We start from the raw sequence: 57,671 nt of genomic DNA on the forward strand, positions 1-57,671 counted from the left end.
CGACTATCCAGATCCGAGCCTGCGTCTCCCAAGCCAATCGTCACTTCGTAAATCCCGTTTGGAATTTCCATTTCCCAAATCAGCTCGTTCCCTCGGGGTTGGCCCGACCAGGATTGAACACCGCCGGTAGCATTGAGGATGTTGTCTCCCTGAAAATGAACCAGCGTACCTTCTAATTTTTGCTGTTCGCTCGCACCGGCATAGCTCGCCACGATGCGGTTTCTACCTACTCCATTCGAATTATTTGCTGCTTCATCCGAGGCATCTATCGGCGTTCCATTCGACTTTAGTTTCCAACCATACGCATAATCTGTCCCTTCAAATGCAACCGCTGCATGCCCAAATTGCTTCCCATAGTCCACCAGATAGCCGGTAGGAGGAATCGTGGTCTTGTCCTGGAAGTTGATATTGGCTGTGAATCCGGAGGCTACCGTTACCGATACCGTCCATACCTGCACGCTGCCATCTTCTGCCGTGACGGTATACTCCACCGGATTGGTGAAGTCTTGCGCTTCCCCACTAACTGGCTGCGCAGTTGCTCCCTCAGATAGGGTAAAGGTCGGAATAAGACTGCCTGGGTCCGTCCCAAAAGGAACTTGTACCGCTATGGAAAAATTTTCGGAATCTATTGAGCCTGCTTCGATCTGTTCGGCTAGGGTAAACGACTCGATTGCATTTCCTGAAAGAAGGGGAACCGAAATAAGGTCTTCCGTAACCACCTGCGTGTAATCCGTACTTAAGCGAACCGGACCGATTGAGGCGTCGTTGGTACCGACTGAACTTATAAATAGCCGACCGATCTGTGGCGTTCCGGATACGGTTTGGCTACCGGCGTTTACCCAGGATGTTTCGCCCTCCGTGAGTTTGGGCGCCAGGGTCCATTCATAGGCAATGCTGGACGCACCGTCCCATACGCCCTTCACCAGAAACTGAACGGTCTCTCCGAAAGGCACTTCTTGGGTACCGTTGTTAGATGCCGGCGCTCCCAATCCAATACGTGCAATCAAGCCTGTGCTGCCACCCTTGGCCATTTGAAGGCGCACCCAGGGCGTAGCGGAGGAATTCTCATCAATCCGAATCGCCGTTCGGATTCGGTCCCCCGAACCTGTTCCAAATCCATTTACCTGAAAATAAGTGGTAAAGTAGAAGGGTACATTTGGCGTTAGCGTTGCGGGATTGTTTGTTAGCGGAATGAGGTCGTGTGCATGACTCCCAAGAGAAAAATCCAACGAATGACTGCTGCCAGCGCTTAGTCCTTCATTAGTTACGGGTATGGAAGCATCGGCCGCTTTTTCTTTCAACCATTGACTGGGAGCGATTTCGTGCAGGTTGCCGACACCGTAGCTGTCAAAATTTTCGATGAATGAGAAGTCCGAGGGTGCCGCGGTGACGGTGACTGTCCACTCTTTGGTACTGCCATCTTCCGCTGTAACCGTGTAGGTCACCGGATTGCTAAAGTTCTGAACGCTGCCGGAAGCTGGTGCTGACGTTGCGTTGTCCGAAAGCGTAAACGTTGGTGCGAGCGAGCTTAGATCGCTACCTGCTGGCATTTGAACCTCAATGGTACCCGCTGGGGCATTTGTCTGGGAATCAAGCTGTCCGTCCAGGGTAAATCCAAGCATTTCCTTTTGCGAACTGACCGTAAGCGGTACAACTTCTATCGCCTGGATCAGTGCATTGTTTTCCGATGCGACAAACTGTAGATTCAGCTCTCCATCAGTTACCGTTACGTTATTTTGGGTGATTCCCAGTACTCCCTTTCCGTAAAGCGCAAATAGATCCAAGTCATCCTGGACCAGTTCGCCTTCCATCAAGATGTCAAAAATGCGAAGTCCGGCACCTTCGTGGAAATTCTCCACCATGTGGATTCGCACGGTATATTGGCCATTGGCAATGGGAAAGTTGTATCCGAAATTAGCACCAAACCTTCGGGGATAATATAGATCCATGTGCCCTCCTTCGACCAAATAAGGGCCAAAGGAACCGAGGGATGCTGTGGTTTCTTCGGTCTCCACCAGAAAATCGGTGTTTTCCTGCAAAAACAAGTCGCCGTCTTTGGTGTAGTCAAAGCCCGCCACATTCATGCGGTAAGGAATGGCGATCAGATCCGGATCGGGAACGGCGACTTCCTCAATGGAAAAATCGGTAAACAGCACGGTAATGGGTTCGCTTGCGGGTGCATTTCGGTGTGATGTAAAAATTCCCGCGTAGGTTTGCCCGGAAAAGTAGGATGCCGGAACGGGGCGGCTGTCTCCCTCAGGTCCCGTCACCAGTAGCTCTTCTCCTTCCCCCAAACGGTAAAAACCCTGTACCGAATTGGCGACAGGGTCAAACTCCAGACGAAAGGTAATCGGTCCCGTTTCTATGGGCAAATTGCCCGTGTTGATTTCAAGAAATGCCGTTTGCGTGGTGGTGTTGTCCATATTCTCCACCTGCAGTTGAATCTTGCGTTGATTGCCGGTACCGTTTTTCACTACTACCAGTTTTACGTACTGATCCTCGTCCTGACCCATCCAGATACCTGCCTGTTGGGAACTGTTTCCCGTACTCACCTGAAAGTTCGGATTGATCAGCGTTGTCGAAACGCTAAACTTTCCGGTAGGAACATCCAGTCCCACCCCGAGGGCATTTACCTGAGAATTGGTGTTGTTGCTGGAAGGTGAACCCGTAGGCTGACTAAAAAATATCCCCTTGGTGCTGGTAATCGTTAGGCCAGTAGCATCCCTGCTGATCAACCCAGGCTCGTACCCGGGTACCGCCGGATCGGAGGGTGGAGTCAGCGGTGCGCTGGGCTCGAGCACCATGGTAAATCCCGAACCCGCCAGGTTTCCCTGGTCCTGAGTAAAGTCCAGGTTTACAGGTAATGCTTGCAAAATCTCGCTGCAATCCAGCGGACTTATGCCGGGACATGGCGCCTCCAGGGAACGGTTGTTTCCCGAAAGAATCAGTGGTCCGATGTTTCGGCCGTCTTCATCGGAATTACTTCCGAAAAGTTCGGAGCCGGTATTCGGTATCAGATTTGGCGAAATGGCTGCTGCGTTAAAAAATAGCAACAAGACAAAGAGAAGCGAGGACAGGTAACGGTTGCTCATAAGAATCAAACTAATTGGTACATCTTTTTTTGGCGCTGGAACGAGGTTTAAAAATTGCATCCTGACAAGCCTCCGGCAAAATGCAATTTATCGATAAACTAAAACCTCCTACAGATTCAAAAGACGTATATGTGTATTTAAAAAACAAATATTTTATTTTAAAAAAATTTTATGTAGCCAAATCCCAACAATTTGTTTCCATTTTTCACAGCATTTTCACTAAAAAAAAAATTTCATATTCTACGAATAATACTATTAATTTGGCAGGATTACTTTTTAATCAGGCACCTGCACCGCTAAATGAAATCCAAAAAAAAATTTTAAACTATATTTTATTTAGTTTCTTTTCCAGAAGAATATCCAAAAAAAATCGAACCATTATTCTCCATCTAGGTGAGAACATGGTTCGATGCCGGTTGTAATTGTTTGCTAAAAATTTCCTTATTCCAATATTTTACAATGTTTTTTCGTCCAAAAAGTCCCGCCACCTTTCGGCAATTCCACAGCTAATTTGTGTACGGGTAGGGCAGCAAATTGAACCCCAAAATGACAAAGAAAATATGTGCGTATCTCTACTGAATTTTTAAAAAAATAACGACTTGCCGGAAACGATTTCCTACCAACTACCCCTGCTATAATCCCTCCAGGAAATCCTGAAATTCCTGGTTGTCAAAATTACTCATTCCCTCCTGATAGAAAACAATTTCTCCTTGAGGGCTCACCACCAATGTGGTAGGAATCGCCTGACTTTGGAGGGAGGGGTTCAGGCCATAGGCTGCGTGGATGATGGGAAATGAAAATCCCTTTTTCTCCACAAACTTTTTACTTTTTGTGAAATCATCGTCCAGTGCGATCATTAAAAAGGCAATGGAATCGTTGTCTTGGAGTTTTTCGTATAAGTTGGAAATGTGTGGCATTTCGGCCCTACAGGGAGGACACCAAGTGGCCCACAGGTTGATAAAAAGTGTTTTGCCTCGGTATTGAGAAAGCCCTACCCGGTCACCGTCTGTATCGAGAAACTGCCCGCTAAAATCAAAGGCCTCGTTGGTTTTGTTTTCAAGCAACACCTTAGGTTTGATCAATCCGGTCGCCAGAACCAACGATTGGACGCCTCCAACGATGGGTGTTATCAGTCCTGTAAAATACAAGGTTGCAAAAACACCCAACATGATTGCCCAACTCTTTATTTCTTTTTTCCAGTTCATATGCAAAAATTTTAAACAAATGTAAGCCTCTATCCACCGTCATACGGTGACTTTTCACACAAAGTTTCTTCAAACGAAATATTTCATTAATTTTGGCAAAAAAAACACTTATGAAACAGGCGCTTACTTTCCTCTTTATTTTTGGCTTTTTTTCCACCGCTTTTTCCCAGGTACATGTGGGATTGTATCATGGAGGGATTCTTAGCCATATTGGCGCAGGAACGGATCCGGAGAAGTCCTTTTTTGCCGAAGCGCGCCTACTCGCCGGTGGGGAAGTGAATCCTTTTTTGGGTGCCGAAATCCTGGGGCATTACAACCTTAGAAAAACTACCTGGTATAACCTGCATGCCGGCCTGATGCTGGGGTATTCCGAGTTGGACAATGGGAAAATAGGTCTACCCATGGGGTTCAGTTTCAAGCCCATTGCGGCTCACCGGCAGTTTGCCTTGCTACTGGAAGGGACTCCATTCTACGAAAACACTTTTGCGATTCGGGCGTTGGTGGGGCTACGTTATACGTTTCGAAAAGAAGAATAAACTAACCGGTGCTTGCCAGAGCTTAAATAAGGAAGGAAGCGATGCTTCCACGACCATTTTCTGCTAGAAATCGATACAAAAGGGTCCAACAGGCACGTTACCGAACCGCGTGTATGCGCCAAAAAAAATCCCCTTCGGCGCAATAGCGGAGGGGATTTTCTTTCGTACCGGTTTTCAACCGGCAAAAGCGTACGTTCGTTACAGATGTGCTATCAATTTACCTCCAGGGTTTCGATGACCTCCGGAAGCTCCTGCTGTACCTGTACCACCTTGGGAATCACATCCGTTCCGACCGAATCCGAGATACCCAAAGGACTATCCAGGGGAATAAAGGGGGCAATAACGATCGACACGATGGATGTAAGTTTGATCAGGATATTCATGGAGGGACCGGAGGTATCCTTGAACGGGTCGCCCACCGTGTCTCCAGTTACCGATGCCTTGTGCGGTTCAGAACCCTTGTAGTACATTTCTCCATTTATTTCCACACCTTTTTCAAAGGATTTTTTCGCATTATCCCAGGCACCGCCGGCATTGTTTTGAAAGATACCCATCAAAACTCCCGAGACGGTCACACCGGCCAACATGCCACCCAATACTTCGTGACCGAATAGAAAGCCTACAATGATGGGCGAAACCAAGGCAATGGCGCCGGGTGCGACCATTTCCCGAATCGACGCCTTGGTGGAAATTTCCACGCATTTTTCGTAATCCGGTTTGGTTTTGAATTCCATGATTCCGGGCATCTCTTTAAACTGCCGTCGCACCTCATTGACCATGTCCATGGCGGCACGTCCCACCGCTGCGATCGCAAGCGAGGAAAAAATAAAGGGGATCATGGCGCCCACGAATAGGCCTGACAACACGTCTGCCTTGTAAATATCTATGGTGGAAATGCCGGATATGCCCACATACGCCGCAAATAGGGCCAGCGCGGTAAGGGCAGCAGAAGCGATCGCGAAACCTTTTCCTGTGGCAGCCGTGGTATTGCCTACCGCATCCAAAATATCCGTTCGTTCCCGAACTTCTTTTGGAAGACCCGACATTTCGGCGATCCCGCCTGCATTGTCCGCGATCGGACCAAATGCGTCAATTGCAAGTTGCATGGCCGTGGTAGCCATCATCCCCGCCGCTGCAATGGCTACCCCATAAAGACCTGCGGCCATGTAGGAGGTGAAAATCCCTCCAGCCAATACCAGAATGGGTAAGACCGTCGATTGCATCCCAACCGCCAGACCTCCGATGATATTTGTCGCATGTCCGGTAGAAGACTGACGGATGATGGAGTTAACCGGACCTTTGCCCATGGCTGTGTAGTGTTCGGTAATGATACTCATAAGTGCTCCTACAATCAGACCGATGAACACGGCACCGAAAACTCCCATCTTGGTAAAGGGAATGGAATTGAGTCGAGACATGACCAGATCGCCTTCGGGAAGCATGTACTGAATCACAAAAAACGAAGCCGCCACGGTGAGTAGAATCGAAATCCAATTACCCCGGTTTAGCGCCGCCTGCACGTTGCCTGTTTCGGAGTTTATTTTCACAAAAAAGGTACCTATAATAGAGAATACCAATCCCAATCCGGCGATAACCAAGGGTAACAAAATTGGTGCAATACCACCAAAATTATCGTCACTGACGATCTCCCTTCCCAAAACCATGGAGGCAAGAATCGTAGCCACGTAGGACCCGAAAAGATCGGCACCCATACCCGCTACATCCCCCACATTATCACCGACATTATCTGCGATCGTGGCCGGGTTTCGAACGTCGTCTTCCGGAATACCCGCTTCCACTTTCCCTACCAGGTCCGCCCCCACATCGGCGGCTTTGGTATAGATTCCTCCCCCAACGCGCGCAAATAGTGCGATGGATTCAGCTCCCAACGAAAAGCCCGCCAATACTTCCAGGGCCGTTTCCATTTCGTGACCGTTGACGCCTCCTCCTGCTGAAAGTACAAACATGTTGTAAAAGACGATGAATAAACCACCCATCCCCAACACGGCAAGACCTGCCACACCGAGTCCCATAACGGTTCCTCCGGTAAACGAAACGTTCAACGCCTTGGCCAGGCTGGTCTTGGCGGCTTCGGTGGTTCGCACGTTGGACTTGGTAGCAATCTTCATTCCCAGGTAGCCCGCAAATGCAGAAAGTACTGCTCCTATTATAAAGGAAACAGCGATAATGGGGCTGGAGTTGTCCAAAAGGGTCCCGGACCAGCCCAAAATGATGGCGGCAATTATAACAAAATAAATCATTACCTTCCATTCGGCCTTCAAAAACGACATTGCGCCGTCGGCAATGTATCCGGCCAGCTCGACCATGTTCTTTTCACCGGTAGGTTGTCTGGTCACCCAGGCAGATTTTATGGCCATTACCACTAGCCCAACAATACCCAAAAAAGGGACCAAATAGAGAAATAATTGTTCCATATCAGCTATTAAAGAAATCTATGTTTTTTTTAATTTCGACAAAGATATTATTATTCCTAATCCTTTCAAGAAAGAATTGGTAAAAGATGGCAGGGACCGCTTCAAACCTGCTGTTCACCCTGTTTTTTAGCTACTTTTCTTGTTTATTTCCGGAATTCAGCCAAATCACCTTGGGTTTCTGCCAGTATGAGTGGGTATTTGGTGAAAAAACCGTACTCTTCTCTATTCAAGGGAAATTTTAACCGTTTAAGGTATATGATTTGGGTTTTGTGAAAAAATAGTGCCTAATTTGAAAGACACCCCCTTGCTCTGCTATGAAAAATCGCCGCCAAAAAATGGCTTTCCTCCTGGTAATTTTTATTCAAACAGGTCTGTTCTCCCTAAGCATCCCTTCGGGAAACGCCCAATCCCAGGACACATTGAAAAGAAAAGCGTATTTGGACAACCTTCGCGAACAAAACCGTCCGCACCCCCTACCCCATGAACGGGCAAGAAACGTATTTGCCTCCTTTGAAAGGCTCAGTTTTACAGACAGTACCTGGGATGCCTGGCAACAACGCACAGGAGAGCTCCCTCCTGATTTTTCCACGCTGCCGGATATCCCCTTTCTCCCCGAACTTCTGGTCGACTACGAATCAGGGCAGCCGTTCCGCATTACCTCCCTATCCCAATGGGAGCAAAAACGGGAAAAAATAGCCCAGCAGGTAAAGGAGCTGCTTTCCGGCACCTTTCCAGATCCTCCAAAAAACCTGACTGCAGAAATTACCGAAGAACACATGGAAGGCCGCATCCGGGTACAGACCGTGGTACTCAAATTTGGCGATCACCCAAAGGCTAGGCTGACCCTGGAAGTCTTTCTGCCTCCCGGACCCGGGCCCCACCCTGTTTTAATGAGTCAATGGAACCACAGAGGCTGGGTGCAGATTGCCGTGAGAAGGGGGTACCTGGGCGTTATTTATGCTGGGGCAGACGTATTTGATGAGTCCATCCATTACCAGGAGGTGTACCCGGAATACGATTGGTCGGCACTGATGACCCGCGCCTGGGCAGCCCAGCGGGCAGTCGACTATCTCTATACCGTACCCCAGGTGGATCGAGAAAAAATCGCGTTGACGGGGCATTCCCGAAACGCCAAACTTTCCCTTTTCGCGGCGGCTTTTGACCCACGAATCAGCGCCGTCATCAGCAGCAGCGGGGGCACCGGTGGGGAGATCCCCTACCGCTTTACCGATGAACGACATGCGAACGAATCCATTGACTACCTCAATTCCATCCGTCCCCAGTGGTTCCACCCGCGGCTGCGTTTCTTCAACGGACGCGAGCACAAACTGCCCATTGACCAAAACTCCCTGATGGCCCTCATTGCCCCCAATTCTTTATTGCTTAGCTCTTCCATCCGGGAAGCCGGCGGCGGCGATCCCTGGGCTATTGAGCAAACCTATGTTTCCCTGAAAGAACTCTACACCTTTCTTGGTGTCCCCGAAAACGTAAGCCTGCGCTTTCGGGACGGAAAACATGCCGTCGCCGCACGGGATATCGAAAGTTACGTCGACTGGCTGGATATCCAGTTTGGCAGATCAAATAAGACCTGGGAAAACCAGCGGTACTATGCCTATGATTTTGATGCATGGAAACAAGACAAAAATCCAGCCGATACCGTGCCGGACAGCCCCCTTCAAATAGATTCGCTTGTGAACGAAAGTTCAGGCGCGGCGGGCACACCCTTGGAGGATTGGCAGGGAGAGGTACGAAAATGGACCCGGTGGACCTTGGGCCAGGAGCCGGAAGGGCTGAACGCCTCCCCCATCAAGGCGCTAAGTACCAATGCGGACTACATGGACCTATTGCTCAACCGTCCGAAAGTAGCCAATGGAAAACGACAAAACATCGCACCCTACAATGCACTGGGCGACTACCAACACGGCGCCTTGTACCTGCCCCTAACGAAACCGGAAGCTACCGGAAAAGCCATTCCTGTAGTGATTTACCTGCATAAGTACGTTAATACCGGATTTGATGAGGCGATGAACCCGTTTATCCGGGAATGCCTGGACAAGGGAATGGCCGTATTTACCATGGACTTGCTCGGATACGGCAGCCGCATCGAGGAAGGTGCTTCCTTTTACGAGCGGTATCCCCATTGGTCCAAAATGGGCAAAATGGTCAAAGACACACGGGACGCCATACAGGCACTCCAGCAAGTGGAAGGGCTGGATGCCAACCGAGTCTTTCTCGCGGGATATGCCCTGGGCGGAACGGTTGCCTTGTTTACAGCCGCTCTGGATGATCGAGTAGCTGGTGTTGCGGTGGCATCTGCCTTTACATCTTTACGCAGCGCCGATGCCTCCATGGAGGGCATCAAAGCGTATTCACACCTGTATGGTCTCGTTCCGAATTGGGGCTTTTTTGCCGATCGCCCTTCGGCTATCCCGGTAGATTTTCCCGAAATCCTGTCGGCCATTCTTCCCCGACCCCTACTCGTCATCAGCCCGGAACAGGACCGCCATGCTAGGCTGCATGACATTAGCCAAAGCATGGAAATGCTGGAATTACTGGCAAAAAAACGAGGGCTTCCGATGGAATCGTCTCAGTATGTTCCCCCCGGATTCAACCGTTTTGGAACCGCCTCCCAGCAGCACCTGATCGGGTGGATTCACGAGAAAAGCCAATCAACCAATGACTAATATGAACTTCCGTACCCCATCGATTTGCCTTCTGATTACCGGCCTCTTTTGCCTGGTATTCACCCTTCCCGGTAATTGCCGGCAATCCAGCACCCCCCTGACCGAAGGCCTCTCACTAGCGGTTTTTGATGTGGATGCCACGCCTCCCGTGGAAAGCCTGCTTGCCTACGATCCCATGGAAAAGAGCGACGACCTGGGCCTGCGTGCCAGAGGAATCGTACTGATGGGGAGTGGTTTACCCATCGTCCTCTGCGCAGTAGATTGGATAGGAATCGGAAACGAGAGCCAGGATGCCTTCAAAGCAAGGCTCGCCAGGGCTGCATCTACCCTCCCCTCACGTGTGGCGGTTCATACGGTGCATCAACACGACGCCCCAATCAGCGATTGGGGAGCCGAGAACCTTCTGGTATCCGCAGGACTGGATGCCAATGCATTTGATAGTTCCTTTGACCGGGTTCTTTTGGACAGACTGGACGACGCCATCGAAAAAGGCCTAAAAACTGCCCAGCCCCTGACCCATATCGGTACTGGCAAAGCAACCGTTGAACGGGTCGCTTCCAATCGCCGGATCAAAGGGCCGGATGGTAAGATACAGTACTCGCGAACCTCTTCCACCAAAGATCCAAAAATCAGGGATTTTCCGGAGGGACTTATTGACCCGGAGGTATCGTTGGTTAGTTTTTGGAACGAAGAGCAGCCGCTGGCGGTGCTCAGTTACTACGCTGTGCATCCGCAGAGTTATTACCTGACACGGATCGCCAATCCGGACTTCCCCGGAATTGCGCGTTACCTGAGGCAGCTAGCGGTTCCGGAGGCCCTCCACGTACACTTCAACGGAGCCGGGGCAAACGTAACCGCTGGCAAGTACAATGACGGTGCAAAAATAAATCGAAAGCTATTGGCCGAACGATTGGCAGCAGGTATGGAACAGGCCTGGAAAACCACCGTTAAAACAGCCATTGAACCCACTTCGGTCCATTGGGCGCACGAGGACGTGTTGCTTCCCGCCAACGAAAAAGTCCCGGAAATTGCCCGGGAGATGTACCAACAAAATGCCCGATGGCTTACCAATAACATGCAAAAACTGGCCTGGTACCACCGGCAGCAACGAGGCAAGAAAATTTCGGTTAGCCGGCTTTCCCTGGGCAATGCCCGGATACTGCACCTTCCTGGAGAACTCTTTGTGGAATACCAATTGGCGGCAAAAGCAGAGCGGCCGGATCGTTTTGTGGCCCTGGCTGCCTACGGCGATTACGGTCCTTTCTACATCGGTACGGCAGCGGCCTATGCGGAAGACGGATACGAGATCAATGTCAGCCCGGTAACCGCGGCAGCCGAACCGATTTTGATGAAAGCCATCCGAAAATTGCTGCAGGATCCTCCGGCCGACTATGGACAAAATAACCCTTACGTGCTACAAAACGAAACAGCCCGGCCGATCAAAACCCTGGACGAATGGGAAGAAAAAAAACGCAGCTGGGAAAACAACCGCGCGGCAATTATGGGCACCCTTCCCTCCAGAAAAGGCCTTGCCATCCCTACCCTCACCTACCTGGATACCCTGAAGGACGAAACCTTCAACCGCTACCAGGTATCTTTCCCCTCGGACGATCGCAACCAGGTCACGGCCTACCTGTACGTTCCTCACGAAAGCAGCCGCCGGCCGGCCATGCTGGCGCTTCACAGCACCGGTGAACTGGGTAAAAAGATCGTGGACGGACAGGGGCCACTCGCCAATCGGGCCGTAGCCAGGGAACTGGCCGAGCGGGGATATGTGGTCCTGGCACCCGATTACCCGAGCTTCGGGGAGCAAACGGATCACGATTTCAGCACGGATGGATTTCCTTCCGGCACGCTCCTGGGTGTATGGAATCACCTGCGTTGCGTGGATGTCTTGAGTCAGATGCCGGAAGTAGATCCAGACCGAATTGGAGTCATTGGTCATTCGTTGGGTGGCCACAATGCCCTTTTTGCTGCAGTCCATGACGAGCGGATTCAGGCGGTAGTCAGCAGTTGCGGCTGGACTCCCTTTGCCTATTATGACATTGGGGAGGCTGGAACAGAACGATATGGTGGAAGGCTTGGACCATGGGCACAAGAACGGTACATGCCCGCTATAAATAATCTACTTCCGGATGCCAATCTGCCCTTTGATTTTACAGACATTATTGCCTCAATTGCTCCGCGCCCGGTGTTTACCAACGCGCCATTAAGAGATAGTAACTTTGATGTAGAAGGCGTAAAATCTGGTATGAAAGCGGTTCAGCCGGTGTATTCCTGGCTCGGGTTTCCGGAACGCCTTATAGTCCGCTATCCCGATGCAGAACATGATTTTCCTCCCGGCGTACGGAAGGAAGCGTATGCGTTTTTGGACGATTATTTTGGTTTTGTCCCGACTAGAAGGCTGGCTTTTGAGTAACCGATCCACGTTATCTTCCGCTTGCATAAAATGTTACGTTGTCTGCTTATTTGATCTGAAAATAATTTTATTTTTTGCATTTATATAGGATATTGTAGTCACTACGAACACACGAACCGAATTCATGATACGATCAACCATTCCCCTTTTGACATTGCTGCTAGCGTTTGGAGCATGCGAGGACAGCAAGTACGCAGGACCGCTCAGCCCCGATGCTTCCATGGCTACCTTTGCGATTCACGAAGATTTTGAGGTGCAACTATTCGCCGCAGAGCCGCATATCAAGGATCCGGTGGACCTGGTGTTTGATGAATACGGCGTCGCCTATGCGGTGGAAATGCCGGATTACCCCTACAAACCGGAGCCAGGAAAGGGGCAGGGGGTGATCAAAAAACTGATGGACACCGATGGTGACGGACGCATCGATGCCTCTACGGTATTTGCGGAAGGGATTGCCGATGCGACCAGCCTGATGCCCTGGAAGGGCGGGTTATTGGTAACCGCAGCGCCCCATATCTATTACATGAAGGATCTGGATGGGGATGGAAAAGCAGACCAGAAAGAGTCGATCTTTTCCGGCTTTTTTGAAAATAACTCGGAAGCACAGATTACCAACCTGCGCCTGGGAATTGATAATTGGATCTATGCGGCAAACAACGGGCAGCGAAGTGAGGTGACCTATACAGAAAACCCAGATGCCGAGCCTTTAAACCTTCAGGGAGCCGATTTTCGCTTTCGCCTGGATACAGAAAAATTTGAAAAGGAGAGTGGCACCGCCCAGTTTGGGATGACGTTCGATGATTGGGGCAATAAGTTCTTTACCCAAAACACCCTGCACGTACAACAGGCGGCCATTCCCCGAAGGTACCTGGAGCGCCACGGGCACCTGTCCAGCATGTCCGTTAACCATAACATCTCCGACCATGATTTTGAAATGTTTCAAATGACACCACCGCCCTACTGGAGAGCCGAGCGAACCGAGCGGAGAAACAAGCAATACCAGGAACAGCAATTGGACCGGGTAGAACATGCAGCGGATTATTTTACAGGTGCTTCCGGCGGTACGGTATACAACGGAGGAGCTTTCCCAGAGGGATTTTACGGCAATTTGTTTACGGGAGATGTGGCTGGAAACCTCGTCCACCGCGATCTGTTGGTTGCGGATGCGCAAGCCCCTACGCAGATCGCCCGGCGAGCAGGTGAAGAGTCAGATCGGGAATTTATCGCTTCTACCGACCCTTGGTTCCGTCCGGCGGGGTTCACCGTGGGCCCGGACGGCTATTTATACCTTGTGGATTTTTACCGGCAACACATTGAAACGCCCGTCTCTATTCCGGATGACCTGAAAGAAGAAATGGATTTTATGAACGGAGCGGACAAAGGGAGGATTTACCGCATTTTGCCAAAAAGTGCCGCTGCCACACCAGCCAATTCCATTGATTTTTCGTCCATGGATGCCAAAACACTGGTGGCACAGTTGGCCCACCAAAACGGCTGGTGGAGAAGTACGGCACAGCGCCTGATTTTGGAAGAGCCAAAGCAGGAATACATTCCCTATCTGGAAGAGCTGGCGGCGGGAGAACAGCCCCAATCCAGGGTTCTAGCCCTGTATTTACTACAAACCATGAATGCCCTGGAGCAGCATATGGTAGAAAGTGCTTTGAAAAGCGACCATCCGGGACTGGTAAAAAACGCACTAATCCTGGCCGAGGACTATCCAGAGCTGCAAGGGGCAATTGCCGCAAAAACCACCGACCCCTCCCAAATGGTAGCCTTGCAAGCTATTTTAAGTCTGGGAAATCAGGAGGATGCATTTGTTCGGGAAAACCTCGCGGCCTCGCTTGTGGAAAAAGGCCAAAACAAATGGTTTCGCACCGCTATTTTGAGTTCGAATGCCGGATCCGGACCCGAAATCTTAGCCATTCTGGATAAAGAGCACGGTTTTTTTGCGACATCAGAAAGTTGGAAAAAAGACTACATCAATGAAGTGGCCCATATTCTGGGGGCAAAAGGCGAAGAGGAATCCATCAAATCGTACATGGATCTGCTTGCATCCTTACCGGATACCGTGCAAGACGAGTGGCAGGGAGAGGCATTGGCGGGGTTGCAAAAAGGGCTGGAAAAGTCCGCCTCCCGGCATTCCGATACCCTTTCTTCCCTTAAAACCCAATTGGAATCTGCTTCAAACACCTCCGATCTTCCATTGAAAGACCTGGTTGCACTTCTCTGAAAAACGCTTTACATGACACGACGAAAGCTTATCACCTACCTGTTTGGATCGACAGGACTTGTTTACCTGCTTGCACAATGTGCACCAAAAAAGAAGGAATACAGCTTGGAAGACATCACCGACTGCGCCGACCTGACGGGGCTTGATCCGGCCGAACTGGAAAAAAGAAAAAGCCTGGGATACGAATCGATTACACCCATCTCGGACAATCGATGCGATAATTGCCAACTTTACCTCCCCCCGACAGCCGAAAGAAAATGCGGCGGCTGCCAACTTTTCAAAGGGCCGGTAGAAGCGGGTGCCTATTGCACCTATTGGGCACCGAGAGTGGCGTAGCGCTAATGGATTGACTTCGGAAACTAATTAATTGGCAAACAAATTGCATTTCAGGTTTGTTCTAAGCATAAAACGCGAAATCATGGACAATTCCCTCACCCCTGTAGCCATCGTGACCGGCTTTCTATTGATATATGTGGTCGCGGTCGCAGTCAATCTCAATACCGCCATTATTCTACTGATGTTTTCCCTCTCTCCGGTCCTGATGATCTGGATGGTCATTCGGGTATTGAAAGCAGTCTTTGAGCCTGCGCATACCTTTGAGGAAAAATGGTACGAAGACCAATAGGGGTCGTTCCACAAAAAAAGTTGCGAAATGGTAATTTGCCGGTAAATGCCTATCTTTAATTCCACATTATGAATGGGCATTTTCTTTACCTACCATGAAGCAACTTATCGTACTCATCGATTTTTCCCCGTATACCCCCAACCTCTTACGGTTGGCATTTGAGTGGAAAAAAACGTATGGATTTTCACTCACTTTTGTTTACAAAGTAGCTGGGCTGGCTCCCACCCTTTCTAACGCCCCCGGCAAAGAAGAAATCATTGATTTTGAGAAGAAGGAAGCAAAAACCAAATTTTCGGAACAAGCAACAAAGCTGGGTGTCTCCGAAGATGAGGCTTCCTTCCTGGCAATAAGTGACCCACTAATTCGGTTTTTACAGGAAAAAACGGGCCCGGAAGATTTACTTCTCCTGGGATTGAAAGGTACCGGTTTCCTGAAAAAACTGCTTGTGGGCAGCACTGCTACCGATATTATCAATCGGCTTGATCGGCTTATTATCGCTTTGCCGAAGTCAATCGAGCAAACCATTCCAAAAAGACTGGTCCTGGCCTGTCATGTGAAGTACCCCTTTAACGAGCAAGCCTTATCGCTTTTGCTGCAAACCATCGGAAGTACCCTTACGGAAATCGAACTGCTGACCATCCTCTCCGATCCGTCGGAAAGGCAGGCGACCGAAGAATACTTAAACGATCTTCAGAAAAAACTAGACGCTGACTACTCCTGTTCAATTTCGTTGTATGAACACGTGGATGCCTTTGATACAATCAAAAACAGGTTGCGGGGTTTTCCTGACGATTACATTGTACTTCAAAAAGGGTCACGGACCTTAAATGACCAACTGTTCCGGAAATTCTTTATCAGCGATTTGGTACACGAAGGGGAGACCCCCCTGATGGTACTCCCCTGCGAAGAACCCTAAGCGTTTAATGCGGATTAACCATGCCCGGGGGCACCTTGAAAACAGGCCTTCTCAGATCCCAGCCCTTAGGGTGGCCTTAAAACTCCTAAGTGTTGTATGCGCATCAATAAGCAGGCACTCCAATCCGGCGATTTCTGCAAAATCTTCCAGAATTTCAACGGGCAGGTTTTGGCTGAAGCAGGTATGGTGGGCACCTCCTGCCAAAATCCAGGCTGCACAAGCTGTTTTAAAATCCGGAAGCGGCAGCCACATGGTTCGTGCCACCGGAAGCTTTGGTAGCTCGTGGGGAGGATAAATTGCACGAACCTCGTTTACGAGCAAACGATAGGAATTCCCGAGGTCGACCAGTGATGCATTCAGGGCATTTCCTTCGCCGGCGGTAAATACCAGCCGGACCGGATCTGCTTTTCCTCCGATACCCAATGGATGGATTTCGCACCGGATCGGGCCTTCCGCCAGGCACTCGTCCACTTCCAGCATGTGCGCACCAAGGACCAGACCTCCCTGCTCTTGGAAATCGTAGGTATAATCCTCCATAAATGCGTTGCCTCCGGGCAGGCCCGTACCCATCACTTTCATGGCACGTACCAGTGCCATGGTTTTCCAATCACCCTCTCCGGCATAGCCGTAACCCATTCGCATGAGGCGCTGCACCGCAATTCCGGGAAGTTGGTGCATCCCGTACAGGTCTTCGAAGGTATTGGTAAATCCCTTGTACGCACCTTCCTGCAAAAAATGGTGCAGTCCCAACTCAATACGTGCCGCTTCTACTAGAGAAGAACGCCGTGCTCCCCCCATTTTCAGCTTTTCATCCAAAATATACTTAGATTCGTATTCCTCGACCAGTTGGTCTACCGCCTGCTGCTGAATTTGATCTATTTGCTGTACCAAATCTCCCACGGCATGGGTGTTCACCGAAAACCCAAACTGCATTTCGGCACCAACCTTATCTCCTTCGGTGACGGCCACCTGACGCATATTGTCGCCAAACCGAACAAATTTCGCCCCCTGCCAATCGTGCCATCCAGCAGCTGCCCGGCTCCAAAAGTCAATTTCCTTATGCACCTGAGGATCCTTCCAGTGCCCGACTACTACCTTTCTTCGGACCTTCATTCGGGTGCAGATGTGTCCAAATTCCCGGTCTCCATGGGCACTTTGATTGAGGTTCATGTAGTCCATGTCAATGGTAGCCCAGGGGATTGATTCCCGGTATTGGGTATGCAAGTGAAGCAGGGGTTTTTGAAAGGTTTTCAGTCCATTAATCCACATTTTTGCGGGAGAAAAGGTATGCATCCAGGCAATCACCCCGATGCAGGAAGCATCGCTATTGGCCTCCTGAAAGACCCTGGTAATTTCTTCTGTCCGGGTGACTATTGGTCGGTACTCCACAGAAACCGACAGGGCTTCGGAATCATTCAAATACCTGGCTACCGTTTGGGCATGATCGGCTACTTCGGCAAGTACCTCCGGGCCATACAAATGTTGGCTACCGGTAACCAACCATATTTTTAGGGCGTTTAACTGCTTCATCGCTGTACTTGGGATTTCTTAAATGTCATAATTACACCTAAATTTGAAAACAAAAAAATAGAATAAAAAATAATTGCTAACTTTCTCCCGAAAGCCAGAAAAACCCCGACGGCAAGTCTACTAAAAATGGGAGCCCGTTTGCCAGGCTTCCCGTAGCAAACGGGCCGGTTTCTTCTGAGCCTGCTGCTGAAGGACGGCAGTTTTTTTTACAATAGAACGAAGACTATGAGTACGTACAAAGAGCTAAAAAGGGCTTGCTTTGAGGCGAATATGGCCTTACCCAAATTAAACCTGGTGGTATATACCTTTGGTAACGTCAGCCAGGCAGATGCCGACGCCGGCGTTTTTGCCATCAAGCCCAGCGGTATTCCGTACGAAGAACTTAAAGCCGAAGACATGGTGGTGGTTGATTTCGAGAACCAGGTGGTCGAGGGAAAAATGCGCCCCTCTTCCGACACACGTACGCATGGATTTTTATACCAGCGATGGAAAGGAATTGGTGGCATATGCCATACCCACTCCACCTATGCCGTTTCCTGGGCCCAGGCCCTGCGGGATATCCCCATTTTTGGTACCACCCACGCCGACCACAACACCCGGGCTATTCCCTGTGCACCACCCATGGCCGACGACCTAATCGCTGGCGATTACGAATACATGACCGGACAGCAAATTCTGGATTGCTTTCAAGACAAGCAGTTGTCCTACCAGGAAGTAGAAATGGTTTTGATTGGAAACCACGGTCCGTTTACCTGGGGAAAAGACGCCCAAAAAGCCGTGTACAACAGCCGGGTGTTGGAAGAAATTGCCCGCATGGCCTACCTGACCCTGCAGATTAATCCCGATGCACGCCCATTAAAAGCCTCACTGATACAAAAGCATTACGACCGAAAACACGGAGCAGGCGCCTATTATGGGCAAGAAAGCTGCTGACCGGCTAGGGGTATTAAAAAACCTCCGGAACAACGTTCCGGAGGTTTGAACACTTAAAAAAACCACCAACCTTTAATTAAAACTCATTGATTGCTCTTGCGAGCAACTGAATTTAATTTATCTGCCAATAAATACATGACAGGTACTATTACTAACGTCAAAAAGGTCGCAAAGGTTAGGCCGAATATCACCGTCCATGCCATCGGCCCCCAAAAATCTGCATTATCCCCCCCAATATAAAACTTGGGATCAAACGAGGAGAGCAATCCGTAGAAATCAATGTTCATCCCCAGCGCCAGTGGGATCAATCCCAGCACCGTAGTGATGGCGGTAAGCAGTACCGGACGTAAACGAATCTTCCCTCCCTGAATGATGCTATCGAGCAATTCTTCTTTGGAAAGGAACCCATCCTCCGGCACATTCAATTCCTGTCTCCTTCGTTCCCGCACCAGATTGGTGTAATCGATGAGTACGATGGCATTGTTTACCACCACCCCCGCCAGGGAGATAATCCCGATGCCGGTCATGATGATCACAAAGTTCATGTTAAATGCTACCAAGCCCAAGAATACGCCGATGGTACTAAAAACCACCGAAGCCATGATAATGAAGGGCGTGGTCACCGAATTAAACTGAGCAACGATGATAAGGAAGATCAAAGAGATGGAAATAGCCAGTGCCCGGGTAAGAAATTCCGCAGATTTGGCCTGCTCCTCCTGCTCTCCGGTAAAACTCACATCGATGCTCTCCGGAATCTCAATATCCTGAATGAGCCGCTTGATTTCGTTATTGATTTCGGTAGCATTGTACCCGTCGTTTACGTTGGAAAACAAGGTAATCACCCGCTCCAGGTCTTTTCGTTTCACCGAACCGTAGGTAGAGCTGTATTCCAGACTCGCCACGGAAGAAATAGGAATTTCTTTTTGATTGCCAAACTTATCCCGGAAGCTGATTTTCTTGTTGAGCAGCGCACCGATGTCGTATCGGTATTCGTCTGCCAGACGAAGTTGTATGGGGTAATCGTCTTCTCCTTCCTTGAATTTGGACACTTCCAGGCCAAAGAGCGCAGTCCGGAGCTCGTTGGCGATGGTGGACGTAGACAAGCCAAACCTACGGGCCTTTTCCCGGTCAATATCCAGTATCAACTCCGGGTTTCCCGTTTCCAAATCGGTCTTCAGTTCCTCAATCCCTTGGATTCCCGATTCGTTGATTTGTTCCCGCATCTGATTGACGAAGGCGATCAACTGGTCAAAATTCTCCCCACTGACCTCAATATTGATTGGTTTTCCTACCGGCGGCCCGTTACGCTGTTTATCTACGGTCAGCAATACCCCGGGATAACCTTCAGCGAGTTTCCGGATTTTCTCCATGACCTCGTTGGTATTAACACCTTTTCTAAATTGGTATTCAACAAAGCCAATGGTAATTTTTGCTTTATGGGGCGTAGAGGCCTGACTGGGTCCTTCCAAGGGGTCTCCGGTCCCCTCTCCTATTTGCGTTATGACCGACTCAATGATGTCTTCGTACGGTTCCAGAATTTCAAACAGATCGTCTTCCATCTGATTGACAAAGTCATTGGTAGCTTCGATATCGGTACCAATGGGTTCTTCCAGGTAAATGCTGACAAGGGCAGGCTGATTGTCCGGAAAGAAAAGAATTTTCGGTGCCCGAACGCCCAGCAATACCAACGAAATGACTAGCAGGAGAACCGTCCCTCCAAAGAACAAATAAGGCCCTTTTCCCTTTAAAGCAAAATGCAGGGTTTTTTCGTACAGGTTTTCGAGCTTCACCAAAAAGGAATTTTGAAACCAACGTATGGCCTTTCGGAGTGCGAAAACGTTAAACAAAGTCAGCAATGCACCCAAAAATAGCAGGTTTCCAAGGGCGATCCAGCCAGCGAAAAAGCAGACAATGGCCACAAAGGTAAGGGCTGCTGCTACGATCACCGGTTTCTTTACCGGTTTGTTTTGGTCCACGTCCTGTATCTTCATGTAAAGGGCAGTAAGTACGGGATTGATCACCAGCGCAACAAAAAGGGAGGAAGATAATACGATGATCAGCGTTATCGGCAGGTACTTCATAAACTCCCCGATGATATCGTCCCAGAAAGCGAGGGGGAGAAAAGCTGCCAGGGTGGTGGCCGTTGAGGTTATGATGGGCCAGGCCACCTCTCCCACTCCCTCCTTGGCTGCCCGCACAGCGGACTTACCCTCTTGCATGAGACGGTAGATATTTTCCACCACCACGATCCCGTTATCGACCAACATTCCCAATGCTAAAATCAGGGAAAATAACACCATTAGATTTAGCGTGACACCCAGGGAATTCAATACAAGGAAAGAAATAAACATGGATAGAGGGATAGCGATCCCCACAAACAGCGCATTTCTGAATCCGAGAAAAAACATGAGAACCAATACCACGAGGATTACCCCGGAAATAATGCTATTTTCCAGGTTATCCACCTGTGATCGGGTCGCCTTGGACTGATCATTGGTGATCGTAACTTCCAAATCTTCCGGAAAGCGGTCCGTTTTCACTTCTTCGATCAATGCTTTGATTTTGTCGGAGGCGTCCAGTAGGTTTTCTCCGCTTCTCTTGACCACGTTGATGGTGACGACCGGGAGTTTGTTGCTTCGGGCGTAGCTTTCCCGCTCTTTGTACGTATCGCTCACGGATGCCACATCCCGCAGGTATACGATCTTTTCGTTTTCAGTCTTTACAATGACGTTTTCGAGCTGCATGGGATCGGTAAACTCGCCAGCTATCCGCAGGGTTCTGCGGTAATCCCCGGAAAGGATATTTCCTCCGGAAATGGTCACGTTCTCATCCGCCACCGCACCAGAAATGTCCGAAAAGGTCACTCCGTGCGATTCCATTTTGTACAAATCGGCATCAATGCGGATTTCCCGTTCGATGGTTCCACTCAGGTCGGCACTGGAAATTTCGGAAAGCTTCTCAATCTCATCTTCCAGAAACTCCCCGTATTTTTTGAGTTCCTGTTCCGTGTAGTTTCCGGAAATATTGACGTTCATGATGGGAAATTCCGAGGTATTGATTTCCAAAACATCGGGGTCCCGGTCCAGATCGGAAGGCAGCTCGCTTTTGGCTTTGTCCACGGCATCCTTCACGTCCTGAAGGGCCTTGGAAATGTCCACGTTGGGATTGAACTCCACCACGATGGACGAAAAATCCTGTATGGAAGTAGAGCTCACGTCCTTCAGGTTATTGATGGATTTGAGTTCTTTCTCAATGGGTCGGGTAATCAAATTTTCCATGTCCACCGGAGAGTTTCCGGGATAGGCCGTTCCCACGTAGACGGTCGGTATGACGATCTCCGGAAAACTTTCCTTCGGCATGGTGCGGTAGGCAAAAATGCCCAAAAATGTGATGATTAGCGTCAGGATGACCACACTCGTCCGGTTGTCTACCGAAAGCGAGGATATCCCAAACTCTCTGATCACGCCTTTATTTGAATTTTCTTCTGTAGCCATAAATGCGTTAGGATGCGATGTTTACACTAAAATTATCCCCAACTTCCCGGAAGCCTTTGTCTACCAATGTTTCGGAGCCGCTCAAACCATCCAGGATTTCTGTTTTCCCCTCATAGGTCATGCCTCGCTCCACATATCGTTTACGAGCCATCCCCTCTTCTACCACAAATACGTAACTTCCTTTGTTGTCCTGCAAAATCAGATAGGTAGGCACCGTCACAGCGTTGGTGTTGCGGTAATCCTGTATGTTTAGCACCGACAGCATGTTGGGTTTTACATTTTCCATTTTTGGCAAAAATACTTCCACTTTAAAGGTTCGGTTGTTGGGGTCAATAATCCTGCCGATTGCGGTTACTTTCGTATCCAAGGACTTGTCAATGGAAGGAAAGTGAATACTTACAGAATCTCCCTTGTCCAGGATGCCCACGTACCGTTCCGATATATCTCCTTCGATAAACAGGTCGTCCTCTCCTACCATGTTTACGATGGGCGTCCCCGGTTGAACCAGCTCGCCTACACGTACCAGCAATTCCTCGACGGTCCCGTCAAAAGGTGCCCTTACCGTGGTTCGGTCCTTTTGCAGCTGCAGGGAAGAAAGGTTCTTTTCCAGGGTTTCCATCCGGTTTTTTGCCTCCAGGTACTGGATTTCCGTTCCGATCTGCTGCTTCCACAAGCGCTCCTGCTTTTCAAAAACGGTTCTGGCCAATTCCAACTGGGTCTGAATCTCATCCAGATTTCGCTCAACGGATTCGGCGTTGATTAGTGCAATCACCTGTCCCTTACGGATCGACATTCCCTCCCGGGTAACCACTTCCTCAATACGTCCGGAGACTTCGGCACTGATGTTGACATTTTTCTTCGAAAGGACCGAGCCGGTTACTTCCACATAATGCTCAAAATTTCCCTTTTCGGGTTGGAGGGTCGTGATCAATACCGATTTCCGCTGGTTTTTCCGGAATTCGGGGTCCAGTTGGGAAAGTTCGGTTTCCAGTTCCTCAATTTTTACCTTCAGCGCTGCGGCCTCCGATTTATACGCATCCAGCTGCTCCTTCTTTTCGGTTAGCTCGTCCTTAGGCGCCGAACAGGAAACTACCCCGATGATCAGGGCCAGGCTTAAAAACTTAATTGTATTTTTCATAAAGGTATGGTATTCGTTTCTTTAGTTTAAAATTCCCAATGCTTTTTCCAAATCAACCTTCGCAATGAAGGCATCGTATAAGGCAGAAAAATAATTGGTCTCGGCTTCCTTAAGCGCGGAATCCGCCTCGACTACTTCCAGGTTTGAGCCTACGCCCTCCTGGTATTTTATTTTGGCCATATCGTATACCTCCAGTGCCAGATCCCGGTTTTCACGTTGCACTTCCAGGGACTTTAGGCTATTTACCAGGTTCTGACGGGCTTGGTATTTTTCTACGACGATATTCTGGAGCAGCGACTCCTTCTGCACCTCTAACTGCCGCAGTTGTACCCGGTTCTGTTGAATTTTGTATTTCTTGGTAAATCCATCAAAGATGGGGATCTGTAGGGTTACCCCCAGGACGGAACCGGTAAACCATTCGCCGGACCAAAGCCCAGGAAAATTACCACCGAAAGAGTTTCGTTGGTAGGTAAAATTGGCATCGAGGCGGGGCATGTATTGAATCTGGTTGTTTTTTAGGTCCAGGGTGGCCAACTCGTAATTGGTATTGATCTGGTCGATTTCTATCCGGCGCTCCCCTTCCTCCAGCAGCAATCGCTCGGCATCGAGCAGGGCTTCCATAGCCAAAATGGTGTCTACAAGGTTGATTTCCTGGTCTTGGGGTAGCCCCATCTGAAATTTCAGCAAGCGCAAACTGATGCGACTTGCCGTCTCAGCCTTGTCCAGTTCCGTTTGAATGTTGTTGTGCTGCACCCGGATTCGGGTAACGTCGATCTTCTCTGCAAAACCCTCTTCGTACAAGATTTCCGTCTCTTTCAACAGGGTATCGATTCGGCTTAAATTTGCCCGAACCAACGCTTCGCGTTCCCGACTCACCAATACCGAATAGTAGGCTTTCTTGACATTTTCGATCACCTCCAGTTCGGTATATTTCCGGTCGACCTCTGCCAGCTGCCGGTAGGTTTTGGCTGCCTTCAGACCGATAAAATACGAGCCATTAAAAATCATTTGAGAAACCGTTGCCGTCAACCCCGCGGTATATTCCGGGGAAAACTGTACGCCAATAAATTCTCCCTCGGGCGCTTCAGGGTCGAAAATGATCGCCGGAAACGGAGTAACCGGAACGACCAGATTTTTTGTGGCATTAAGATTTGCATTGATCTGGGGAAGCCCTTCCGCGGTGCGTTCTCCTACAAGACCCCTTGCTGCTTCTATTTCCAGCCGGGCATTTCTGGCCTCTACGTTGTTTTCCAGGGCATAGGCGACACTTTCTTCCAGTGTGAACGGCACTTGTTGGGCGTGCACCAGCGTGCTGCTTCCAACCACCCAAACAAAAACGAATAAAATTACCGGTTTAAACTTCATAAAATTAAGATTCCTGTGTTTGTAGTTTTTTGTAATAGGTATTTCTTCCCTGATCAGTAAGTATTCCATGTATAAAATGGTCCAATAGCTGCATGTGGTAATCCAGCAACGTATATTTTTCCTGGGGTAAATTTCCGGAGATAAAACTAGTAATCTGATTCAATCGCATGAATGCCAAAATTTCTGAATTGATTTCGCTCCTGAAATCCCCCGATTGTTTACCCTCTTCCAAAATCTGCACAATCCCTTTCCAGGCATGCTCCCGTTTGAATTCCTCCAGCTTTTTCCAGCATTTGGGGTAAAACCGCTGCACATCGTGCAGCAACAAAGGGTTCATTTTGGAAAAACGCTCCCGCAGGTACCGGGTCATCTGCAAAAGGTGATCAATCACCCCCTCTTCCGACTCCATCATTTCATAAAACGCACACTCGTCCGCTTCAAGCGCTGCATCGAAAGCAGCCGTTACCAGATCTTCTTTACTTGCAAATTCCTCATAAATGGTTTTCTTAGACATGCCTGCCTGCCGGGCAATTTCATCCATGGTGACGGCACGTACACCAAAGACAAAAAATTGCTCCAAAGCTACCTGAATTATTTTCTCTCTTGTTTCCAACTATTCTTCTATAAACTTCCTGCCAAAAAACTCTGGAAACTTTCGAAAGGTTCAAAGTTTCCGTGAAATTAACTATTTTTTTTAATAAAGAAGAAAAAGCTACATTTTTCGCATCAAAATCCCGTTTCTATCTGTCCGAATTCATCGATAGATACCCGGAGAATGATCGTATTCTTTCAAATAATCGGAGCAACGGTACCGGCCAATGCCATTCCCTTGTCCGATAATGAACGTATTACGGAAAAAAATATCCGATTGCGAACAGGTACCCGCGCAGCAGAACGGTTTGTGATGACGATAGGCGGTAATTTTCCAAAGCAATTTTGTACCTTTGCTGCTTCATTTTACCATCACATTCTCTATGACTATTTTCTTTTTTCAATCGCTGGAAAAAACCGTATACGCCCTGGAAAGCGGGCAGGCCATGGATTCAAACACCCTGCAAAAACTAAGCTGGCTCTTCGGCGGGGCGGAGTTTCTGGAAAAAGACCGCATTCCAGGGAAATTTTTTGGGCCGAGAAAAGAAATGATCACTCCCTGGTCTACCAATGCGGTGGAAATCTGCCAAAACATGGGCATTAGCGGTATCCGAAGAATCGAAGCATTCGTGCCCTGGTCTGAAGAACTCGCCCTGGACCCCATGTTGCAACGCCTCTATCCCGAGCTGGATCAAGCGCTATTCTTCGTTGAAAAGACGCCCGACCCGATTCTTTCGATCAACGATATCAACGCCTACAATGCGCAGGAAGGGCTGGCCCTCAACGCCGAGGAAGTGGCCTACCTGCAGGGAGTGAGCGAATCCCTGGGTAGACCCCTGACCGATAGCGAAGTATTTGGCTTTAGCCAGGTGAATTCCGAGCATTGCCGACACAAAATTTTTAACGGCACCTTCGTCATTGATGGGGAGGAAAAACCCCTTTCCCTTTTTCAGTGGATCAAAAAAACCTCCCAGGCCAATTCAAATGGGATTGTTTCAGCCTATAAAGACAATGTAGCCTTTGTCAAAGGGCCGAAAGCCCTGCAATTTGCTCCGGTAAATCAAGAAAAAGCGGACTTTTTTGCAATCCGGGAGATTGAAACCGTGCTCTCCCTAAAGGCAGAGACCCATAACTTTCCCACCACAGTAGAACCGTTTAATGGCGCAGCGACGGGTTCCGGAGGAGAGATACGGGACCGGATGGCAGGAGGTACCGCCTCCATTCCGCTGGCCGGCACCGCCGTGTACATGACCTCCTATCCGCGAACAGCTCCCGACCGAACCTGGGAAGCCGGGCTGCAAGAACGAAACTGGCTGTACCAAAGCCCGCTGGATATCCTAATCAAAGCCTCCAACGGAGCAAGTGATTTCGGTAACAAATTTGGGCAACCGCTGATTTGCGGGAGTTTGGTAACCTTCGAGCATCAGGAACACGACCGAACCTGGGGGTTTGATAAAGTCATCATGCTGGCCGGAGGCGTGGGTTTTACCCGGGCACCCTACAGCCTGAAGAAACAAGCCAGCAAAGGGAACAGCATCGTATTGATGGGGGGTGACAATTACCGTATCGGGATGGGAGGCAGTGCGGTATCCTCGCTGAATACGGGGGAACTTACGCATGCGCTGGAGCTGAATGCCGTGCAGCGATCCAATCCGGAAATGCAAAAACGAGTGGCGAATGTCATCCGCGCCATGGCCGAAAGCGAGGACAATCCCATCCTTTCCATTCACGACCACGGAGCCGGCGGGCACCTGAATTGCCTTTCCGAATTGGTGGAAGAAACCGGAGGCACCATCCATCTGGAAAAATTACCTTTGGGTGATCCCACCCTATCGGCCAAGGAAATTATCGGCAACGAGTCTCAGGAACGAATGGGACTGGTACTGGAAAAATCGCAGTTGGAAACCATCAAAAAGATAGCAGCACGCGAACGAGCCCCTTTCTACGAAATCGGAGAAACCACCGGCGATTTTCATTTTCGGTTTGAAAACAGCGAAACGGGCGAAAAACCCATTGACTGGAGCTTGCAGCACATGTTTGGATCCTCTCCAAAAACCGTCCTGGAAGACCAACGTTCCCACCTTTCTTTTGCGAATCCCGAATACAGCCAGCAGGAGCTAGGCGAATACCTGCATCAGGTTTTGCAGTTGGAAGCAGTGGCCTGCAAAGATTGGCTGACCAATAAAGTGGACCGTTCTGTCACCGGACGAGTGGCCTGCCAGCAAACTACCGGGCCTTTGCAACTGCCGCTAAATAACGTGGCTGTGATGGCCATGGACTACAGCGGAGCCAAGGGTATAGCCACCTCCCTCGGCCATGCACCTGTAGCGGCCTTATCCAGTCCGGAGAAAGGCTCCCGGCTGGCGATCGCCGAGGCGTTGACCAACTTGATATGGGCACCACTAACAGAGGGGCTAAAGGGCGTGTCCTTGAGCGCGAATTGGATGTGGCCGGCAAAAAACCCCGGTGAGAATGACCGCTTGTACCGAGCGGTAGAAGCGTGTAGCCAGTTCGCCATCGATCTGGGGATCAATATCCCTACCGGGAAGGACTCTCTTTCCATGACCCAAAAATACCCGGACGGGAAGACCGTGCTGGCACCCGGAACGGTCATCATCTCTACGGTTGGGGAATGCGCCGACATCAACCGCATCGTTTTTCCCACACTGAAACCAATAGCCGGCAGTGGCCTGCTGTACCTGGACTTTTCCAAAGATGAGGCAAGATTGGGAGGAAGCGCCTTTGCCCAAATCCGTCAACGCATCGGTGCCGATGCGCCAGATGTGATCGACGCGGCCTATTTCGTTCGTGCGTTTGCAGCGGTTCAGCAACTGATCCGGGAGGATGTGGTTCTGGCCGGTCACGATATTTCTTCGGGTGGGTTGATCACTAGCCTGCTGGAAATGTGCTTCCCTAATGAGAATTCCGGCTTGCAGGTGCATGTGGAAAACCTGAAAGAAAAAGACCCGGTAAAGGCCCTGTTTTCGGAAAATCCGGGATTGGTTATTCAGGTCCAAAACCCGGATAGCGTAAGCGCCCGCCTGAAAGCGGAAGGAATTGACGCCATTTCCATTGCCAGCCTTGCTTCCGACGGAGCGTTGCGCATTCCAGCGCTGGATCTCGATTGGAACGTAGCGGAGCTTCGGGATACATGGTACCGCTCTTCCTACCTGTTGGACCGGCAACAGTCTGGCGAACAATTAGCCAAGGAGCGGTACGAGCACTACAAAAATCAACCCTTGGCATACACCTTTCCGGCAGCCTGGCAAGGCACCTACCAATCGCTGCATCTAAATCCGGCACGAAAAAATGCCACCGGTACCCGAGCGGCAATCATTCGGGAAAAAGGGGTCAACGGGGATCGGGAAATGGCCTATGCCCTGTGGCTTGCTGGTTTTGACGTCAAAGACATTCACATGACCGATCTGATTTCGGGAAGAGAAACCCTTGCGGACGTAAACATGATTGTTTTTGTAGGTGGTTTCTCCAATTCCGATGTATTGGGATCAGCCAAAGGATGGGCTGGTGCCTTTCTTTACAATGAAACAGCCAAACAGGCCCTGGACCGATTTTACGCAAGGGAGGATACCTTGAGTCTGGGCGTCTGCAACGGATGTCAGTTGATGGTGGAACTGGGGCTGGTCAACCCAGAACATGCGCAAAAAACCAAAATGTTGCACAACGAAAGTCATAAATTCGAATCGGCATTCGTCAACGTGACCATACCCGAAAACAATTCGGTGATGTTGCGCTCCCTTTCCGGGCTGCGACTGGGTGTATGGGTAGCGCATGGAGAGGGCAAGTTCCATCTACCGATGGATGCCTCGGATTATCACAGTTGCATGCACTATTCCTACACGAGCTATCCCGGTAACCCCAACGGTTCGGACCGTGCGGTGGCCGGTTTGGCCTCCAAAGATGGCAGGCACCTGGCCATCATGCCCCATATCGAGCGCTCCCTTGCTCCCTGGAACTGGCCCTATTTCCCGGAGGGCGATCGACAGCAGGAGGTAACTCCCTGGATTCAAGCCTTTATCAACGCAAAGAACTGGGTGGACGCTCAGAAAGGGTAGGTACGTGGTAGAAATTAAGGAAGGGATGGATTTCCCCCAGCAGTAAAGCCATCCCGCCTCTTAACCGGATGGGAAAATCGGTTGCCACCGGGGAACTAAAAGAAAATTCCGCAAGTTTCCCCAGTTGATGCAGCGCGCAATTCCCTTTTCCGTTCTTGAGCTGGCCCTTCTTAAAAAAGAAGATACCGCCGCCGACGCCTACCGCCGGAGCCTGGAGCTGGCCCGACATGCCGAAAATCAGGGTTACAAGCGATTTTGGCTCGCAGAACATCACAACATGCCCTGGGTGGGAAGCTCCGCCCCTACTATCTTGATGGGGTACATCGCTCAGGGAACCCGGCGCATTCGAGTAGGTTCCGGGGGCATCATGCTGCCCAACCACAGTCCGCTTGTCGTTGCCGAACAAATCGGTACCCTGGAATCACTTTATCCCGGCAGAATAGACCTCGGATTTGGCAGGGCTCCCGGAACTGATCAACGAACCGCTGCATCCTTGCGAAGGGGAAGGCTGGAAACCGTACAGGAATTCCCCCAAGATTTGGAAGAATTGCAGGGGTATTTTTCAGAGGAGAACCTAGACAGCCCGGTCCGGGCCTTTCCAGCAGAAGGACTTCCTGTTCCCTTCTACTTACTGGGTTCAAGCATGGACAGCGCCCGTCTGGCAGCAGCTAAGGCGATGCCGTATGTGTTTGCCAGTCATTTTGCGCCCACGTATTTCCAACAGGCCGCCAGCTACTACCGTCGCCACTTTAGGGCATATTCCCCGGGTTCCAGGCCTTACCTGATTGCCTGCATCAATGTGGTGGCCGCAGAAAGCCAGAATGAAGCGGAATTTCTAAACAGCTCATTTTATCAAATGGCCCTGGGAATAATCCGCGGCCGTTCGGTTCCTCTCGCGGCTCCCGTTGCATCCATGGATGCCCTGTGGACTGCACAGGAAGCAGCTGCCATTCGGCACATGACGACCTATAGCTTTGTGGGGGATTTTGATCGGGTAAAAAATGGATTGGCGGCATTTGTCCGGGAACATCGCCCGGATGAACTAATGATCAGCAGCAGCATCTACGATCAGGAAAAACGACTAACCTCCTACGCCCTGGCTGCCCAGGCGATTCAATCCCTCAGCGGAAGCCTGCAACCCAAGGTCTGAACCGATGAGCTTGCCAGCGTCAATTCATCCGGGAGTTGGTTGGCCATTTTGGGGGACCGGTCGTCCTGGATGCGAATAAAAGCGCCTGGATAAGGAGCCCAATGACAATAAGAACTACCATCTCAAACTGGGATATCAGGCTGCCCCGGTGAAAAATCCGATCGGTTTTCGATTTTAGTTTATCGGCTTCGGTCAACTGAATCTGGGAAAGAAAGTGCAGGTCCATAAAAGCCGATTGAATCATCGTCTCCTCACTCGCGAGGTCACCCTCCTTTAGCCGTAGGTTCATTTCCTTTGTCAACCCTGTGAAATGAAGAAAATACTTCGCCTCTTCTTCCGTCAGACGGGTTGCCTGATACAGTTGGTTTAGCGTATCGATTTCCGTCAAGAGCCGGTTGGCCACCCGCTGCTTTTGCACCAACGAACTACTGGGGTCGTTAATTGCTAATTGGAGGGTATGCAGCTTTTCAGAAAAATCTAAAATATAGCTTTCTGCCACGAGACGATCCCGGTAGATCGCCTCAAATGCAGTTTCCAACTCAGTTATCTGGTTTCGTTGGTTGATGTTGGTCACCATTACCAACAAGATGACACCAAAAAGTAGTGAGGCAGCGGTTAGTTTGTGCTTAATGCTATACATCCAATTCATTACAGCTTTTCCAGTTTAGATTTCAGCCAACGAGGAAAGAAAATCTTTCGCAGCAAATCTACGGGGAAAAGGTTAAAAAAAAAGCAGGAAACACGGGTAAAATCAGTTGCATTTTTCACAACCGCAACCATGCTTGTTTTTGACCGGCTTTTTTACCAGCAACTTGTAGCCCCAATACCCGAGAACTCCAGCAAACAATATCCCTACGATTAGCTCCTGCCACATCATTTATGCAAATAATTGATACGTAACCAATGCCCCCAAATAGGCGACAATCGTCATACCAATCGTTTGGATCAGCGGCCATTTCCAACTTTTGGTTTCCCGATACACAACCGCCACGGTACTCATGCATTGCATGGCCAGGGCGTAAAACACCATCAATGAAAATCCGGTGGCCCGGGTAAATACTTTTTCCCCCGTATCGGCATGCACCTGTTTATCTAATTTTTCCCGAATGGTAAGTTCGTCTTCCACATCTTCCCCCACGCTATATATGGTGGCAACCGTGGCAACAAATACTTCCCTGGCGGCAAAAGAGGTCAGTAGCGCGATACCGATCTTCCAGTCGTAGCCCAACGGACGCAAGGCAGGCTCAATTGCTTTTCCCAACAGGCCGATGTAGGAAGCTTCCAGCTTTTTGGAGGCAAATTCAGAAGCCAGTTCGTGTTTCTGCTCTTCGGAGGCGGCTGCCAGCGCCTCTTCTTTTTGTGCGTTCAGGGTTTCCATCTGCCCGGAAGGCCCGTAACTGGCCAGCACCCAAAGTACGATGGAGATGGCGAGGATGACTTTTCCAGCTTCTAGAACGAATATTTTTGACTTGTTGTACATGGTGAGCAGCACCGTTTGCCAACGGGGCATGCGGTAGATGGGCAGATCAGTCATCAAAAAACTTCGTTCCTTTGTCCGAAGTACGTATTTCAGGGCAAGTGCTCCCAACAAAGTAAATAGCGTACCAAACAGGTACATCACCAGCAAGGCCAGTGCCTGTAGGTTAATGCCCAACCAGGTACTGTCGGGAACCGTCAAGCCGATCAGAATGATGTACACCGGCAATCGGGCCGAACAGCTCATCCAGGGTGTCACCAGGATGGTAATTAAGCGTTCTTTGGTATTGCTGATGTTTCGGGTAGCCATGATGCCCGGAATGGCACAAGCCATTCCCGAAATGAGGGGCACCACACTTTTGCCATGTAATCCGAAAGGACGCATGAGCCGATCTGTCAGAAAAACGACCCGGGAAAAATACCCCGTATCTTCCAAAAACGCCAGAAACCCAAATAGTAGCGCGATCTGCGGGATAAAAATCACCACACCTCCAATACCCGTGATGATACCTTCGGACAGTAAATCCGTGAAAACGCCCGGTGGCAAAACCTCCGCTACCCATCCACTTAGCGCCGCAAAGGTCCCGTCAATCAGGTCCATAGGGGTCTCCGCCCAGGCGAAAATGGCCTGGAATATCAGCAACATGATCAACAAAAAGGTGAGGTAACCCCAAACCGGATGCATAAAAACCGCGTCCAGGCTGGCCTGCCATTTTCCGGGGCTCCTGGTAACTGAAGATTGAGCCGTTGAAAGCAGGGACTTTATTTTCCCAAGACGCTGTTCGGTCTCGCGGGTTTGCTGCTCAAGCCCGTCAAAACCGTATTCGGCTGCCTTTCTTTCCAACCATTCTTTTTTCGTAGCAGGGAGAACCGGGTCAAACCCGGCAAAAATCAACTGTTGGAAGGCCTGATAATCGGTAGCAAAATCAAATTCTGCTTTCACCTCTCGGAGTAAATCGGTGAAGCCCATTTGATGAAACGGTTTGCCTTCCTCAAAATTCCCTTTCAGCAATAGCTCCCGAACAGCGTCCATTCCCTGATTATTTCTGGCATCGGTCATGACCAAGGGAACCCCGAGCGTTTGGTACAACGCAAAACTGTGAATGGTCAATCCCCGCTTCTCGGCCAGGTCTTTCATGTTGACAATGAAGGCCATGGGAATCCCTAAATCGATCACCTGGGTACCCAACAGCAAGCTTCGCTCCAGGTTACAGGCATCCAGTACGACCAGAGCTGCATCGGGCTTGTCTACCCCTTGGCCGTTTAGCACTTTATGGGCGATGATTTCGTCCTCGGATTTCGGATACAAACTGTAGGTACCGGGAAGATCAATCAATTCAAAACTGTGGGACCCGATACGGGCCTGTCCAACCATCTTATCCACAGTCATGCCCGGATAATTGCCAATTTTTTGGTTTAATCCCGTCAGTTGGTTGAAAATACTGGATTTCCCCACATTGGGATTGCCAATGATGGCAATGCGTCTTAGGGCCTGTTTTTCGGCAATTTCCATGCGTTAGACTTCTTTTAGTTGAATGAGGGCGGCTTCTTCTATACGTAAGGCAATGATGTTCCCATCGATCAAAAACGCCATGGGACCTTTGAATGGGGCTTTTTTAAAAAGCCGGATTTGTTTACCAGGAAGGATGCCCATCTCCATCATGCGCACCAGTAAGGGCGTGTTGGCTATACTCACAATTTCGTACGATAGGTCAGTTCTCAGATCGGCTGCCGTCATGGGGATACCTGTGGTCATTTTTTTCTCCAGATCAACGATTCACGAGGCAATTTTACTACAATTTTCCCGAAATAGTAAAGAATCAGCCCTTTATTTAGATTGAATAAATCATTGGTGAACGTTACCCAACCAGGAGGATACACCCAATCCTTTTACCGGACAGCATTTTCGTCTCCCGCAGCAGCCACCCTTCTGGTGGACCACCGGTACAAAAACCTGCGACGACGAATTTTACAGTGGAAATAAAATCGGTACTGCCTTCCTGAATCCCCCCTTCGGTCTTGGTTACTGGTAAAAAGCCTAAATTTACAGTCAAAACCGACTTAGGTAATAAATATCACATTTTGGGAGCCAAAGAATCCCTAACATTGTAGAAGCATTGGGCAGGCCAAAAGAACTGTCCGGAAAGTGAAATCAGACTAGAAATAAAAACTAAAAGACAATGTTTTTCGAATTAGTATACGATAAGAGTCTGGCGCAGGCCAGTTATGTAGTAGGATGTCAGGCGGGGGGCGTAGCAGCCGTAATCGACCCGAAACGAGACGTGGACACGTACCTGCAAATAGCCAAAGCCAATAACATGAAAATCACCCATATATTGGAAACGCACATTCACGCCGATTTCCTGAGTGGTTCGCGGGAACTTGCCGCGCTGACCGGTGCCGACATGTACCTGTCCGACATGGGCGACGAAAATTGGAAATACGAATTTCCCCATAAAAAACTGCGCCATGGGGACCGGGTGAAATTGGGTAACCTCAATTTTGATGTATTGCATACCCCCGGTCATACACCGGAAAGCATTAGTTTCCTACTGACCGATACCCCGGCATCCCAGGAACCCGTGATGTTGTTTACTGGCGACTTTGTTTTCGTCGGCGATGTGGGAAGACCCGACTTGCTCGAACAGGCCGCTGGCTTGAAAGGCACCCAGGATATCGGAGCGGCACAAATGTTTGATTCCTTGCAGGAATTCAACAAGCTGCAGGAATTTATTCAGGTATGGCCGGGACACGGTGCCGGATCGGCCTGTGGAAAATCCCTGGGCGCTGTTCCCATGTCTACGGTAGGCTACGAGAAAATCCGAAACTGGGCGATGCAGCTATTGGATGACAAAGCTGCCTTTAGCAAAGAACTACTGGCGGATCAGCCAGAGCCCCCCCGGTATTTTGCCATGATGAAAAAACTCAACAAGGTGGACCGGAAACTGCTAACCGAGGTGCCCAAAATCGAAAACCTATCGAAGCAGGCATTTGAACAGGCCGAAAAAGGAGGCATGAAAATCATCGATACCCGTACTCCCGAGGCCTTTTCCAAGGGTTTTCTGAAGGGATCGCTCAATATTGCCAACAACAACTCCTTCTCCACCTGGATGGGCTGGTACATGAATTACGAAGAATCCTTCGTTCTGATTGCCGACCAGGCAGAGGTAGACGACCTGACACGCAAACTGATGCGTATCGGCCTGGATAACCTCCATGGATTCATTACTCCGGAGCAATTACAGCAATACAAAGGACAGGCATTGGAATCCTACCAGCCCGTGACGATCGAAACGGTGGAAGCGCTGCTAGACGAGGGCAAGGCACAGGTGATCGATGTGCGTGGCGCCGCTGAATTCAAAAAAGGACACATCGAGGGTGCCGACAACCTATTCGTCGGCAAGCTGGATAAAAACCTGGATAAAGTCTCCAAAGAAAAACCGGTGGTGGTGCATTGCCAAAGTGGGGGTCGGGCGGCCATCGCCTACTCCCTGCTGAGAGCACATGGCTTCGACAATGTCTCCAACTATGCCGGTGGTTGGGAGGACTGGAGCCGCAAGAAAGAAAAAGCAACGGCAGAATAGGAAAAAGCGGGACATCCACCAGACGTCCCGCTTTTTTTATATCTGAACACATTTGATATCAGCCTGTTGCGGATTTCGGATTCAACCTTGGGCTCGCAGCCGCCCGCTTACATTTCGCTTTCTTTTTCCACAAGTTCCAGATTAGCTTCCTGAGCTTCCCGGGTGTACCAGACATCCCGGAGTTGCTTTGCAGCCATTAGCGCCAATTGGTCTCCCACATGGGGGTTGTTTGGTTGGGTTGCGTTGCCGTAGCCCAGCACGGCTTTTGCGGTGACCGTATCTCCAAATTCCACGGCGCACACGTACGTTTCACCGGCATGGGAATAAAACTTACCGTCCTGTCCGGCAGCGTATTCCACGGTGCGGAACAAGCCCAGGCGGTTGGGTCCGCCGTTACCGGGGAATTCCTGCCCGCCCACCTTCAGGCGGAAATAATCGCCAAAGGCCGGGTCTAGTTTGCCCAACTGCCTGAGTTGCTCCCGGGCAACCTGTGCAACCGTCTCCAATACCATTTTGCGGTCCTTTAAGCCATCGGGCGAATAGAGGGCATTGTCCATTGACCAGGCCTCAGAAAAATACCCCGAAGTCCCCAACTCCCCGATCAGGTTATGGAAGAGCACCGCTCCGGTACTTCCCGCATCAAAGGAGCCGTCCCAGGTGGTTAGCACCTGCAGAGCGGCGAGTGTGAGGCTGTCCTGAGTTTCCGTTTTTAACTGTTCGAATTCGTCCATCAGGCGGAGGGCCAACTCGGACTTCGTATCGTGTTTCAGCGCAATAAAGTCTTCCAGAGACAGCTTACTGGCTTCCATGATCAGCTTTGCGGAGCGCTGGGGCCGAAACCCCATGGAATTCGGGGCGATATGCGAGGCGTAATCCGACGGGTGGATGGCTACCGGGAACGTACTGGTATACGGAGGATCGTTTGCATTCTGAATCCATCCACTACCGGGGTTGGTATACTGGGGAAGGGCTGCTGCCGGGTACAAGCCGTCCCACAGTTCCTCACTGGAAGAAGTGGCTTGCAGCTCTTGCCATTTCCCCCAGTCGCCGTTTTTTTTGGGTACATGCCCGCCAAATTGGTACAGGATATTGTCCTCCCGATCGCTGTAGACTACGTTGAATAGGGGCAGGGCATTCCGATCCAGAGCCGCTTGAAATCCCTCCAGGTTCTCCGCTTCCCCCATGGCACGCCATTGGGCAATGGGGTCCAGTGCTCCGTCACTATTCGGCCAACTGATGGCCAGCGCCTTGTCCCCCTGCTCTTCAATGATCATCCCAAACGCGGTGCGTTTCTTTTGTACCAGAAGCGGCTGCGGCCCACTGTCCGAACCAACCTGCAACGTCACACTGTCGATTTCGATGGCCTGGTAGTTCCCGTCGAGCAGGTACCGATTGTCCGAAACGGAAATTTCATAAAAATCCACATTGTCCAACGTGTTTACCGTATGTGTCCATCCCAGGTTTTCGTTGAAGGCGATTCCAAGCGTGGGCAGCCCCACCAGGGTGGTACCGTAGAGATTATTTCCTTCCTTGATTAGCTGGGCCTCAAAAAATAGCGAAAAACCACTCCAGGACAGGTGCGGGTTCGCCAGCAGCATGGCATTGCCCGAAGCCGTTTTGGATCCGTTGATGGCCCATGCGTTTGAGCCTGCGGTCCATTCCCGGGCTGCCTTCAGATTCCTTGCAATCAAAAACTCCAGGTACATCGCCCGAAAGGTATGGTAAACCACGTCCAGGGGACGGATGGGAAGTACCTGCCGCAAGTGCGGGTCCAGGTGTTCCGGATACTTTGTGGCGTAGGCATTTATTCCGCTAGCAAAGGAGGAAATTACCGTTTTGTCCGATTCCGTCATCCGGGCAAAGACCGTCTCTGCCGCGTCCAGCACACCGGTTTGGTGCAAGAGGATGTCTCTTTCCGGGTCGACTTCCCAGTATTCCGAGGATTTACCACGGGACTCCCCGTATAGTTTGAGTAGGAGATTGCCGTGATTCCGCATCTGAGCCCATCCCATCATTTTGTACAGACTACTGTCGGTGTCGGCATAGATATGGGGAATGCCCCAAGTATCCCACAGGATCTCGTTTTGGTATCCGGGATCTTTGCTTGAACAGGATAGTTGACAAATTAGACTAACCAAGAATAGTGCGTGTTTCATAGGTGCAGGTAACGAAAGCGTCTAACCACCCTACACTACCCGCAAATGAACAAACGGGCTACTCCAATTAGCCGTTGAACGGCGTGCGACCCTTTCTATCGCCGACGTTTTACGAAAAAAAAGCGGTCCACGGGTCGATGAAATTTTCGGTTTTAAACGCACCTTCTTGCTCGCTCCTGGCGTAAACGCTACACACTTGACTACAGCGGTTCTCCCTCCCTCGCCATGCCTGCCGTAACGGCCGCGATTGCTAGTAGCCATTTGCCTTCAACCAATTATTGGTCCCACCACAAAGCCAGATGGCGTTCCGTCCAAATTCCGTCAAAAGCTTTGCTCCGTCTGCCGAACGTCCGCCACCCTTGCCACAAGCGGTAACAAATTGCGTGTCTTTGTCTAGTTCGGAAACGCGATCTTTTAAGTCATTTAGGGATATATGCATCGCATCGGGAATGTGTGCTTGATCAAACTCCTCTTTACTTCGTACGTCAATGACTTGAATTTTTTTATTCGCTCGCAGTGCTTGTTTTACTTCGTCTGCGTCAATGCAGGCTTTCGTCCTTTTAATTTGTTCTGGCATACGGTATCGAATGATTAGCGAAGACATGATGGTCAATCCGCCAATTAAAAAAATGGCGTATTCAACGCCGAACAAGTCGGCTGTGATTCCAGAAATAACCGCTCCAAATGCATAGCCTAAATCTCTCCAAAGTCTGAACGAACCGATGCTTTCGGCACGTTGCCCGGGACTGGTGGCCTGGGCTATGGTCGAGAGGAAGGTAGGATATACCAATGCGGTTCCTAAACCCAAAATGGCCGAAATGGACGCCAGCAGGTAAAAGTCGCTACTAAATGGAATGAGTAAAATGGCTAAGCCTTGCAAAAGCATGCCCCAAAAGAGCATCGCTTTTTTTGAGTAATGGTCGGACATTTTGCCGGTAAATAGTTGTCCGATTCCCCAAACCGTTGGGTAAATGGCAGTAATTATTCCGATATTCTCGTTGTTGAAATGTAGGGATCCAAGTACGATCGGAAGTAAGCCCCATATCATTCCATCGTTCAGGTTATTGATCAGGCCTGCCTGAGTTACCGAACTCAAGGTCTTATTTTTAAAAGTTGTTTCTGAAAATACATTTTCCAGCTGTGCGGTAGTGTCTGTAGAACTTTCCTTGTGTACGAATACCCGGGTATCCTTTACCCACAAGGCTGTCAAAATAAAACCGACAATGGAGATAAAAACCCCGATATAAAAAGGATAAGGGGTGATCCCGTAAGTATTTGCGATGAAGCCTGTTAAAAAGGCCACGGCACCCACAGCAACGTAACCGGCAAATTCGTTTAAACCCATGGCTAATCCGCGGTCTTTTTCGCCAACCAGGTCAATCTTCATGACCACGGTACTGCTCCAGGTCAACCCCTGACTAATTCCTAACAGCATGTTGGCAACAATCACAAAGCCCCAACTGGGTGCATACATGAGCATAAACGGAATCGGAATCGCCAAAAGCCAACCAAACAGCAATAAGTTTTTACGCCCAAACCTATTGGCCAGACGTCCCGTGTAGTAGTTGGCAACGGCCTTGGTTAGTCCAAATGCTGTAATGAAGGAAAGAAGGGCGGTTTTTGAAGCAATGCCAAATTCCAATTCGGCAAATTGCGGAAAGATGGAACGTTCCATTCCAATCATTCCCCCCACGAAAGCATTTACGATCACCAATAGCGTAAATTGCTTCCAGTTTTCTTTTAGGCCGAGTTTTATAGGATCTGTATGCATGGTGCTTATCTTTAGGTACAAAGTTCGAGTGATTCGTAGACGAATCATTTTACAAATGATAAATAATTTCAGTGTCTTTCTTTTAACGTCAAAGGCATGAATACCCTAAAACGGTCAGTCCTTGATTCAATACCCAGGGCCTATCCATACCGAACCTAAGTCGCAGATGGCAAACACCTGGATGCCGCTTTTCCAGGCAATGACCCAACGATTGTATCCGACTCAGGTACAGGCACCTTCCGCCGGCAACTGGTGAAAAAATAGGCGGGGTATCCGTTTCAATTTGTCAGAAAATCGAGTAATTTTATCCAGAACCTTCTGACCTGCCTATGGATAGTACACAATATCTCTTAGTAATAGATATCATGATTAGCCTTGCCGTTGCCTACGTGGTCCTTGAAATCCTACTCAACGTGAACGGCATAGACAACGACACCTCGAACCTACTCCTGCTGGAATGGTCCAGGGGGCGCGGGTTTTTTATTCCCTTTGCCCTGGGAGCAATCGCCGGGCACTTGTTTTTGGGGACCACCAATACCGCCTTTCAATTGAGCAATGGGGTTTTTCCGGTACTCATCCTATTTGGGCTGGCGATAGGGATGGTGGTGATTGGGTTTTATTGGCCCTTTAAAAAATCAAAGGCCTTCCTTTCGGCACTGCTACTGGCGGGCCTGTTGTACGGGCACTTCTTTTGGTCCATGAACTACCTGGAAACACCATGAATAAACTACATCGGTTTTTAAAAAGCCACTTATCGGAAATTCGGACGATAAAGATCGTCGTGGCCTCCTTGCTGGCATTGATGGTGCTGATCGATATCGTGCTCGTAATGCTGGAGGGAAAGGAATTTCCGACCTTCAGCTACGTGGTCAAAAATCTCCGACACCGACTGATTTGGTTTACCTTTCTCTATGGAGGACTGGTCGCCAAAATTTTTTTCAACCGAAAAGTCGGCGAGCAGGAAAAAGAAGCAACCGGATTGCTTGCCTTTTTTTCCATGGTGTTTTTGCTTTTTGTACTTGGAAGAAATTTGGAGGGAGAACCCAGTTTGTTTCTTCAGGTACTATTGATGATCTCGGGTGGCATTCTGGCCTACCGGGCCTGGCCTCAATACCAGTAGTGGGCCGGTTATCTGGCAGCCAGCGCTGCTGAGGTCCGTAGAAAGATGTTGCAGAGAGGTTGACGAAGTTTTTGAAAAAGCGTCGGGCTACTTGTTCGGGGAGGGCTCAATTTCAACCCGCAGAAGCGCGAGTTGCGGGAAGGCCTGCCCCACCAATAAGAAAACTGCTACTTCATGCGCTGAAAACAGTACTGCGTCGACGCAAGTGTTTTTTCTTACAGTGATCTCTTCCCTGGTTAAACTATACCGGATCCGTCGGTTTTATCAACCAAATACTACCATTACCAGCCAACCGTGTATCGGTCGCTGCCAATCGTATACCCATTTCGAATAGCTAAAGGAAATTTCAGGTATCCCGATTGTCTGTTTCAACGCGTTCGTTTCGTAATGTCTCCATATCGGTCTTAATTTCATCCAGCTTTCGAAGTACTGCTCCATAGACAACGGTTAAATCCCAGTCGAAGATTCTTCCTCCAACGTAAGCAAGGAAAAGCATCAGTAATAGCACACTTACGATGATGATTACCGGTACGCCGAGAAGTAAGACGGCTCCCGGATCGTTCGCAATCAACGCATGCGTAATGGCATCACCCCATCGCTTGCCGTTTACCTGGAACTGCCAAAAACCGAGTACGATGAATAAAAAAAACAGCGGATAATAGAATCGGGCCATCAACCTATTTACCCGAACGAGTTCTTTTAGCCAATGAGCGAACGCCTTGACGTACCGATAACTGTTTTCGCTCGTGTCAATCTCCGATAATGTCCTGGAAAACTTTCTGTTGACAAGTACGATACTACTGAGCGTCAGAAAAAACCCGATTCCCATAAGCGGAATCCCGATCAAAAAAGAAACTGCCAAAAATAACACGGAACCGGCAACGATTGCAATCTGGTTGATTCTGAACATTCGTTTAAACTTCTCGATTACGTGTATGGATTTTTGCTTGTACAAGTTGTTCAGCGTCGGGGCGACCAAGGCATCTTCGGCTAGAAACCCTTGTTTCCATATTGATTCAATTGACTTTTCCATCCATTAGTTTCTTTAATCGTTCTTTGATTCGCGTGATGCGTACACCAATATTGTTTGGGTTGGTACCGGTAATATCGGCGATTTCCTGGTAAGACTTCTCTTCCAGGTAAAGTAACACGATGCCCCGATCTACCTCCGACAGCAGTTTGATGGCATCGTATAAGTGATTGAGCGCTTCATCTGGAAATACCGGACTGGTTTCTACCAATTCGTTCGGTAAAAATTCAGACGTGAAAAACTGCGGATCGTTTTTCTTTTTTTTCAGTAGGGTCAAACTCACATTCAGTGCCAACCGATACACCCAGGTAGACCAGTCCGACTGTCCTCCGAAGTTGTTTCTGGTTCTCCAAATTTGCAAACATACCTCCTGATAGTAATCTTCAAAGTCCTCTTGCGAATTCGTGTATGCCCGGCATATCTTTATAATGATTGCGGCATAGGGCTTAATCCATATTTCGTAGAAGTCGGTACTCAAGTATCTTCCTGATTAAATCAAATTTCCCGACGATTTCGCCCGAGATTCCAAATAAATTGCTACGATAATACCAATTAAGGTCCCCACGGAAATACCCAAAGAAATACCTAACGAACGGGCGAACCCTGAGAACCATACAATGCCAAGCAATAGGCCCAATGCGGCCCCAAGACCGATACCCAGCTTCTGGTAGTACCCTTTGGTCACAAAAGAAAAGCGTTCGTTCAAATAGCGTTCAAACCGCCCAAGTGCCTTTTTGTAATGCGCTATCTTTTTTGTTGGATCGATCAATTCCAATGCATCTAATTTCGATTCCAGGGATTCAATCTCAGGTTGGGTGAGACCCCTCCGTTCCAGCTTGGAGAGTAGTCGTATAAAGGCCTGATAGACGTTTATTTCTGACTTTTTGGTAGTCTCGGCTACCAACCGGCGAAAATGGGCAATGGCTTTTTTACCTGTCATGATTTCGTTTTTCTTGGTTAGTGGCTCAAGTCCGGAAAATATTACACCTTAACGAATTATTTTTTTTAATTAACAGGTAAATGAATAAATCTGGTCTTTCGCTAGTGGTGGCAAGGGGGGTATTGCCAGAAACGTGACCGATCTGGGAACTCTATACTTAGGAAAACGAGCGCATGCAACTCTCAATTCCGCATGTTCCTAAAAACAAGTCGCTTGTATTATTTTCAATGCCGTCCTTTCCGCGCATCAAATTAATCATTCTGGACAACTAAGGACCTACTGGGATGTTTTTTTTCAGAAAAAGGCCCCTGGATTTGCGACGATTGAGAAGAGATTGAAGGAGAGACGGGTACTTGGAGCTGGGTAAAATGCATCCATCCCTTTGGCCCTTTCTTCCGTTAAACCGATTGATGAAAACATCTCCCGGGCGCTCGCCCGGGATTTTTGCACCAGGAACATAAAATATCTCCTATATTTACTTTCGATGGAAGACGCATTGGAACAACTCGATCGGGAACTCGCTTCCCTGGAACAGGGCATCTTGGACGCCAAAAAACAACACCAACAGCAACTGGCGGAACTGCCCAAACGCTGCCAGCAAGCCGCGGCTAACCTGATCCAATACCTTTACTTCCGAAGCGAGGACCGGAAATCCCTTCAGGAACAATTGCACCTCTACGGCCTCTCGGCCTTATCCAATTCGGAAAACCATATCCACCGGCAGATTCAAACCATCCGCGAACGCCTGGGCTTCCGCTATGCACCTGAGGAACGCAACTCCTGCACCTACGCCTACAGCCAGGAACAATTGGCGGCCAATAGCCGGGAACTCTTTGGCGAGGCCGATAATCCCGGAATGCCGGCCATCATGGTGACCTTCGATACGGGTTTTGCCCGAGATTCCTCCACCATCGAAGCCCTTCTGCTGCACGGCATGAATGTGGCGCGCATCAACTGTGCCCACGATGATGAAGCGGTCTGGAAATCCATGATTGAGCAAATCAGGAGTGCGGAAAAGGCTACGGGAAAAAGCTGTAAAATTCACATCGACCTGGCCGGGCCAAAAATTCGAACCCGCCTGCTCGGAAAAGGTCAAAAGCGGGGAAAGGTGAAAGTGGCCGTTGGAGACCAGGTTTGGCTAGCTGAAACCACCCATGGCTTCGATTCCGAAGACATTGTCCTGCATCCCAACGAAGAGGGAATCATCGCCTCCCTGGAACTGGGGCAACGGGTCTTTATCGACGACGGAGCAATCGGTGGGCATATCAGCGCCACGCTGCCTGGAAAGGTCGCCGTGAGCATCGAGCGCGTTTCTTCCAAAAAAGGCTGGCTCAAGGAAGGAAAGGGAATTAATTTTCCGGATAGTCGACTAACGATCCCGTCGCTGACCGACTTCGATATCGAATGCCTGCGTTTCGTCTGCGAGCATGCCGATACGCTGGGCTACTCCTTTGTCAAAACGCCTCAGGACATAGGCCGCCTACGGGAAGCCATGCAAAAACAGGGCTGCAATGCGCCCGCGATAGTGTACAAGATCGAAACCCCGGATTCAGTAGCAAATTTGCCTGCCTTGATTTTGGAAGGGATGAAGTCCCCGCCATTTGGGGTCATGATCGCCCGGGGCGACCTGGCCGTGGAAATCGGCTTTGAACGCATGGGGGAAATCCAGGAGGAAATCCTATGGATCTGCGAAGCGGCCCACGTGCCGGTGGTCTGGGCCACTCAGGTACTCGAAAACCTACACAAATCGGGGATGCCTACCCGCTCTGAGATTACAGACGCCGGCCAGGCGGTCTTGGCAGAATGCGTCATGATCAACAAGGGTGCACACACCATTCCCGTCTTGAAAAGCCTAAAAGAAATCATGGAACGTACCAGCGGACGGCGTACCAAAAAGAAGTTTACCCTGGGGCACTTGCACATCGCCCGGGACTTTTTTCAACCCGGCTAGCTCTTTCATTCATCAAGGGCTAAGCTGAAAAAACGGATGTCCTTCCTCTCAGGGCCATGCGCTTTGGACCGGGACAGTGCGGGATGGGCTATTCGGAAAAGTTACGTAGCTTTACTTCGTTCCATCTCTCATTCCGATGAAAAATTCCCTGATCTGTTGGTTGCTATTGTTGCTGGCAGGCCCTGCTGCGCTGGCAAACAGCGACCTGACCCCCACGCAACTCCGCGTGGAATACCGAACCAATCCCTTCACCGACGAAGCGAAGCCCCGGCTAAGCTGGGTACTTGAGTCCGGCCGGAGAAATCAACACCAATCGGCCTACCGGATACTGGTGGCTAGCAAGCCGGAACTGCTGGAAGCAGGTCAGGCCGACTTGTGGGACAGCGGTAAGATCGCCAACGACCAGACCGCACAGGTAGTATATGGGGGCACCGCACTAACTTCCCGGCAACAATGCTTCTGGAAGGTCCAGAGCTGGGATAAGGAGGGGCAGCCCGGCCCCTGGAGTCAGGCAGCTAGCTGGGAAATGGGTCTGCTGGAAGCCGCGGACTGGAAAGCGGCCTGGATTGGAAAGGATTTTGCTCCCGGCACAGCACCGGCACCCTTCAAAGGAAAAGAGTTGTTGCTACCACCGGCGCCCATCTTCCGAAAAGAGGTCAGTGTTGGGCAAAAGCTGGTAAAAGCCCGTTTGTACATCACAGCATTGGGGCTGTTCGAATTCAAAATAAATGGGCAACGGATAGGCAAGGATTACCTGGCACCGGGCTGGACGGATTACAACCAACGCGTGTATTACCAGGCCTACGATGTCACGGAGCACCTGAAAAGCGGGAAGCAGGTCTTACAGGCCCGCTTGTCCTATGGCTGGTACAGCGGCTATATCGGGTACGCATTGCTGGTGGGCAATCCGGTGGTCCGGGCCTTTTACGGCGAAGTCCCCGCCCTGAAAGCCCAACTGGAGCTTACCTACGAAAACGGACAAACACAAACTGTGGCCACGGGCAGCGACTGGAATGTCAGCAGCGGCGGGCTGTCGGAATCAGATATCCTGCATGGAGAAACCTACGATGCGCGCGAGGAGCCCGAAAACTGGCACCTTCCCGGCTATGACGACAGTCATTGGGAGGCAGCCGAACACATTGCCACTGCTGAGCGCCAGTTGCAGCTCTACCCGGCACAACCGGTACAGGTGACCGACACGCTTTCACCCGTTTCCATTACCGAACGTACCAATGGAACATTCATCGTAAACCTGGGGCAAAATATTGCGGGCCTGATCCGGCTACGGGTAAAAGGAAAGGCGGGCGATAAAATCGTTCTTCGTTTTGGCGAAATGCTCCATCCCGACGGGCGCCTGATGGTCGAAAACCTCCGCATGGCCCGGGCCACCGATACGTATATTCTAAAAGGCGATCCAGAGGGCGAGGAATGGGTTCCCGGATTTACTTACCACGGATTTCAATACGTAGAGGTGACGGGATTTCCGGGAACGCCCCAAAAGGAAAATTTTACCGGATTGGTTCTGGGATCGAATACGCCCCGTGCGGGGCATTTTGAAACCGACCATCCCCTGGTCAACCAACTGTACCAAAACATCGTTTGGACCCAACGGGCCAACTTTGTCGACATTCCCACCGATTGCCCACAACGGGACGAACGCATGGGATGGACAGGAGATGCGCAGATTTACGGAGGAACATCGGCATTGAATATGGATGTAGCGGCTTTCTTTACCAAGTGGATCCGGGATTTGCAGGATGCACAGTGGGAATCCGGAGCCTATCCCGACTACGCCCCCGCCCCTTCGGTACGGGCAAGCGACACCTTTGCCCCGGGCTGGATGGAAGCCGGCATCATCAACCCCTATGAAATGTACCGGGCCTATGGCGATACACGGATCATCGAACGCTCCTGGGAAAACATGGAAAAGTTCATGGCCTTTCACGCCAAAAGAAGCGGGGATCGGTACATCTACCCGGAAGGCTCCTTTGCCGACCTTTCTCCCAAAGGAGGCTACGGGGACTGGCTATCCATAGGCAAAAAAACGCCACCGGATATGTTGGCAACGATCTATTACGGCTACACCGCACAGCTGATGGCTGAAATGGCAGCAGCCATTGGTAAATCAACCAGGGCGCTGCACTACCAGGAACTGGCCGGGAAAATCAAAGCGGCTTTTGCTTCCCACTACCTGGACGAGACTTCCGGTAAACTGACCACCAACCCCAAACCTTATGGAGACGGCTCGGGCTATGTAGACGGACACCAGGGTTTTTCCGGCCATACCCAAACTGCCTATGCCAACGCCATTTACCACGATTTCCTTAGCAAATCCCAACAAGAAGCGGCAGGAAAACACCTGGCTGACTTGTTGGCAGCAAACGGGGAAAAACTGGCTACCGGGTTTCTGGGAGTAAAACAATTGTTGCCAGCATTATCCGCTACCGGCCGTTCCGACCTGGCCTACCAGTTGCTGCTGACCACTGAATATCCTTCCTGGGGCTTTGAGATTGAAAACGGTGCCACTACCATCTGGGAGCGCTGGGACAGCTACGTCAAAGACGACCCGGAAAAAATGGAATCCTTGAACGCAGGCATGAATTCATTCAGCCACTATGCCTTTGGCTCGGTATACGAATGGATGTTTCGAAACATGGCCGGTATCCGGGCGGAGCTACCCGGGTACAAATCGTTTACTATTGCGCCGGAAATCCCCAAAAAGGAGATCCACCGTGCGCAGGCCAGCTATCAATCCATTCACGGCGAAATCCTGAGCTCCTGGAAAAGATCCGATAGTAGCCTGTCACTGGAAGTAGTCATTCCTGTCAATACCCGGGCCGTTGTCTGGATTCCTACCGATGATCCCGCGTCGGTACTGCTGGACGGCAAATCGCTGCACGGGCAGGCCGATATCAGCCTGGGAAATTTTCTGGACGGTAGGCAGGCGGTCGTACTCGGTTCGGGCAGATACCGGTTTGAAAGCACCTTGCATCCCTAATATACCGGCTGGAACCGCGTTTCCGACGGAATCTACTTCTTTTCCTCCTGCCGGAGGTAGCGTTCCATCAGGGCCAAATAGCAGGCCTGCTCCTTTCGTCTTTCAGGTGTTGGATTCATGCCCAGGACTTTTGCACGTACATTCGCCCGCAGGCATTTGTAGTAGGTAAAAATAGAAGCGTCTCGCCCGGTATCCAATATAGGGATCCGTTTCAAGTAGGTTTCCATAAATAAGCCAGCCAAAGAATCCTCCCCGTAGCGCTCCAAATCCATGCAGAGAAACGCCACTTCGTACAGGAGGTCGATGGTACGGATACTTTTACTGAACTCGATGCAATCGAACAAAACCGGCTTCTCGGACAGAAACACGTTGCCTGCATGCAAATCCCCGTGCAGGTCTCGCACATAGCCCAATTGTACCCGCTCCTTAAAGCGCCCGCGGTGTGTTTCCAAAAACGAATCGCTCCACCGAACGGCTTCCTTCAGAAATGTGCGTTGCTCGGCTGTGTAACGAAGGGAGGGGTTTACTATATCAGCAAAAAGTGCTTTCGCCGCTGTCAGTTGGAAGGGAACCATCTCGGCAGGCTGCCGGCGGTGGAATAAGGCCACTTTTTCGGCAAGCTTTTTTACCTGTTGCTCAGTTACTTTTCCCTGCTTCAGAAGCTTGTCCATCCGGTACTCCTCGGGCTGGCGCCTCATCACCACAGCGTATTCCCGCACGGTCCCCCGTTTTCCATCCAGGTACCAGTTTCCATTCAGGTGGGTGATCGGACAACAGCGGTCGTAAATGGCCGAAAATCGGCTATTCAAACGAACCTCTTCCCGGCAAAAATGGGCCCGGGACGCCAGCGTAGAATAATCGAGAAAGGAAAGTTTAATGGGTTTTTTCAACTTGAAGGCCCATTTTTCGCTAAGTATGATCCATGAAATGTGGGTCTCTATCAGCTGACCCTCTATGCGGCGCCCTTTATAGATTCCTTCTCTTGCTACTTGTTGAACTTCCTCAGTTTTCATGGATTTGGTCCAGGTATGCTTGTGCTCGTTCGATCATGACCTCGATCTGTCCATCCTCGGAGCAGATATCCAGATGGCCCTGATCGATGGGATCAAAATCAGCTTTTAGTTTTTCATATACGGCAACATCCGCTTCACTTTCCTCCCTGCGTTTGGACAGGCGTTGCTTCACCACCATTTCGTCCGCCACTATTTGTATACAGGCGAAGGGTTGCCGGTACCTTTTAGCAATTTTTGCGAAGGGAAGACGATGAGCGCGCTGCTGAAAAGTCGCATCCACCAAAACAGCGTTACCCAGCGCCAAAAGCCTGTCGGTACGTTTTTCCATCGCGGCGTAAACACGTTGCCGGTCTTCGGGGGCATACTGTCCCCTCCTATTCAATTCAATACGTACCCTATCGCTACTTAAGTAGACCAATCCGCGCGCTTTTGCCAATCGTTTGGCAAAAAAACTCTTGCCCGATCCCGGTAGCCCCATGATCAATACAACCATGTAATAAAGGTAGTGAAAATTCGCATAAGATTCCTGGAATTAGGAAGGCAGGTTATCCGCACAGTTGCTGTACCTGTTCCCAAATATCAGGTGCCACAGGCACGCCAAGTGCCAGGTTTTCTTTCCTTCGCTCAAGTGATTTTTCTCCGGGGTAGCTTACCTCACCGCCCGCAAATACCGCCGACTGCTTTAAATCCTCCAGTATCCGGCTAAAGTGTTTCTCCATTTCCTCCTGAATCCATCCCAACTTTTCGATGTGGAAACAGAGAAAGAATTGGGAAATACCGTATTCTTCCCCTTGCGCGCCTATCTCGTGGCTGGCTTTTCCCCCGGAGAGACCTGAAGCGAGTATGTCCAGCATCAGCGATAAGCCCGCTCCTTTCCAAAGCCCCGCCGGCAGGGCCAGTTGCCGGGCCAGTACCTCCGCCGGATTATGCGTGAGCGCCCCTTCCGCGTCAAACCCTGCCGGGTAAGGCAGCTCTTTTTTCTCCCCCTCATACATGCTCATTTTGCCGTAGGAATATTGCGTCATGGCCATATCCAGGACGATGGCTTCGGTTTTGTAGGGAACTGCCAGCACCAGGGGGTTATTTCCCAGCTTTGGCTCACTCCCTCCCCATGCCGGCATGTTTGGGATGGTATTGGTAAAACAGATACCGATACAACCGGCTTCCGCCGCCTGCCAGCCGTAATTCCCGGCACGCATCCAATGGTTGGTATTGTTTAGAGCCACGCACCCAATACCATTTTCGGCCGCCAGGTCAATGGCCCGACCCATCGCCAACTTGGCGTTGTACATGCCCGGCCCCTGCTTTCCATTCCAGCGCTCCATGACCGGTAGGGAAAATTCGATTTCCGGCTCCGCATCCGGCTTTACATGACGCCTTTTTACCTGTTCCAGGAAAGAAGGAAATCGGTTCAAGCCATGGGAAGCTACCCCATCCAAACTGGATTTGGCAAAAAGTTCGGCACAGAGAGCCGCTTTTTGGTCTGGGAATCCCGTCTTTTTCAAAACAGTTTCCAGGGTAGATTTCAATTGTTGGTACGGAACCCGTAGCGTCGTGTCCATTGGTAGATTTGGTTTATTTCTGCTTACCAAGGTACTAAAGGCAGCTTTCGGAAACCAAATTAACAGGGGAATATTCCAGAAATACCGGCCGGCTATTTGCACAAATACGCCGATTCGTATACAGATTTATGCTGGATTATTTACTTTTGTATCCGACCAAAGCCTAGCAACCTCTATGAAAGCAATCCGCTGTGAACGTCCCGGTTTATTTCTCCTACACGAAATAGCCATACCGGAACCAGGAAAAAATGAGGCACTGCTTCAGATCAGGAAGGTCGGTATATGCGGAACGGATTTGCATGCATTCGCAGGAAATCAGGCTTTTTTCTCCTATCCCAGAATCCTTGGGCACGAGATTGCCGCCCGCGTCAGCCGATCGAACAGCGCAAACCTGGAGGAAGGAACCCCGGTTGTCGTCATTCCCTACATTCACTGCGGGGAGTGCATCGCCTGTAAGGTGGGTAAGACCAACTGTTGTGAACGGCTAAAGGTGCTAGGTGTACACACCGATGGTGCCATGCAGGAGTTTCTGGTGGTTAGCGAATCCCTGCTCATACCCACGCCCCGCCTCACCTGGACAGAAATGGCCATGGTGGAACCTCTTTCCGTAGCTGCCCATGCGGTGAATCGGGCCCGTATCAAAAAGGGCGACCGGGTACTGGTTATGGGCTGTGGCCCGATCGGTCTTGCCTTGCTCGTCTATGCCAAACTTGCCGGGGCAGAGGTGACGGCCATGGACCTCAATGAAGAACGCCTGGCTGCCGCTGCCAAGGACTTTTTTGCTGACCAGCTGCTAGCTGTCAAAAATAATGGCTCTGCCGAATCCGCGACAATCAACGCGTTCCAGGTAGTATTTGATGCCACGGGAAACAAACAAGCCATGGAATCCGGCCCCGGATACGTCTGCCATGGCGGCACCTACGTATTGGTCGGGCTTTACAAAGCGGACTTATGTTTCCACCATCCGGCCATTCATGCGAAGGAATTAACGTTGCTTTGTAGCCGAAACGCTACCAAAGACGACTTTCTTTTTGTCATCGAAAGCCTGGAAAAAAAGCAATTTCCTGCGGAGGCTTACCACAGCCATAGCCTTCCCTTTGCGGAAGTACCCGGGAAATTCGAGACATTGACAGGGCCTGCAAACACGGTAATCAAAGCCATGGTTGACTTTCCTGAGGTACTGCCCTAAAAGGAAACGGCAGCCATATTGGTTTGGTTTTTGTGAATTAATGTATCAATTTGAAGATCAATCAGCAATTAAATCCAGCTTTATGCATGCATTACTGCTTTCTCTTCTGATTTTGGGCATGAGTTGCCTACCCTTCCGTGTCAAAGGTCAGATCGGAAGTCAATACAGCATATTGAAAACCAATAATGCATACGTCATTAAAACCGACGCTAAAGACTATACCCGGATCAACACCGAACGACTGGGATTGGACTGTTCCTCCATGTCACTGAGTGAGGAGTTAAATTTTGATAAAATCGCCTCCTATTTTGATGAGGAATCCAAAACGGTGTTCCGAAACATAAAAATTCAGGCTCGGGTATACATCGACATATTGGGAGAGGTCAGAGACCTGTATTTTATCTGTGAAAATGATCCCGAAAAGCACGGAGTGGATTTTGCGAGACTGGAAAAAGCAATCCGGCGCAGAATGAGGGTGGAGCAAAACAAAGAGTGCCTGCCAAAGTTTGACGAACAGTTTGTTTCCTGGTACATTCCACTGTACCAATTTTAAGGGGCCAAGCCGTACAGAAACGGCTGTTACCAAAGAAATAAATCCGCTTCCTCCACTCGCTGAAAATAAAAAAAGCCCGGAAATATCCGGGCTTTCGTTCACGGGCTTCGCCTGTGTTTATTTTAGAAATAACATTTCCCGGTATTTAGTCAACGGCCACGACTCGTCATCTACAAGTAGTTCCAGCTTATCAACAGCATACCGGATCTTATCAAAGAAGGCATCTTTTACATCGGTACTGTAAAGCTTGGCTTTTTCCGAAATATCTTCCACTTTGTTCACCCGCTTTCGTGCTTCGATCATGTTGCTGACGTTGGACTTAAGCGATTCAATGTGTTTGGAAATTTCTTCGATGGTCTCAATCGCCGCGCGGTGATCCAGTCCCAAACCTTTCAAGCCATTTGCATTAACTATGAGCTTGTTTTGGTACAGAATGGCGGTGGGGATGATGTGATTCAGCGCCAGGTCACCCATTACCCGAGATTCGATCTGTACCTTCATTACGTAATTTTCCAGTCGGATTTCGTGACGGGCATGCAGCTCTTTCTCGTTCAAAACATTGTGTCGTTTGTAAAGATCGGCTACCTGCTTGGACAGCAAGACGTCCAGTGCATCTGCCGTACTTTTCAAGTTGGAGAGTCCACGCTTCTCGGCTTCTTTCTCCCACTCTTCGGAGTATCCGTCGCCTTCGAACCTGACTTTTTTGCTTTCCTTGATGTATTTTCTCAGCACATCCACGATGGCAATTTTCTTTTCCTTTCCTGCATCGATCTCTTTGTCGATGTCTTTTTTCATCTCCTTCAGGACATCGGCCACGATTACATTCAACGCAGTCATTGGACCGGCCGGGTTGGCACTGGATCCTACAGCACGGAATTCAAACTTGTTTCCGGTGAAGGCGAAAGGAGAAGTACGGTTACGATCCGTATTGTCCAATATGATTTCCGGGATTTTGGAAATACCCAGCTTCATGTACATATTATCTCCCTTTTCGATCTTGATGTTTCCGTTTTTCTCCAACTCGTCCAGGATACCGGTAAGGGTGGATCCCAGGAATACGGAGATAATGGCGGGAGGAGCCTCGTTCGCTCCCAATCGAAAGTCGTTTCCAGCGGAGGCGATGCTGGCACGCAGCAAGTCCGCATTTTTGTAAACTGCCTTTAGCGTGGCCACCAGGAAGCACAGAAATTGCAGGTTTTCCCGGGCGGAATTGCTAGGTTGGAAGAGGTTTACACCCGTGTCGGTGATCAGCGACCAGTTGTTGTGCTTACCGCTACCGTTTAGACCGGCGAAAGGTTTTTCGTGAAACAATACCTTCAGCCCATGCTTTTCAGCCACTTTTTCCATCACATCCATTAGGAGCAGGTTGTGATCGGTGGCCTTATTGATGTCTTCAAACAAGGGAGCCACTTCAAATTGTCCGGGTGCTACCTCGTTGTGACGGGTAGAAACCGGGATGCCTAATTTCAGGGCTTCGATTTCAAAATCCTTCATGTATTCCTTCACGCGGGAAGGAATGGAACCGAAATAATGATCGTCCAACTGCTGGCCTCTGGCGGGATTGTGACCGAATACGGTCCTTCCAGCCATTACCAGGTCGGGCCGGGTGGCGTACAATGCCCGATCAATGACAAAGTATTCCTGCTCCACTCCCAACGAAGGGTTTACTTTTTTTACATTCCGATCGAAATACTGGCAAATATCGACAGCTGCATTGTTAATTGCTTCGGTCGATCTTATGAGGGGGGTCTTAAAATCCAGGGCTTCGCCTGTGAAAGAAACAAAAATGGTTGGAATACAAAGCGTCTGATCGAAAATGAAGATGGGGGAACTGGGATCCCATGCCGTGTAACCACGGGCTTCGAAGGTAGTCCGAATGCCTCCACTAGGGAATGAAGATGCATCCGGCTCTTGCTGGACCAGCGCGCTTCCCTTGAATTTTTCCATGCCGGAGAGGGCGTCGAAGAACGTATCGTGCTTTTCAGCAGTGGAACCGGTAAGGGGCTGAAACCAGTGGGTGTAATGGGTGGCACCTTTGGACAATGCCCAGCTTTTTACCGCAGTGGCGATCTCGTCGGCGGTGGACATGTCTATTTTGGTTCCTTTTTCGATAGCCGTGCTGACTTTTTTAAATACAGGACTTGCCAGAGTTTCCTGCATTTCTTTCAGGCCAAAAACCTGCGATCCGAAGTAGTCGGAAATCTTTAAGGAAGGAGCGACCGCAGCAACCTTTGGCCTGCCCTGAACCTTCATTAATGCTTGTTGTCTTAGTGTTGCCATTGTTAGAGTTTATGGTTTAAAAACTACGTACAAATGTAGAAAAATAAATGAATCTTTACTATAATTGGTAAGAATTAGAGGTGTTGCGCATTATTTTTACACTTTTGGCAACAAAATACGACCGAATATCCATCAAAACGGTGCGAAAAATCGCATTGGATGAGATTTTTTACAAAAATGGAAAACTCGATTCAATTCACTAACTTTGCAGCCTACGGAAAAAACACCATCGGTTTGAAAAAAGTAGCATTTTATACGCTAGGTTGTAAGTTAAACTACGCGGAAACCTCCACAATCAGCAGGATGTTTGAGCAGAAGGGGTATCTAAAGGTATCCTTCGACGAACGCCCGGATATTTTCATTATCAATACCTGTTCGGTTACGGAAAACGCAGACAAAAAATGTAAAAAACTGGTGCGGGAGGCGAAAAAGATTTCTCCTAACGGCTTCGTAGCCATTATTGGCTGCTATGCCCAGCTAAAACCGAAGGAAATTTCCGAAATTTCGGGCGTGGATGCCGTTTTGGGAGCCGCAGAAAAATTTCGACTCCTGGAATTGTTGGATGATTTTTCGGTGCAGCAAGAGGCCCGGGTTTTTGCTTCCGGCATACAAGAGGCGCAGGAATTTCATCAGGCATTCAGCATGCACGACCGAACCCGTACGTTTCTCAAAGTTCAGGACGGATGCAATTACGGTTGTGCCTTTTGCACCATTCCTCTGGCACGTGGAAAAAGCAGAAGTGAGCGTATCGATAACGTGCTCGAATCTGCGCGGCAGATTGCCGCGACGGAAGTAAAGGAAGTGGTACTAACCGGAGTGAATATCGGTGATTTTGGCATCCAAGATGGGAAACGAAAGGAGCATTTCATCGACTTGATCCGGGCATTGGATAAAGTCAGCGGAATCGATCGATTTCGCATTTCCTCCATCGAGCCAAACCTGCTGACCAACGAGGCCATTTCTTTTGTGGCCTCTTCGGAGCGATTTGTGCCCCATTTCCACATTCCCCTTCAATCCGGAAGCAATACCCTGCTGCGAAAGATGGGCCGCAGGTACCTACGGGAGTTGTACCAGGATCGGGTGGAAAAAATCAAAACCCTTATGCCCCATTGTAGCATAGGAGCCGATGTGATCGTGGGTTTTCCCGGAGAGACCGAGGAGCGTTTCCTGGAAACCTATGAATTTTTGAAAAACCTGCCAGTCTCCTACCTGCACGTGTTTACCTTTTCGGAACGGGCAAATACCCGGGCTGCCGAAATGGAAGACGTAGTGCCCATGAACGTCCGAAACCAACGGTCTAAAATGCTGCGAATCCTTTCGGAAAAGAAAAAAAGGGCCTTTTACGAGGAGAATTTGGGCAAAACGTTCCAGGTACTTTTCGAAGAAGACATAGAGGATGGAAAGATGCATGGATTTACGGAAAATTACATCCGGGTTCGGGCAAAATACGATCCGGTTTTGATCAACGAAATAAAAACCGTCACGCTGACCGAAATCAACGAAAAAGGTACGGTAGAGGTATGGGAGCCCGAACACGAGGTCCAGGTACACGGCTGACCTTCTCCCCTTTTCCTTCGCTTCCTACCAGTAGTCAGGATAATTGCTAATTTTATCCCTTTTCTACTGGCAGATTAACCAATATCGCTTAAATTGGATCAATTATATCGTTGATTGTATGATCCCCTGTTTCCCATGATAGCTCCCCGATATTGGTTTTATTGTGTACTGACTTTTGTAATGGCCGGCGCCTCCCTTTCGTCCGCCCAAAATCCTACAGCGAAGCAAACTGACCCGTACGGGCCCATTTTGCTTTCGGAGGACGGCAGCTGGTGTTGGTTTCAGGATGAGCGCGCCTTGCTGATCGATGACAAGGTCATCTTTACCGGGGTCACCTCGGCCGGGCACAATACAGTGACCGAGTGGGAATTGTCCACCCAACAGATCACCAGCCACGTATTGACCGAAGGTACCCTCCCCCCCGACGACCACAATGTGGCCGCATTGATGCTGCGACCTGATGGAAAAATACTTACCGCCTATGCCGGACATAGCATCGACAGCCTGGTACGGTACCGGAGCACCACCCGACCCTACGATATCCGAGCCTGGGAGGAGGAATCCGTCGTACCAACGAATGGCCGGGTATGTTATTCCAACCTGTATTACCTGGAAGATGAAGACAAAACGTACAATTTTTTTCGAGGAAATGAAAATAATCCCCACTACCTGGTTTCTGAAGATTACGGCGATAGTTGGGTAGTTGGCGGACGCCTTTTTGAATTCCCCGGGCGATCCTACCTCAAATACGCGTCGGATGGAAAAAGCCGAATCCACTTTATCACCACCGATGGACACCCGCGCCATTTCAACAACAACATTTACCATGGCTATCTGGAAAACGGACAAGCTTATCGTTCTGATGGAACGCTGGTGGGGCCCCTAAGTACGACCGAAAACAGTTCGCTTAAACCCTCCGACTTTACCTTGGTGTACGACGGGGACTTGGAAACACGTACAGACGTGTCCTGGACCAGCGATATTCAACTGGATGATCGGGGCATGCCTTTTTTCGTCTTTTCAGTCACCAAAGACCCGATCACCCGGGGGGAAACGCGAAATACCGCCCTGGGAGGATTTGATCACCGCTACCATTATGCGGAATGGAACGGACGTGAATGGGTGGCTTCGGAGGTGGCTTATGCTGGAAGTAGGCTGTATCCTGGAGAAAATGAGTATACCGGGTTGATAAGCCTTCACCCGACCAATAAGTCGGTGTTTTACTTCTCCTCCGACGTGCACCCGGTAAGCGGAGAACCTCTCCTGGTAAACGGTTCCCAACGGTACGAGATCTTTCGTGCAGAGCGTAGGGAAGCCGGAGAACCCTGGTATTTTAGCCCGGTTACCTTTGGCTCCTCCGAAGATAATATTCGGCCGATCGTACTTGCAGACCCTGACAAAGAAGTCGTTCTTTGGCTTTCGGGCAGGTACACGACCTACCGGGACTATCGACTAAAGGTCTACGGTAAAATCCTGCCAAACCCCGACACCAGGACCTCCGACCAGGGGAAAAAAATCACCTTTTTAATTAGCAAAGACCCGGATAATTACGAAGCGGATCTCACCGTCCCTTACTTTTCGATGAAATTAGCCAAAGAGAATGGGTACCAAACGGAGGTAATTCTTGGACAAGGGGAACGGACGGCTTTTCACCTGCCCGATCTGGAACGCATCAAGAACAGCGATTTGCTGGTGCTATTCCTGCGCCGGGTGGCTCTTTCCCCCGAACAGCTGGGCTTGATTAAAAAGCACCTGCAAGAAGGTAAACCGGTCCTGGGAATCCGAACAGCAAACCATGCCTTTTCGGTACGCGAGGAAATCGCTCCCGGCTACGAAGACTGGTGGGACTTTGTTCCCGAGATATTGGGCCATGAAAATAAGGGATACGGGCCAGCCACTGTCAAAACCACCGTTGCCTACGCAAAAAAGCCGGGCAAGCGCCTTCTGGAAGGCCTGTCCCCCCATCCCTGGAAGAGCGACGGCAACCTGTACCTAATTGGCGACAGCCTCGACCCAAAAGCAGAAGTACTCCTGAATGGGAGCTCTTCCGGCCAATCCAACGCCATCGCCTATAC

General features: G+C 49.9%; 40 protein-coding genes and 1 pseudogene (1 of these 41 running past the window's edge). 20 read left to right on the top strand and 21 right to left on the bottom strand.

The features are described from left to right. Together BMW71_RS20485 and BMW71_RS20495 are read right to left on the bottom strand one after the other, a co-directional pair. On the bottom strand, positions 1-3,092 hold a 3,092-nt coding region (locus BMW71_RS20485), incomplete at its 3' end, for a malectin domain-containing carbohydrate-binding protein (RefSeq protein WP_244891252.1). A gap of 632 nt (positions 3,093-3,724) precedes the next feature. Continuing rightward, the gene (locus BMW71_RS20495) at positions 3,725-4,297 is read right to left on the bottom strand and encodes a TlpA family protein disulfide reductase (protein ID WP_092178226.1); all 573 of its coding nucleotides are present in this window, start codon (positions 4,295-4,297) and stop codon (positions 3,725-3,727) included. A 110-nt stretch (positions 4,298-4,407) separates the two neighbouring features. On the opposite strand from BMW71_RS20495, the gene BMW71_RS20500 reads away from it, so the two are divergent. Beyond that, the gene (locus BMW71_RS20500) at positions 4,408-4,833 is read left to right on the top strand and encodes a hypothetical protein (RefSeq protein ID WP_092178228.1); all 426 of its coding nucleotides are present in this window, start codon (positions 4,408-4,410) and stop codon (positions 4,831-4,833) included. 212 nt (positions 4,834-5,045) lie between these two features. Here BMW71_RS20500 and BMW71_RS20505 read toward each other — a convergent pair whose 3' ends face one another. Then, the gene (locus BMW71_RS20505) at positions 5,046-7,268 is read right to left on the bottom strand and encodes a sodium-translocating pyrophosphatase (RefSeq protein WP_092178230.1); all 2,223 of its coding nucleotides are present in this window, start codon (positions 7,266-7,268) and stop codon (positions 5,046-5,048) included. A gap of 335 nt (positions 7,269-7,603) precedes the next feature. Between BMW71_RS20505 and BMW71_RS20510 the strand changes: the two genes are divergently transcribed. The 6 genes from BMW71_RS20510 to BMW71_RS20535 all read left to right on the top strand — a co-directional run bounded on the left by BMW71_RS20510 (position 7,604) and on the right by BMW71_RS20535 (position 16,142). Beyond that, positions 7,604-9,952: an alpha/beta fold hydrolase gene (locus tag BMW71_RS20510; protein ID WP_092178423.1), complete on the top strand. Its 2,349-nt coding sequence runs from the start codon at positions 7,604-7,606 to the stop codon at positions 9,950-9,952. After that, positions 9,945-12,371 (top strand): alpha/beta hydrolase family protein, encoded by a 2,427-nt coding sequence (locus BMW71_RS20515; protein ID WP_244891253.1) that lies wholly within the window; start codon positions 9,945-9,947, stop codon positions 12,369-12,371. Before BMW71_RS20510 ends, BMW71_RS20515 begins: the two co-directional genes overlap by 8 nt. 124 nt (positions 12,372-12,495) lie before the next feature. Then, positions 12,496-14,601 (top strand): PVC-type heme-binding CxxCH protein, encoded by a 2,106-nt coding sequence (locus tag BMW71_RS20520; RefSeq protein WP_092178234.1) that lies wholly within the window; start codon positions 12,496-12,498, stop codon positions 14,599-14,601. A gap of 12 nt (positions 14,602-14,613) precedes the next feature. Then, complete coding sequence (locus tag BMW71_RS20525) at positions 14,614-14,937, top strand: high-potential iron-sulfur protein (protein ID WP_092178236.1); 324 nt, start codon at positions 14,614-14,616, stop codon at positions 14,935-14,937. A gap of 82 nt (positions 14,938-15,019) precedes the next feature. Then, on the top strand, positions 15,020-15,226 hold the full coding sequence (locus tag BMW71_RS20530; protein WP_092178238.1) for a hypothetical protein: 207 nt from the start codon (positions 15,020-15,022) through the stop codon (positions 15,224-15,226). Positions 15,227-15,320: 94 nt separating this feature from the next. Beyond that, a complete protein-coding gene (locus BMW71_RS20535; protein WP_092178240.1) occupies positions 15,321-16,142 on the top strand; it encodes a universal stress protein in 822 nt (273 codons plus the stop codon). A 51-nt stretch (positions 16,143-16,193) separates the two neighbouring features. Here the strand turns inward: BMW71_RS20535 and araA are convergent, their stop codons facing one another. Next, on the bottom strand, positions 16,194-17,672 hold the full coding sequence (gene araA / locus BMW71_RS20540) for an L-arabinose isomerase (RefSeq protein WP_092178242.1): 1,479 nt from the start codon (positions 17,670-17,672) through the stop codon (positions 16,194-16,196). 225 nt (positions 17,673-17,897) lie between these two features. Between araA and BMW71_RS20545 the strand changes: the two genes are divergently transcribed. After that, positions 17,898-18,605 (top strand): L-ribulose-5-phosphate 4-epimerase, encoded by a 708-nt coding sequence (locus BMW71_RS20545; RefSeq protein ID WP_092178243.1) that lies wholly within the window; start codon positions 17,898-17,900, stop codon positions 18,603-18,605. A gap of 83 nt (positions 18,606-18,688) precedes the next feature. Here BMW71_RS20545 and BMW71_RS20550 read toward each other — a convergent pair whose 3' ends face one another. The 4 genes from BMW71_RS20550 to BMW71_RS20565 are packed head-to-tail and all read right to left on the bottom strand — an operon-like array spanning position 18,689 to position 25,215. Further along, the gene (locus tag BMW71_RS20550) at positions 18,689-22,099 is read right to left on the bottom strand and encodes an efflux RND transporter permease subunit (protein WP_092178246.1); all 3,411 of its coding nucleotides are present in this window, start codon (positions 22,097-22,099) and stop codon (positions 18,689-18,691) included. A 7-nt stretch (positions 22,100-22,106) separates the two neighbouring features. Next, the gene (locus BMW71_RS20555; RefSeq protein WP_092178248.1) at positions 22,107-23,237 is read right to left on the bottom strand and encodes an efflux RND transporter periplasmic adaptor subunit; all 1,131 of its coding nucleotides are present in this window, start codon (positions 23,235-23,237) and stop codon (positions 22,107-22,109) included. A gap of 21 nt (positions 23,238-23,258) precedes the next feature. Next, complete coding sequence (locus tag BMW71_RS20560) at positions 23,259-24,602, bottom strand: TolC family protein (protein ID WP_092178249.1); 1,344 nt, start codon at positions 24,600-24,602, stop codon at positions 23,259-23,261. A 4-nt stretch (positions 24,603-24,606) separates the two neighbouring features. Further along, complete coding sequence (locus BMW71_RS20565; protein WP_092178251.1) at positions 24,607-25,215, bottom strand: TetR/AcrR family transcriptional regulator; 609 nt, start codon at positions 25,213-25,215, stop codon at positions 24,607-24,609. 361 nt (positions 25,216-25,576) lie between these two features. Here BMW71_RS20565 and purL point away from each other — a divergent pair, with 361 nt between their 5' ends. Together purL and BMW71_RS20575 are read left to right on the top strand one after the other, a co-directional pair. Then, on the top strand, positions 25,577-29,266 hold the full coding sequence (purL, locus tag BMW71_RS20570) for a phosphoribosylformylglycinamidine synthase (protein ID WP_092178253.1): 3,690 nt from the start codon (positions 25,577-25,579) through the stop codon (positions 29,264-29,266). A 127-nt stretch (positions 29,267-29,393) separates the two neighbouring features. Beyond that, entirely contained in the window at positions 29,394-30,416 is a 1,023-nt protein-coding gene (locus tag BMW71_RS20575) for an LLM class flavin-dependent oxidoreductase (protein ID WP_092178255.1), read from the top strand. A 19-nt stretch (positions 30,417-30,435) separates the two neighbouring features. Here BMW71_RS20575 and BMW71_RS20580 read toward each other — a convergent pair whose 3' ends face one another. The 3 genes from BMW71_RS20580 to BMW71_RS20590 all read right to left on the bottom strand — a co-directional run bounded on the left by BMW71_RS20580 (position 30,436) and on the right by BMW71_RS20590 (position 33,648). Beyond that, positions 30,436-31,065, bottom strand: a complete 630-nt coding sequence (locus BMW71_RS20580) for an MCP four helix bundle domain-containing protein (RefSeq protein WP_092178257.1) — start codon at positions 31,063-31,065, stop codon at positions 30,436-30,438. Positions 31,066-31,293: 228 nt separating this feature from the next. Then, positions 31,294-33,405 carry a ferrous iron transport protein B gene (feoB, locus tag BMW71_RS20585; RefSeq protein ID WP_092178259.1) on the bottom strand — a complete coding sequence of 704 codons (2,112 nt, stop codon included), beginning with the start codon at positions 33,403-33,405 and terminating at the stop codon, positions 31,294-31,296. Between the two features lie 3 nt (positions 33,406-33,408). Continuing rightward, positions 33,409-33,648, bottom strand: coding sequence for a FeoA family protein (locus BMW71_RS20590; RefSeq protein WP_241685067.1), 240 nt, complete (start codon positions 33,646-33,648; stop codon positions 33,409-33,411). Positions 33,649-34,072: 424 nt separating this feature from the next. On the opposite strand from BMW71_RS20590, the gene BMW71_RS20600 reads away from it, so the two are divergent. Next, positions 34,073-35,476 (top strand): MBL fold metallo-hydrolase, encoded by a 1,404-nt coding sequence (locus tag BMW71_RS20600; RefSeq protein WP_092178263.1) that lies wholly within the window; start codon positions 34,073-34,075, stop codon positions 35,474-35,476. A 107-nt stretch (positions 35,477-35,583) separates the two neighbouring features. Here the strand turns inward: BMW71_RS20600 and BMW71_RS20605 are convergent, their stop codons facing one another. The 3 genes and pseudogenes from BMW71_RS20605 to BMW71_RS20610 all read right to left on the bottom strand — a co-directional run. After that, positions 35,584-37,632 (bottom strand): penicillin acylase family protein, encoded by a 2,049-nt coding sequence (locus BMW71_RS20605; protein WP_092178265.1) that lies wholly within the window; start codon positions 37,630-37,632, stop codon positions 35,584-35,586. A 250-nt stretch (positions 37,633-37,882) separates the two neighbouring features. Further along, on the bottom strand, positions 37,883-38,176 hold the full coding sequence (locus BMW71_RS23975; RefSeq protein ID WP_394333705.1) for a rhodanese-like domain-containing protein: 294 nt from the start codon (positions 38,174-38,176) through the stop codon (positions 37,883-37,885). Next, positions 38,159-39,403 (bottom strand): annotated as a pseudogene (locus tag BMW71_RS20610) (MFS transporter); the annotation flags it as partial. The gene BMW71_RS23975 and the pseudogene BMW71_RS20610, both read right to left, overlap by 18 nt. Positions 39,404-39,524: 121 nt before the next feature. On the opposite strand from BMW71_RS20610, the gene BMW71_RS24045 reads away from it, so the two are divergent. From BMW71_RS24045 to BMW71_RS20620, 3 genes are all read left to right on the top strand, one after another. After that, positions 39,525-39,659, top strand: a complete 135-nt coding sequence (locus tag BMW71_RS24045) for a hypothetical protein (RefSeq protein ID WP_262485683.1) — start codon at positions 39,525-39,527, stop codon at positions 39,657-39,659. Between the two features lie 73 nt (positions 39,660-39,732). Beyond that, positions 39,733-40,125, top strand: a complete 393-nt coding sequence (locus BMW71_RS20615) for a hypothetical protein (RefSeq protein WP_092178269.1) — start codon at positions 39,733-39,735, stop codon at positions 40,123-40,125. Further along, entirely contained in the window at positions 40,122-40,523 is a 402-nt protein-coding gene (locus BMW71_RS20620) for a hypothetical protein (protein WP_092178271.1), read from the top strand. Before BMW71_RS20615 ends, BMW71_RS20620 begins: the two co-directional genes overlap by 4 nt. Positions 40,524-40,869: 346 nt before the next feature. Here BMW71_RS20620 and BMW71_RS20625 read toward each other — a convergent pair whose 3' ends face one another. Genes BMW71_RS20625 through BMW71_RS20635 form a run of 3 tightly spaced genes read right to left on the bottom strand, consistent with a single transcriptional unit; the run spans position 40,870 to position 42,493 of the window. Further along, positions 40,870-41,556, bottom strand: coding sequence for a hypothetical protein (locus tag BMW71_RS20625; protein ID WP_092178273.1), 687 nt, complete (start codon positions 41,554-41,556; stop codon positions 40,870-40,872). Next, a complete protein-coding gene (locus tag BMW71_RS20630) occupies positions 41,540-42,031 on the bottom strand; it encodes an RNA polymerase sigma factor (protein WP_092178275.1) in 492 nt (163 codons plus the stop codon). The genes BMW71_RS20625 and BMW71_RS20630 overlap by 17 nt, the downstream gene beginning before the upstream one ends. Before the next feature lie 12 nt (positions 42,032-42,043). Next, positions 42,044-42,493 carry a hypothetical protein gene (locus BMW71_RS20635; protein ID WP_092178277.1) on the bottom strand — a complete coding sequence of 150 codons (450 nt, stop codon included), beginning with the start codon at positions 42,491-42,493 and terminating at the stop codon, positions 42,044-42,046. Positions 42,494-42,977: 484 nt separating this feature from the next. On the opposite strand from BMW71_RS20635, the gene BMW71_RS20640 reads away from it, so the two are divergent. Beyond that, complete coding sequence (locus BMW71_RS20640; RefSeq protein ID WP_092178279.1) at positions 42,978-44,444, top strand: pyruvate kinase; 1,467 nt, start codon at positions 42,978-42,980, stop codon at positions 44,442-44,444. Positions 44,445-44,580: 136 nt separating this feature from the next. Next, complete coding sequence (locus BMW71_RS20645; RefSeq protein WP_092178281.1) at positions 44,581-47,442, top strand: alpha-L-rhamnosidase; 2,862 nt, start codon at positions 44,581-44,583, stop codon at positions 47,440-47,442. 32 nt (positions 47,443-47,474) lie between these two features. Here the strand turns inward: BMW71_RS20645 and BMW71_RS20650 are convergent, their stop codons facing one another. Genes BMW71_RS20650 through yiaK form a run of 3 tightly spaced genes read right to left on the bottom strand, consistent with a single transcriptional unit; the run spans position 47,475 to position 50,017 of the window. Further along, on the bottom strand, positions 47,475-48,455 hold the full coding sequence (locus BMW71_RS20650) for a phosphotransferase (RefSeq protein ID WP_092178283.1): 981 nt from the start codon (positions 48,453-48,455) through the stop codon (positions 47,475-47,477). After that, on the bottom strand, positions 48,445-48,948 hold the full coding sequence (locus BMW71_RS20655) for a P-loop nucleotide/nucleoside kinase family protein (RefSeq protein ID WP_092178285.1): 504 nt from the start codon (positions 48,946-48,948) through the stop codon (positions 48,445-48,447). Before BMW71_RS20655 ends, BMW71_RS20650 begins: the two co-directional genes overlap by 11 nt. A 52-nt stretch (positions 48,949-49,000) precedes the next feature. Further along, positions 49,001-50,017, bottom strand: coding sequence for a 3-dehydro-L-gulonate 2-dehydrogenase (gene yiaK / locus BMW71_RS20660; RefSeq protein WP_092178287.1), 1,017 nt, complete (start codon positions 50,015-50,017; stop codon positions 49,001-49,003). 175 nt (positions 50,018-50,192) lie between these two features. Between yiaK and BMW71_RS20665 the strand changes: the two genes are divergently transcribed. Together BMW71_RS20665 and BMW71_RS20670 are read left to right on the top strand one after the other, a co-directional pair. Further along, positions 50,193-51,206 (top strand): zinc-binding alcohol dehydrogenase family protein, encoded by a 1,014-nt coding sequence (locus BMW71_RS20665; RefSeq protein WP_092178427.1) that lies wholly within the window; start codon positions 50,193-50,195, stop codon positions 51,204-51,206. A gap of 82 nt (positions 51,207-51,288) precedes the next feature. Then, positions 51,289-51,759 carry a hypothetical protein gene (locus tag BMW71_RS20670; RefSeq protein WP_143057715.1) on the top strand — a complete coding sequence of 157 codons (471 nt, stop codon included), beginning with the start codon at positions 51,289-51,291 and terminating at the stop codon, positions 51,757-51,759. 117 nt (positions 51,760-51,876) lie between these two features. On the opposite strand, the gene BMW71_RS20675 is transcribed toward BMW71_RS20670, so the two are convergent. Continuing rightward, positions 51,877-54,039 carry a glutamine synthetase III family protein gene (locus tag BMW71_RS20675; RefSeq protein WP_177179720.1) on the bottom strand — a complete coding sequence of 721 codons (2,163 nt, stop codon included), beginning with the start codon at positions 54,037-54,039 and terminating at the stop codon, positions 51,877-51,879. A 234-nt stretch (positions 54,040-54,273) separates the two neighbouring features. Between BMW71_RS20675 and mtaB the strand changes: the two genes are divergently transcribed. Both mtaB and BMW71_RS20685 read left to right on the top strand, forming a co-directional pair. Beyond that, complete coding sequence (gene mtaB / locus BMW71_RS20680; protein ID WP_092178431.1) at positions 54,274-55,596, top strand: tRNA (N(6)-L-threonylcarbamoyladenosine(37)-C(2))-methylthiotransferase MtaB; 1,323 nt, start codon at positions 54,274-54,276, stop codon at positions 55,594-55,596. Between the two features lie 135 nt (positions 55,597-55,731). Beyond that, positions 55,732-57,671 carry the 5' portion of a BNR-4 repeat-containing protein gene (locus BMW71_RS20685; RefSeq protein WP_143057716.1) on the top strand. The gene runs 115 nt beyond the window's last position, so only the first 1,940 of its 2,055 coding nucleotides appear in the window; the start codon lies at positions 55,732-55,734; its stop codon lies beyond the right edge, outside the window.

Origin of the sequence: Cyclobacterium xiamenense, from assembly GCF_900109255.1 — a bacterium.
GTDB classification, from domain to species: domain Bacteria; phylum Bacteroidota; class Bacteroidia; order Cytophagales; family Cyclobacteriaceae; genus Cyclobacterium; species Cyclobacterium xiamenense.

What these genes read in the sequence shown, in the direction of transcription:
- BMW71_RS20495 (WP_092178226.1), bottom strand. Translation starts at nt 4,297, where the DNA reads ATGAACTGGAAAAAAGAAATAAAGAGTTGGGCAATCATGTTGGGTGTT.
- BMW71_RS20500 (WP_092178228.1), top strand. Translation starts at nt 4,408, where the DNA reads ATGAAACAGGCGCTTACTTTCCTCTTTATTTTTGGCTTTTTTTCCACC.
- BMW71_RS20505 (WP_092178230.1), bottom strand. Translation starts at nt 7,268, where the DNA reads ATGGAACAATTATTTCTCTATTTGGTCCCTTTTTTGGGTATTGTTGGG.
- BMW71_RS20510 (WP_092178423.1), top strand. Translation starts at nt 7,604, where the DNA reads ATGGCTTTCCTCCTGGTAATTTTTATTCAAACAGGTCTGTTCTCCCTA.
- BMW71_RS20515 (WP_244891253.1), top strand. Translation starts at nt 9,945, where the DNA reads ATGACTAATATGAACTTCCGTACCCCATCGATTTGCCTTCTGATTACC.
- BMW71_RS20520 (WP_092178234.1), top strand. Translation starts at nt 12,496, where the DNA reads ATGATACGATCAACCATTCCCCTTTTGACATTGCTGCTAGCGTTTGGA.
- BMW71_RS20525 (WP_092178236.1), top strand. Translation starts at nt 14,614, where the DNA reads ATGACACGACGAAAGCTTATCACCTACCTGTTTGGATCGACAGGACTT.
- BMW71_RS20530 (WP_092178238.1), top strand. Translation starts at nt 15,020, where the DNA reads ATGGACAATTCCCTCACCCCTGTAGCCATCGTGACCGGCTTTCTATTG.
- BMW71_RS20535 (WP_092178240.1), top strand. Translation starts at nt 15,321, where the DNA reads ATGAAGCAACTTATCGTACTCATCGATTTTTCCCCGTATACCCCCAAC.
- araA (WP_092178242.1), bottom strand. Translation starts at nt 17,672, where the DNA reads ATGAAGCAGTTAAACGCCCTAAAAATATGGTTGGTTACCGGTAGCCAA.
- BMW71_RS20545 (WP_092178243.1), top strand. Translation starts at nt 17,898, where the DNA reads ATGAGTACGTACAAAGAGCTAAAAAGGGCTTGCTTTGAGGCGAATATG.
- BMW71_RS20550 (WP_092178246.1), bottom strand. Translation starts at nt 22,099, where the DNA reads ATGGCTACAGAAGAAAATTCAAATAAAGGCGTGATCAGAGAGTTTGGG.
- BMW71_RS20555 (WP_092178248.1), bottom strand. Translation starts at nt 23,237, where the DNA reads ATGAAAAATACAATTAAGTTTTTAAGCCTGGCCCTGATCATCGGGGTA.
- BMW71_RS20560 (WP_092178249.1), bottom strand. Translation starts at nt 24,602, where the DNA reads ATGAAGTTTAAACCGGTAATTTTATTCGTTTTTGTTTGGGTGGTTGGA.
- purL (WP_092178253.1), top strand. Translation starts at nt 25,577, where the DNA reads ATGACTATTTTCTTTTTTCAATCGCTGGAAAAAACCGTATACGCCCTG.
- BMW71_RS20575 (WP_092178255.1), top strand. Translation starts at nt 29,394, where the DNA reads ATGCAGCGCGCAATTCCCTTTTCCGTTCTTGAGCTGGCCCTTCTTAAA.
- BMW71_RS20580 (WP_092178257.1), bottom strand. Translation starts at nt 31,065, where the DNA reads ATGAATTGGATGTATAGCATTAAGCACAAACTAACCGCTGCCTCACTA.
- feoB (WP_092178259.1), bottom strand. Translation starts at nt 33,405, where the DNA reads ATGGAAATTGCCGAAAAACAGGCCCTAAGACGCATTGCCATCATTGGC.
- BMW71_RS20590 (WP_241685067.1), bottom strand. Translation starts at nt 33,648, where the DNA reads ATGACCACAGGTATCCCCATGACGGCAGCCGATCTGAGAACTGACCTA.
- BMW71_RS20600 (WP_092178263.1), top strand. Translation starts at nt 34,073, where the DNA reads ATGTTTTTCGAATTAGTATACGATAAGAGTCTGGCGCAGGCCAGTTAT.
- BMW71_RS20605 (WP_092178265.1), bottom strand. Translation starts at nt 37,632, where the DNA reads ATGAAACACGCACTATTCTTGGTTAGTCTAATTTGTCAACTATCCTGT.
- BMW71_RS20615 (WP_092178269.1), top strand. Translation starts at nt 39,733, where the DNA reads ATGGATAGTACACAATATCTCTTAGTAATAGATATCATGATTAGCCTT.
- BMW71_RS20620 (WP_092178271.1), top strand. Translation starts at nt 40,122, where the DNA reads ATGAATAAACTACATCGGTTTTTAAAAAGCCACTTATCGGAAATTCGG.
- BMW71_RS20625 (WP_092178273.1), bottom strand. Translation starts at nt 41,556, where the DNA reads ATGGAAAAGTCAATTGAATCAATATGGAAACAAGGGTTTCTAGCCGAA.
- BMW71_RS20635 (WP_092178277.1), bottom strand. Translation starts at nt 42,493, where the DNA reads ATGACAGGTAAAAAAGCCATTGCCCATTTTCGCCGGTTGGTAGCCGAG.
- BMW71_RS20640 (WP_092178279.1), top strand. Translation starts at nt 42,978, where the DNA reads ATGGAAGACGCATTGGAACAACTCGATCGGGAACTCGCTTCCCTGGAA.
- BMW71_RS20645 (WP_092178281.1), top strand. Translation starts at nt 44,581, where the DNA reads ATGAAAAATTCCCTGATCTGTTGGTTGCTATTGTTGCTGGCAGGCCCT.
- BMW71_RS20650 (WP_092178283.1), bottom strand. Translation starts at nt 48,455, where the DNA reads ATGAAAACTGAGGAAGTTCAACAAGTAGCAAGAGAAGGAATCTATAAA.
- BMW71_RS20655 (WP_092178285.1), bottom strand. Translation starts at nt 48,948, where the DNA reads ATGGTTGTATTGATCATGGGGCTACCGGGATCGGGCAAGAGTTTTTTT.
- yiaK (WP_092178287.1), bottom strand. Translation starts at nt 50,017, where the DNA reads ATGGACACGACGCTACGGGTTCCGTACCAACAATTGAAATCTACCCTG.
- BMW71_RS20665 (WP_092178427.1), top strand. Translation starts at nt 50,193, where the DNA reads ATGAAAGCAATCCGCTGTGAACGTCCCGGTTTATTTCTCCTACACGAA.
- BMW71_RS20670 (WP_143057715.1), top strand. Translation starts at nt 51,289, where the DNA reads ATGCATGCATTACTGCTTTCTCTTCTGATTTTGGGCATGAGTTGCCTA.
- BMW71_RS20675 (WP_177179720.1), bottom strand. Translation starts at nt 54,039, where the DNA reads ATGGCAACACTAAGACAACAAGCATTAATGAAGGTTCAGGGCAGGCCA.